The sequence below is a fragment of the Salmonella sp. NW1250 genome, assembly GCF_051812965.1.
Lineage (GTDB): Bacteria > Pseudomonadota > Gammaproteobacteria > Enterobacterales > Enterobacteriaceae > Salmonella > Salmonella enterica.
In genome coordinates, this window is sequence record NZ_JAMNDD010000008.1 from 1 (window position 1) to 57,671 (window position 57,671).

Below are 57,671 nucleotides of genomic sequence, written 5' to 3' on the forward strand. Positions count from 1 at the left end.
AGAAGTGAAACGCCGTAGCGCCGATGGTAGTGTGGGGTCTCCCCATGCGAGAGTAGGGAACTGCCAGGCATCAAATTTAGTGTGCTGATATGGCTCAGTTGGTAGAGCGCACCCTTGGTAAGGGTGAGGTCCCCAGTTCGACTCTGGGTATCAGCACCACTTAATACGGTTAAAGTTCGGTATTTGAAAAAGAATTTGTCTGGCGGCAGTAGCGCGGTGGTCCCACCTGACCCCATGCCGAACTCAGAAGTGAAACGCCGTAGCGCCGATGGTAGTGTGGGGTCTCCCCATGCGAGAGTAGGGAACTGCCAGACATCAAATAAAACAAAAGGCTCAGTCGAAAGACTGGGCCTTTTGTTTTATCTGTTGTTTGTCGGTGAGTACTCTCCTGAGGAGGACAAATCCGCCGGGAGCGGATTTGAACGTTGCGCAGCAACGGCCCGGAGGGTGGCGGGCAGGACGCCCGCCATAAACTGCCAGACATCAAATAAAGCAAAAGGCTCAATCGAAAGATTGGGCCTTTTTGCATTTATCTCTCTATGGAAAAAGTTATCGGTTAATGGCGCCGACGCGTTTTAAACATCTTCGTAGAGTGGATAAAAACCGTTTTAGTCAGCGTGATTTCCCGCCATATATCCGCCTGAACCATCGAATGTGAACCGTGCTGAAGTAGATGTACAAACGGCTTTTACTTACGCCTCTAATAAGCAATAGAGATATTCGCTGAGGACTAAAAATCTGGCCCATTAGGCTATTTTATTTGCCAGTTTGGCCCTGGGGCAGTGCTCAAAATCCTCATGTATTACGTGTATGCTCCGGTTTATATCCAGACTGTCTGTAATAATTACGCCTAATGACCACGCGCTAAGTCTTACTGTATAAAGCGTGTTTTTAATGCGGCTTACGATGCTATCAAGCTACAATTTTGTCTGCATCGGACAAGGAATAGAATAAATACTATCGGGATGGGCGAGTAAGAAAAGAGAGCGTTTTATCGTGTTAACTTTCGGGGGACAGGCTGAACAGATTACGTCGCTGAGTATCCTTACGACCTTTATATTATTACTGAAAGCGCGGCATTGCCGCGCCTGCATGTATCATTTAGAAAGCGCAATGATACCCATCGTCAACCCTGCTACCGCCGCAGCGCCGCCAGCAATAGCGCCTGCTGTCTCCCAGTTATCCTGCGTTGTACCTTTCATACATGTATTGGTATGAACCAGCCGCCCTTGATCGTCATAAACCGGTACGCAGGGAGAATCATGTGCACAACCTGCCAATAAGGTGGTAAGCAATGCAACTGGAATTAGTCTTTTCATGGTGTTACCTCATTAATCAGCGTTTCGCGAAGTACAGCAACGTAAATGCTGGCTCTAACCGCTGCGAAAACGAGAGTTATTTTACCACCACAGAAAAAATGGCCGACATGAGGAATCATCTCAATTCATGTGAATTGTAAAAACTATGGAGAATGCAGAGGTAAGCGGAGAGGGGGGAATAGCGGAGATAAAGACGTACCGTTTAAAAAGGCGTCCGAAGACGCCTCTGTTTACCGGTTAATCATGATGGCGATTAAATCGGCGTTTTACAACAACGAAGAATACTGGCACGAAGAAGATAGCTAATAAGGTTGCGGTTAACATTCCCCCCATAACCCCTGTGCCTACTGCGTTCTGTGCCCCACTACCTGCGCCACGACTGATAACTAACGGCATTACCCCGAGAATAAAGGCCAGCGAGGTCATTAGAATAGGACGTAAACGCATACGGGATGCTTCCAGCGTCGCTTCAATCAATCCACGTCCTTCTTTTTCCATGAGATCTTTGGCGAACTCGACAATCAGGATGGCGTTTTTAGCAGAAAGGCCAATAGTGGTTAACAAGCCAACCTGGAAGTAAACGTCATTGTTCAGACCGCGCAATGACGCTGCAAGCAGAGCGCCAACCACGCCGAGCGGTACGACCAGCATTACCGAGAACGGAATTGACCAGCTTTCATACAGAGCGGCAAGGCAGAGGAAAACGACAATGAGTGAGATTGCGTACAGCGCCGGCGCCTGGTTACCTGACAACCGTTCCTGATACGACATACCTGTCCAGTCATAGCCAATACCGTTTGGCAGCTGTGAAGCCAGGTTTTCCATTAACGACATGGCTTCACCGGTACTTCGTCCGGGCGCTGCTTCACCGAGCAGTTCCATTGACGGCATCCCGTTATAGCGTTCCAGGCGTGGCGAACCATAAATCCACCGTGCTGAGCTAAAGGTAGAGAAGGGCACCATCTCGCCATTGGCGCTGCGTACATAAAGATTGTTGATATCTCCCGGCAGCATACGGAACTGAGCGTCAGCCTGAACGTATACTTTTTTCACTCGTCCGCGATCGATAAAGTCGTTAACGTAATAGCCGCCCAACGCCGCGGAGATGGTTTCGTTGATATCAGACAGCGAAACACCGAGCGCCTGCGCTTTTTCTTGATCGACATCCAGCTTGAACTGTGGCGTGTCTTCGAGCCCGTTCGGGCGTACGCGCACTAATAGATCAGGATGCTTCGCGACCATACCCAGGAGTTGATTACGCGCTTTCGTTAACGCATCGTGACCGAGCCCTCCCTGATCAATCAGTTCAAAGTCGAAACCTGTCGCGGTACCTAACTCGACAATTGCCGGCATGTTGAAGGGGAACACCAACCCGTCGCGAATCTGGCTGAAGGCGCGTGTCGCTCTGGCGATAACGGCTTCGACGCTATTTTCTTCACCGTTACGCTCTTCCCAGGGTTTAAGGCTAACAAATGCCATCCCTGAGTTTTGTCCCTGACCGCTAAAGCTAAAGCCGTTTACGGTAAACACGCTTTCGACGTTCGCTTTTTCATTATTCAGGTAGTAATGAGTGACTTGATCCAGCACTTTCTGCGTACGTTCTTGCGTAGCGCCAGAGGGGAGCTGAATCATGGTCAGGAATACTCCCTGATCTTCTTCCGGCAGGAAGGAGGTCGGGAGGCGTAAAAACAGAACCGCCATTCCGACTACAATAAGTAGATAGATAATGAGATAGCGACCCGTATTACGCACGATACCGCTTACGCTGTTAGTATAGTGGTTAACGCTGTGGTCAAACTTGGTATTGAACCAGCCAAAGAAGCCGCTTTTTTTCTCGTGATGTTCAGCAGATACGGGTTTAAGCAGTGTAGCGCATAGTGCTGGCGTCAGAATCAACGCAACCAGAACGGATAGCGCCATTGCTGAAACAATAGTAATAGAGAACTGGCGATAAATTGCCCCGGTCGAGCCGCCAAAAAAGGCCATCGGGATAAATACCGCAGACAGTACCATCGCGATACCAACCAGCGCTCCCTGAATCTGCGACATGGATTTTTCCGTCGCCTCTCGGGGAGAAAGGTTATCCTCCATCATTACACGTTCAACGTTTTCTACGACCACTATCGCATCGTCAACCAACAGCCCTATCGCCAGTACCATACCAAACATCGTCAGAGTATTGATGGAATAGCCAAAGGCGGCGAGTACCGCAAAAGTGCCTAGCAACACGACAGGAACAGCGATGGTAGGAATCAGGGTTGCCCGGATATTCTGTAAGAACAGATACATTACCAGGAACACCAGAATAATTGCTTCAAACAGCGTTTTTACCACTTCGTGGATAGATATTTTTACGAAGGGCGTTGTGTCATAAGGATAAACCACCTTCATTCCCTGGGGGAAGAAAGGCTGCAGCTCCGCCAGTTTCGCTTTGATTGCGGTTGCGGTATCCAGCGCGTTAGCGCCGGTCGCCAGTTTAATACCGAGACCGGAGGCCGGTTTACCGTTAATGCGCGCTACAACGTTATAGTTTTCACCGCCAAGCTCAATACGCGCGACATCTTTGAGATGGACGACAGAGCCGTCGGTATTGACACGCAACGTAACTTTGCCGAACTCTTCCGGATCTTTCAGACGCGTTTGGGCGATGATTGAGGCGTTAAGCTGCTGGCCCGGTAATGCTGGCGTACCGCCCAGTTGGCCTGCCGCAATCTGGTCGTTCTGTACTTTTAACTGGTTGATGACGTCAACTGGCGTGAGCTGGTATTTATTTAGCAGATTCGCATCCAGCCAGATACGCATGGCGTACTGTGCGCCAAATAGCTGAACGTCGCCCACACCATTCAGACGGCTGATAGAATCCTTAATGTTAGAGGCGACATAGTCAGAGATGTCGTCCTGGGTAGTGTTCGGATTATCCGAGACGAATCCGGCGACCATCAAAAAGCTGCTGCTGGACTTTTCAACGCTAATCCCCTGCTGCTGGACTTCTTGCGGTAGTAAAGGCGTGGCGAGCTGCAATTTATTTTGCACCTGAACCTGCGCGATATCCGGATCGGTTCCGGACTGGAAGGTCAGGGTGATGGTCACGCTACCAGCAGAGTCGCTGGTAGAGGACATATACATCAGGTTATCGATGCCGTTCATATTTTGTTCGATAACCTGAGTAACCGTATCCTGTACCGTCTGCGCATCCGCGCCAGGATAGGTTGCAGAAATAGAAACCGCTGGCGGCGCAATGGTTGGATACTGCGCAACGGGAAGTTGCATTATTGCCAGTGCGCCAGCCATCATCAGGATAATGGCCAGAACCCAGGCGAAAATAGGACGTCTAATAAAAAAGTTTGCCATGTACGGTTACCTTATTGCGCCGTTTTCGCTGCAGGAGTATCGGTAGTGGCTTTCACCTGGACGCCCGGTCGCGCTTTTTGTAAGCCGCTGACGATGACCTTATCGCCCGGTTTTAACCCTTCGCTGATGAGCCATTTATCGCCAATAGCCTGCGCCGCCACGACATTGCGGGCTTCGACCTGGCTTTTATCGTTAACCACCATCACCATTGCGTCGCCGCGCGGCGTGCGGGTCACGCCCTGCTGGGGGACAAGGATGGCATTGGGCTGGACGCCTTCATCAATGCGTGCGCGAACAAACATACCGGGAAGCAGACTGTGTTGTGGGTTAGGGAAAACCGCCCTGAGCGTGATCGAGCCGGTGCTTTCATCTACGGTAACGTCGGAAAATTGCAGCGTGCCTTTAATCGGGTAGACCTGACCATTTTCCATTACCAGTTGAACCGTGCTACTGGCGCTGTCTTTATGCAGGTTACCTTGTTCGACGGATTGCTTGAGTCGCATAAAGTCGTTGCTTGATTGCGTCACGTCGACATAAATCGGGTCGAGTTGCTGCACGGTAGCCAGTTCAGTTGACTGACCATTAGTCACCAGCGCGCCTTCAGTCACATTAGATTTTCCTATACGCCCGCTGATGGGTGAGGTGACTTTGGTATACGCAAGGTTAATACGCGCGCTTTCAACAGCGGCTTTTGCCGCCACAACGGCGGCATCGGCCTGGCGGGCGTCGGCAATCGCCTGATCATATTCCTGTTGGCTGATATATTTTGTGCCGACCAGTGGAACATAGCGTTTGACCGTCAGGTGCGCGATAGCCGCAGCCGCTTCGCTTTTAGCAAGTTCGCCTTTAGCGCTGTCATAATCAGCCTGATAAGTGGCAGGATCGATCTGATAGAGCGACTGCCCGGCCTCTACATCGCTACCTTCGGTGAAGTTTCTTTTAAGCACGATCCCGCTCACCTGGGGGCGAACCTCCGCAATACGAAATGCGGACGTACGTCCGGGAAGTTCGGTCGTTACGGCTAGCGGCGCTGTTTCGACCACATGGACGGTGACTTGCGGCTCGCCGGCATGAGCCTGGGTATCTCCCTGGTCATTACAACCGGCCAGCAGCGCAGCAGAGAATATGATGAATGAGGGCAGGAGTGAAAACCTGGCATGTTTCGTCATTACTGTTCCTTAAAAAACCGAAAGCTCGTTATTCACCGGATAACGGTAAGGCGTTAACGCGCGAAAAATAGAATAGCAGTGGGGTATCCTACAAATTATTAGCTTGTGATGTAAGCAATACTTATTTTGGGATGGGGTTCACGGCACATAAAAGCAAAAAAAAAGAACTATTCCCTGTCGTTTCATAATGTCCCGATTAGTAAAATCATGATGTTGAATAACATAATTAGAAATATATATTTTATATGAATATGTTTTATTAATTTATTTGTTTTTATTATTGATTTGGCGATATTGTGCGAAATAAAAATGGCTGTCTCTCGTCTGACTAAAAAGGACATGGTAAAGTTGTTTTTTGTGCTGAGTATTTTATCAGCGTATTTATCGTTTTTATGGTCCAGGATATCTTAATTATGGCGAAGAAAACGAAGGCGGATGCGCTTAAAACGCGGCAACATTTGATTGAAACCGCTATTGCGCAGTTCGCTTTGCGCGGCGTTGCCAACACGACGTTGAATGATATCGCTGATGCCGCTGATGTCACGCGGGGCGCCATCTACTGGCACTTTGAGAATAAAACGCAGTTGTTTAATGAGGTTTGGTTACAGCAACCACCTTTACGCGAACTTATTCAGGATAGGCTTACGGGATGCTGGAATGATAATCCTTTACAGGATCTACGAGAGAAATTTATTGCAGCCTTACAATATATTGCGGCAGTGCCTCGTCAGCAGGCATTAATGCAGATTTTATATCATAAATGTGAATTCCATAATGGTATGATATCGGAACAGGCCATTCGGGAGAAGATGGGTTTCCATCATCAGTCGCTGCTTGAAGTATTACAGCGATGTATGGATAAAAAACTGATCTCAGGCAGTCTTGATCTGGATGTCATATTAATTATTCTGCATGGTAGTTTTAGCGGAATAGTAAAAAACTGGTTAATGAATCCCACAAGTTATGATCTTTATAAGCAGGCGCCTGCATTAGTCGATAATGTATTAAAAATGCTAAGCCCGGATGGCAGTGTGAGGCAATTAATGCCAAATGAACAACAGGCGGAAGAAGCCTGAGATTATTTTGAGTTGATATTATATATTGACCTTGTGAATATATTGGCAGGATCCCGAATATCGCGAGCAATTTCCTCTGCCGTACGCGGCTTGCCAAGCAGGAACCCCTGAAGCGTATGGCATCCTAACTGGGTCAAAAATTGTTGCTGCGTTTCATTTTCTACCCCTTCTGCCACAATTTGCAGATTTAACGCTTTCGCCAGCGCGACAATAGCCGCAACAATGGTCGCGCCGTCGCCTGCCTCGCTGAGTTCATGTACGAAAGCGCGATCAATTTTTAGTTCGCACGCCGGAAGACGTTTCAGATAGAGAAGGCTGGAATAGCCAGTGCCAAAGTCGTCAATAGAGGCCTTAACCCCCATTTCCGTTAATCTGGTGAGTATAGCGACGCTTTGCTCCGGCTTGTTCATCGCCGTGGTTTCGGTGATTTCCAGAATCAATAAATCGGGACGGATACTGTGTCGGGCCAGGCTCCGCGTAATGGTGTCCACAAGCCCGGGCTGCTCAAATTGTAAGGCGGACAGATTTACCGCCACTGACCATAAGGCGTATCCCTGTAAATGCCACTCGCGGAGCTGTCGACACGCCTCGTCTATCACCCAGCTACCGATAGTGACGATAAGACCCGTTTTTTCCGCCAGCGGTAAAAACTGGTCAGGATTCAGTACGCCTTGTTTTGGATGATACCAGCGCAACAGGGCCTCAAATCCTACAATGGGGCCGGCAGGGGCCTGAAATTTAGGCTGGTACACCAGCCTGAGCTCTTGTCTTTCCAGCGCCAGCCACAGGTCATTCATTAGCTGAAGCTGGGTTTGCGCTAGCATATTCATTGATGGCTGAAAGAAATGGTATCCGTTACGCCCCGTATGTTTCGTGTGGTACATTGCGGCATCGGCGTTGAACATCAGTTCCCGTTCGTTTTTTCCGTCCAGCGGATAGAGCGCTATTCCCACGCTAAGGGTGACGACCAGTTCGTACGGATCTATCGTAAAGGGCGCATCTATCGAATGTACCAGCGCGCTGGCAAGGGAAGCCGCTTCGTCAGGCGCGCTGACTTCTGCAAGCAGCACAAATTCGTCGCCGCCAATCCGCGCCAGGGTAAACTGCCCGCTCAGCGGTTGGTTCAGACGATGCGTGACCGCCACCAGTAGCTTATCGCCAATATCATGACCATAAGCGTCATTAACGGCTTTAAAGCCATCCAGATCCATAAACAGTAGCGCGAAAGACGAGCCTTCCCGATTCGCTTTGCTGATGGCCTGTTCCAGACGATCCTCAAGGAGTACCCGGTTTGGTAAACGGGTGAGCGTATCATGCAGCGCCAACTGCGCCAGTTCCTGGTTCGCCTGCGCCAGCGAAGAGGCAAGTAGTGCGGTGCGGGCCTGAAGCCGGGCGTCAAATAAAGAAACCAGCAGAGTAATGCCCAGGATAGTCAGCGCGACCACGCTGACAAGAACAGCCAGCCAGTTGCTATCGACGCCACGATGCTCCATCGGCCAGTTTTGGGGAAAGTGTGCGGCCTTCATGCCGGCGTAATGCATGCCGGCGATAGCTATCCCCATTAATACCGCGGCGCCTGCTCGCCTCAGGGCGACATCTGTTCCCTCATGACGCAGGCGGAACGTGAGCCACAGCGCGCCGCAGGACGCCAGTAGCGCGATAATGATAGAGAGGGCAACCCACGCGCTATTCCAGACGATAATGGAAGCAAATTGCAGCGCCGCCATCCCGGTATAATGCATTGCGCTGATGCCCAGTCCCATCACCAGCGCGCCCGGCAGTAAACGGCGCAGGCGCAGTTTTTCAGCGCTGACCAGCCATAGCGCAAACAGGGAGGAGCCGATCGCGATCAGCATGGAGAGGCCGGTGAGGAACGGATCGAAGCGCATGTTCATCGCGTGATCCATCGCCAGCATCCCGACAAAATGCATCGCCCAAATACCGACGCCCAGCGCGAAGCCGCCGCCCATTAGCCATATTCTGGCGTTTGATCGGGCGCTTCCGGCTACGCGTCCGGCCATATTTAATGCGGTATAGGACGCAAAAATAGCGACAGCAAATGAAACCGCCACAAGGATGTGGTTGTACTCACTAACCGGCATGTATCATTAGCTCATTGGTTATGCAGGAAAAGAACAGGACGAGACAGTATCACCCCTTCTTTTATCCTCAACGTGTTTTAATTCCCTGTTTTTATAAGGGATAAAAGAAATCCGGGTGATAAATAATCATAGGTTAAATCGCCCGGTTCGCTACTCCAGATCGGTACAATTGATCAATTTAAGAGGGTTAACCGAGTCCATGTTTCGGCACTTATCCTGTTCAGTCGCCATCAATTCGATCCATTGCATCAAAAGCGCATCAAAAAGAAAAACGGAGACGGCAAAAACAACCAGCCACCAATACTTACGTATCATCGTCAAATCCTGTGTATTCATGCCCATGCGTGCTGGGAATATACATGAAATTTTGACGCTGAAAAGCGGACTTACAATGCTTTTACTTCTCTGAAGATAGCGCGTTTATCCCGACATTTCGCTGCTTTTTGGACAGGTTTTGTGTTTTTCTCTTTTTGACTTTTGCAAGTTCATTTTCTGAATAATGCGAAGTGACGCTCAATCTTCTGAGCCCCATTTTTACGTACTCATTATTGAGTTCAATACCGATAAACTTACGACCTGACGCCGCTGCGACAGCGCCTGTGGTGAAACTGCCTGCGAAAGGGTCCAATACGGTATCGCTCGGGTTAGAAGAGGCCAGTATGATCCGTTTTAACAGCGCGCTGGGCTTTTGCGTAGGATGGTTTTCATATTCATCCATCAGATAACGTACGCGAGGAAATGACCAGACGTTGCCCGGCACTTTTTTCTGATTGTATGGTTGGGGCGGGTTTTTTCGATAATCGATTAGCGCGCGCTTAGCGCCCGTAGTGGTTTCGACCAGAATCGCGTCACGATTAAAGGTATAGCTTTTCGGGTTCTTTACCATCATCAGGATCGGTTCATACATAGAACCAAAGTATTTTTTCGCCTGCACCCCGGAACTATCATAGGACCAGACGATACGGCTTTTGATGGTAAAAAGCGTTCGGCATTTGAGATCGATATACGGCATATTTTCTGTGCTATTCATGATGTACATGGTGCCGTGTTTCTTCAGTACGCGGTGGCACTCATCAATGCATTCATACAGCCAGGCCAGAAAAGACGCTTCGTCCCAGGATTCCACCATACCGTCGAAATCTTTTCCGATATTGTAAGGCGGATCGGCAAAAATTAAGTCAATGCTTTCAGAAGGCAGTTTTTTAAGTTCTGTTAGCGCGTCACCGTGAATAATCTTCTTCGATTCATCGCCAAAGTACTGAGGTTCACATTCCGCTTTCATGACCAAATTCCATGTGATGCGTATAAAAAAGGCGCTTCCCCATGCCGAGTAGCGCCTTTTTAAACAAGCAGTTAGCTAATCGAAATTAGTTCATGCCGTATTTTTTTAATTTTTTACGCAGCGTACCACGGTTGATGCCCATCATCAGAGCAGCACGGGTCTGGTTACCACGGGTGTATTGCATCACCATGTCCAACAGGGGCTGTTCTACTTCAGCCAGTACCAGCTCATACAGGTCATTAACGTCCTGACCATTCAGTTGAGCAAAATAGTTCTTCAGTGCCTGTTTAACCGAGTCACGCAGGGGTTTTTGGGTTACCTGATCCTGAGAGTTAACGGTAGAAACGGTCAGTACGTCAGAATTTACGCGTTGTTCGAACATAGTTCTGTCAGCTCTTTATTTCTGTTTACGCAAAATTTTCGAAGTATGCCTCCAACGCCTCCAGCTGTTCGCTGGCGTCCTCAATAGCGTTGAATGTGCGCCGAAACTGGTCGTCTGGAGCGTGCTCCTGGAGATACCAGGAGACGTGTTTACGCGCGATTCGGTACCCTTTTGCCTGACCGTAAAAGTCATGCAGTTCCCGAACATGCGTGCAAAGCAAGCGCTTTACCTCTGCCAGCGGCAGCGGCGGAAGCAGCTCCCCAGTGTCCAGATAATGCTGGATTTCCCGAAAGATCCAGGGTCTTCCCTGAGCTGCGCGGCCTATCATCAGGGCATCCGCCCCTGTATAGTCGAGAACAGCTCTGGCTTTATGCGGGTTAGTAATGTCGCCATTCGCGATAATCGGAATGGAAACTTTCTGCTTAACTGCCCGAATACTGTCGTATTCAGCTTCTCCGTTGAACAAACAGGCGCGGGTGCGGCCATGGATGGTCAGAGCCTGAATACCACAATCTTCAGCCAGTTGGGCAATCTCTACGCAGTTACGGTGTTCCGGCGCCCAGCCGGTGCGAATCTTGAGAGTCACAGGAACGTCCACTGCGTTTACGACCCCGATGAGTATAGACTTCACTAAATCCGGGTACTGCAAGAGGGCTGAACCTGCCAGCTTACGATTCACTTTCTTCGCCGGGCACCCCATATTGATATCAATAATCTGGGCGCCGCTTTCCACGTTAATACGTGCGGCATCGGCCATCTCAACAGGGTCGCTACCGGCAATTTGCACCGTGCGAATTCCTGGCTCATCAACGTGCACCATCCGTAAACGAGATTTATCGCTTTCCCACACTTGCGGGTTAGAAGACATCATCTCGGATACTGTCAATCCTGCTCCCATCTCATAGCACAGCGTCCGGAAAGGTCTGTCAGTAATGCCAGCCATGGGCGCTGCGATCAGGCGATTTCTGAGCTGATATTGTCCGATGCGCATGAGTTAAGAAATGACCATACTGTGACTGCAAGGCGGCGTATATTACGCATTTTTTGCACGAGATGAAAGGCCAAACTTTGAACAATCCACTGTTGTAGATCAATGAATCGTGCTTAAAAACAGCAAAATAAATTTATAATTCAGTAAAATCATAGGGTTATTTGTTGTCGGCGGTTTTGTACGCGCTTACAAATTCCCGTAACTTCTCTCTATTTCTTCGACCAGAAACAAGATAAGCGGAATAATCTGCTTTTTTTATAAGCTAATTACCCCAAATGAATGGGATCGCCGTCTCGTTTCAGGACAAGATCACTTCCCGCTGCGCGTGACTTTTCTCCGTTGCCAGTCGGAAGGGGGCGCACAGATGCGCTTTTGTGTTCATGAATGGCACGGATAAATTTTTCCAGCTGCGTTGAAGAGAGGGTTAGCGGATGCTGCAGAACAACCCGGACAGCATTACTAAGTACGAGGGCGATGGTTGCGACCCGTTAAAACGCCAGTACCTTTTGTCCGCTGGTAGCAGCTGTTTATCCAGACGGATAGTGACAAAGAAGTCATTTCAGGCATTCATTTGATGAATTTAATGATGTCTCGGTGCCTGAAAGGCGTTAAGGCAGTTGTGTGGAGAAAAGCGTGGCCGGGCGACCACGCTGACAAGAATTATTTCTTACGGCCAGTAATGCGGCACCACTCTTCTTTTTCGACGACCGGGTCGAGAGTGAAAAGCTCGGCGTAAGCATCGCAGACGCTTTCCGCCTGGCTGGCGAGAATACCTGAAAGCCCCAGCAGACCGCCCTCAACGGGCAGTACGCTGATTAACGGGGCCAGTTCGCGTAATGGGCCTGCCAGGATGTTAGCGACGACCACGTCGGCTTTCATGGCTTCTGGCTGGTCTTTCGGCAGGTACAGCTCCAGCCGGTCAGACACGCCGTTGCGTTCGGCATTATCGCGGCTGGCCTGAATAGCTTGCGGATCGATATCAATACCAATCGCTTTTGCCGCTCCCAGTTTCAGCGCGGCAATCGCCAGAATGCCTGAACCGCAGCCAAAGTCGATCACGGTTTTGCCGTTGAGATCGAGCCCGTCCAGCCATTGCAGACATAAAGAGGTGGTGGGGTGCGTACCCGTACCGAACGCCAGTCCCGGGTCGAGCATCACGTTGACGGCATTCTCGTCCGGAATGTCACGCCAGCTGGGACAAATCCACAGACGCTCGCCAAAACGCATCGGATGGAAATTATCCATCCATTCGCGTTCCCAGTCTTTATCTTCCAGTTGTTCGATTTTATGGGCAAATCCGGCACCCAGCAGCGGATGTTGCTCCAGAATCGCGACAACGTCTTTCATGTCGGTTTCGGCGTCGAACAGACCGATCACATCGGTATCGCCCCACAGACGGGTTTCGCCCGGCAACGGCTCAAAAACCGGCGTATCGTGCGTATCCTGAAAGGTAATGGAAACGGCGCCCGCTTCCATCAGCGCATCACTCAGCTCTTCAGCATTCGCGCCGGTGGTATTCAGTTTCAATTGGATCCATGGCATGGCAAAACTCTTTATTTATCAGTAGACAATACGGTGGCTTGCGAAGCGGAAGAGCCGAATCGGTTTCCGATCAGAAAAGCCAATAAACTTAACAGTAACGCGGGCACAATCGGATGAAAGCCCAGGTACTGAATATTAAATGTGGCAAGCAGGGCATATAGCACGCCGCCCACGATCATGGCGCTTAATGCGCCTGCCGCGTTTGCCCGCTCCCAGTAAAGGCCCAGTACCAGCGGCCATAAGAACACCGCTTCCAGGCCGCCAAACGCCAGCAGGTTGAGCCAAATGATCATCTCTGGCGGTTTCCACGCGGCCAGCAACAACAGCGCGCCTAGCAGTAAAGTAATCGCTGCCGACATACGCTTCAGCCGGATCTCATTTTGCATCTGATCGGGGCGCAGGTTGAGATAGAGATCTTTAATGATCGTCGCGGAACTTTGCAGCAGTTGGGCGTTAATTGTTGACATAATCGCCGCCATTGGCGCAGCGAGGAAGATCCCGGCGGCAAACGGCGGCAAAACTTTCACCATTAGCGTTGGGATCACCAGATCCGGCACCGTCAGATCCGGAAGCACCGCGCGACCCAGCGCGCCGGCAAGGTGCATCCCGAACATTAAAATCGCCACGACAATCGTACCGATAATAATGCCCCGGTGTACCGCTTTACTGTCTTTATAGGAGATGCAGCGCACCGCCGTATGCGGCAGGCCAATCACACCAAAACAGACCAGTACCCAAAAAGAGGTCATAAAGGCGGGAGAAAGTATGTCATCGGCGCCCTGCGGCGTTACCAGTTTGGGGTCGAGAGCGTGCAGCGTGTCAACGGCCTGACTTAGACCGCCCGCCGCATGGATCACGCCCACCAGCAGCACTATCGTGCCGACCAGCATCACCAGGCCCTGTAGCGTATCGTTAAGTACGCTGGCGCGAAAGCCGCCAAACGCCGTATAGAGTGCGATACTGACGCCAAATATTAGCAGGCCGGTTTCGTAGGGAATTCCCGCCGCGGTTTCCAGCAGTCGCGCGCCGCCGATAAATTGTACGGTCATTGCGCCAATAAACGCGACCAATAAACTCAGGCTTGCCAACCACACCAGCAGGCGGCTTTGGTAACGCGCGAATAGCATATCGTTAAGCGTGACGGCATTATAGCGACGCGCCAGGATAGCGAATTTTTTACCCAGAATACCCAGTGAAAGCCAGACGGCGGGAAGCTGGATCATCGCCAGCAAGACCCAGCCCAGACCGTATTTATAAGCCGCGCCGGGACCGCCGATAAATGAACTGGCGCTAATATAGGTGGCGGTAAGCGTCATCGCGAGCACGATCCCGCCCATCGAACGGCTGCCAAGAAAATATTCGTTTAAAAAGGTGCCGGCGGTACGCTTGCGCATAGCGTAAATCGAGACCCCGAAGACCACGACCAGATAGGCTACCAGCGGTAGAATGACCTCAAGCTGCATCGTCATCCTCCAGCGAAATATCGCGATAAATGAATTTCACCATCGCCCAGCACAGCAAAATAAAGACCAGCGGCGTCAATAAGCAGGCCATCTCGAACCAGTGCGGCAGACCGGTAATTCCCGGCGAGTCTCCAGGTAAGTAAGCAGCCACTAACCATGCCGCCAGATAGCAAAGGGTCAGCCACAGCGCCCAGCGCGCCTCTTTATGGGCCTGAACAAAACGAGCGTCCATTTTTTGTCCCTTATGGGTGAAGAAAGCGGGAATTGTACATGATGGGGCATCGCTATCCCCAGAAATAAAAAAGGCCGGATTCACCGGCCTTTTGAGATTAACGTGCGATTACTTTTCCTGAAGACCGAGTTTTTTCTCCAGATAGTGGATGTTGGTTCCACCGTGCTGGAAGTGCTCGTCATTCATGATGCGGGTCTGCAGATCGATATTGGTTTTGATACCATCGATAATCAGTTCCTGCAGGGCATTTTTCATACGGGCAATCGCCACGTCGCGGTTTTCACCGTAGCAGATGAGTTTGCCGATCATGGAATCATAGTACGGCGGCACCGTGTAGCCCGCGTAGATATGAGATTCCCAGCGAACGCCAAAGCCGCCAGGCGCATGGAAGCGCGTGATTTTGCCAGGGCTTGGCAGGAAGGTGTTCGGATCTTCGGCATTGATACGGCATTCTACCGCATGGCCTCGAACGACAACTTCGTCCTGTGTGATCGACAGCGGCTGACCCGCCGCGATGCGCAACTGCTCTTTGATCAAATCGACGCCGGTAATCATTTCAGTCACCGGGTGTTCAACCTGAATACGGGTGTTCATTTCGATGAAATAGAACTCGCCGTTTTCGAACAGGAATTCGAACGTCCCTGCGCCGCGATAGCCGATGTCTACGCACGCTTTCGCGCAGCGTTCGCCGATATAGCGACGCAGTTCCGGCGTAATGCCTGGCGCCGGGGCCTCTTCAACCACTTTCTGGTGGCGACGCTGCATGGAACAGTCGCGTTCCGCCAGATAGATAGCGTTGCCCTGGCCGTCCGCCAGCACCTGAATTTCGATGTGGCGTGGATTTTCCAGGTATTTTTCCATGTATACCATGTCGTTGCTGAAAGCCGCTTTCGCTTCCGCTTTGGTCATGGAGATGGACTGCGCCAGTTCAGCATCGCTACGAACCACGCGCATACCGCGGCCGCCGCCGCCGCCGGACGCTTTGATGATCACCGGATAGCCAATACGTTTGGCATGAGCGCGGTTCGCATTCATATCGTCGCCCAGCGGGCCGTCAGATCCTGGTACGGTCGGCACGCCCGCTTTTTTCATCGCGGTAATCGCGGACACTTTATCGCCCATCAGGCGGATGGTATCCGCTTTCGGGCCGATAAAGATAAAGCCGGAGCGTTCAACCTGCTCGGCAAAATTGGCGTTCTCAGAAAGGAAGCCGTAACCCGGGTGGATTGCCACCGCGCCGGTGATTTCAGCGGCGCTAATGATAGCCGGGATGTTCAGATAACTTTTTACGGACGGTGCCGGGCCAATACAGACCGTCTCATCCGCCAGCAATACGTGTTTTAAATCGCGATCCGCGCTTGAGTGCACAGCGACGGTCTTGATGCCGAGTTCTTTACAGGCTCGAAGAATACGTAGTGCGATCTCGCCGCGGTTGGCGATGACAATTTTATCCAACATGTTCGCCTCGTTACTCGATGACGACCAGTGGCTCGTCAAATTCTACCGGTTGACCACTTTCGACCAGAATCGCTTTCACAGTACCTGCTTTGTCAGCTTCGATCTGGTTCATCATTTTCATGGCTTCAACGATGCACAGGGTATCGCCCACGTTCACTTTCTGGCCCACTTCGATGAACGCTTTCGCGTCCGGGCTTGGGGTGCGGTAGAAAGTACCAACCATTGGGGAGCGTACGATGTGACCACTGATTTCCGCTGCGGCAGGCGCTTCCATTGCTGGAGTAGCCGCTGGCGCGACAGCGTTAGACAGAGCGGGTTGCTGCATCATCGGCGCCGCATAAGCCTGCTGCATCACCGGAAAACCGGCGTTTGCCGTTGTGCGGCTGATGCGAACAGATTCTTCGCCTTCAGAAATTTCCAGTTCGGAGATACCTGATTCTTCAACCAGCTCGATCAGTTTTTTAATCTTACGAATATCCATGAGTGGGTTCCGTACTCTTTGTTTAGTGTGATTGTGACAGGCGTTTTAGCGCCGTCTGTAAAGCATGTGAATGACTGCCGCGGGTAAAATACCGCGCATCTTTGATTTGCCTGTTATGCCGTAGCACCCGAAGGTGAAATTCATGATTTGCCAGTCATTGTGTGGCTATCTTCTGCCATTTTCGGGCAAAAAACAAAATATACCTTCATTGCTCGATTGTCACCCTTTCTGCGAACGAAAATCGCCGTTGGGCAATGTAAAGTCGCACATTATAACTATTTCGTCGCAATTGGCAGCTAAATACTGGTCTTATCAGGGAAGATAATCAACCCGAAACATAAAAAGGACATTACCTGTTTTGCGTTTTGCAATCGACCGCACAGTTCACCAAACTAGCGCCACCACTGGCGAAACTTCCGGTAACGCAACGCTAAAAGGGCTAACGCTAATGCCGCGTAGATGACCGGTTGCGGTGATAAAATCTTTACCGACCACAGGTAATGTATGGGAGCCAGGATCGCGACAAGATAGACGACGTTATGCAGTGTTTGCCAGCGTTTGCCCAATTTACGCTGCGCAAATTGCGTTGAGGTCAACGTCAGCGCCAATAACACCAGCCAGCTAATGATCCCAAGCGTCAAATAAGGGCGTGAAATCAACTCGCTTCCTAACAACGCCAGGTTATGTATCCCCAGTTCCAGTAAGGCATAGCTGGTTAAATGCAGCGTAGCCCAAACGAAACACCATAATCCTAACAGGCGGCGTGTGCGTATCAATAATGGCTGTTTAGCGTAGCGCGCCAGCGGTGAAACCAGCAAGGTGGCGAGCAAAAATTTGAGCGCGGTTCTGCCGGTAAAGTGTTGGATATCCTTTACCGGGTCTGCGCTGAGTCCACCGTGATTTATCGCCCAAAAGAGCCACAGAAGCGGCAAAAAACCGGCAAGATGCAGACAAACTTTTAGCCAGGTTATCTGTTTTGCTGTCAGACGCACTTAAAAATTCTCCCGCAAATTGAGACCGCGATACAGCGAAGCGACTTCATTGGCGTAGCCGTTAAACAGCAGCGTCGGCTGCCTTTGCACATCGAGGATACCGCCTGAACCAATAAAGCGTTCGGTAGCCTGAGACCAGCGTGGATGATCCACATGCGGGTTCACATTGGCATAAAAACCATATTCGTTGGGAGCCGACAAATTCCAGGTGGTTGGCGGACGTTCGCGGGTGAGTTTAATGCTGACAATAGATTTAATACCTTTAAAACCATACTTCCATGGAACGATGAGTCGAATAGGCGCGCCGTTTTGCGGGGGTAACGCCTTACCATAGACGCCAACGGTCATCAGAGTCAGCGGATGCATGGCTTCGTCCAGACGTAGCCCTTCGACATAAGGGTATTTCAGTCCGCCGCCAATAAAGCGATCTTTCTGTCCCGGTATATCATCCGGCGCGTATAGCGTTTCGAATGCCACATATTTAGCGTGGCTGGTGGGCTGTGCCTGCGCGAGTAGCTTATATAAAGGGAAACCAATCCACGGCACGACCATGGACCACGCTTCGACGCAGCGCATTCGATAGATACGCTCTTCTAATGGGAAACGATGTGTTAAATCGTCGTAATCCAGCGTAAATGGCTTCGCGACTTCCCCGCTGATTTTCAACGTCCACGGTTCGGTTTTCAGACTTCCGGCATTGGCCGCCGGGTCGGCTTTATCAAGGCCAAACTCATAGAAATTGTTGTAGCCCGTCACCTTATCTTCCGGCGTTAACGCTAAATCGCTTCGCCAGGCGGCAGGCTGACTAAACTCAAGCGGTTTACCGGCAGGCGCTTTCGGACGATCGTTGCCTTTAAACCAACTGAAGAGATCGGCCTGCGCCGTTGAGGGTAAGGATAAGGCGGCCGCGCTGATGCCTAATGCTTTTAGCACCTGTCGGCGCTGCATAAAAAAAGCCGATTCCGCAGTCACATCGGCTTCTGTTAATGGACGTATCTTTTTCATCACAGACTCCCGGTCTACCCACCACAACATGGCGTGTAGTGAATATGACAGGGAGTGTGTCAATGTGTAAAAATAAATAGTTAATTAAGTGTAAATTTTTTTATACGTGACGTTATTTTATCTTCACCAGCGTACGGCCCTGAACCTGATTATTGATGATGGCATCGGCGAACTTCGGCGCATCCGCCAGCGTAATCTCTGTGGCGGCCTGAGCATAGAACGATTCCGGCAGATCCTTAACCAAACGCGCCCAGGCTTCTGCGCGACGTGCCGGTGGGGTCATCACCGAGTCCACCCCTTGCAAACGCACATTACGCAGAATGAATGGCATAACGGTGGTCGGCAGCGCGAAGCCGCCCGCCAGGCCGCAGGCGGCCACGCAACCGCCATAGTTCATCTGTGCCAGGACTTTCGCCAGCACTTTATCGCCAACGGTATCAATTGCACCGGCCCACAGCTGTTTTTCCAACGGGCGAGATTCAGCAAACTCATCGCGGCTGAGAATACGGTTAGCTCCCAGGCTCTTAAGATAGCCGTGGGTGCTTTCACGTCCTGATACTGCTGCAACCTGATAGCCCAGCTTATGCAGTAATGCAACGGCAGTGCTGCCCACGCCGCCGCTGGCGCCGGTGACGACAACCTCACCGTCTTGCGGGCGAATACCTGCATCTTCAAGCGCCATGACGCACAGCATGGCGGTAAAACCGGCGGTGCCGATGATCATGGCGTTACGGCTGCTCAGTCCCGCAGGCAGCGCGACCAGCCAGTCGCCTTTAACGCGTGCGCGTTCGGCCAGGCCGCCCCAGTGGTTTTCGCCCACGCCCCAGCCAGTCAGTAGTACTTCCTGGCCTGCATGAAAGCGAGGATCTTCGCTTGCGTGAACGGTGCCGGCGAAATCAATACCAGGAATCATCGGAAAATGACGGATAATTTTCCCTTTTCCGGTGATAGCCAGAGCATCTTTATAATTCAGGCTGGACCAGTGGACATCCACCGTCACATCACCTGCCGGCAGTTGACTCTCTTCGAGATGTTGCACGGATGCGAGGGTTTTACCGTCCTGCTGTTCTAAGATCAACGCCTGCATAACCTGTCCTCACTTTACATGGTAGATTGGAAAAATAGCTACGAAGACTATACTCGCTAATTAAAACGTGATGCCGATGCAACGCAATAAATTGCCAGATAGATCCATTTTGGTAGTATGCCTGCTTCATTGCGCGCCGTGGCGAATTCCGCCTTCAGATTCGCTTTTTCATACTGTTTATAACCGTCGGAGTTAACTCAAGGATGCGATTAACGACGAAATTCTCAGCTTTTATCACGCTGCTCACGGGGTTAACGATCTTCGTGACTCTGATAGGTTGCTCGCTAAGCTTTTATAACGCCGTACAGTATAAGTATGTCAGCCGTGTGCAGGCGACGGCGACAGCCATTGATACGCACCTGGTGACCCATGATATTGTCTCGCTGACGCCGCAAATCGACGAACTCATGATCGCTTCCGATATTGTGCGTGTCGATCTGTTGCAGGGGGAGCGCAGCGTCTACAGCCATTCTCGCGCCAGAGGTTATCGGCCAGCCGGCACCAGCGACATGTATCGCGAGCTGGTCGTACCGCTGATAAAACATCCAGGAATGTCGCTACGTCTGGTTTATCAGGACCCGATGGGTAACTATTTTCACTCACTGATCACCACGGCGCCGCTGACGCTGGCGATCGGTTTTATCGTTCTGATTTTGTTTTTATCGGTGCGCTGGCTGCAGCGGCAGCTTTCCGGGCAAGAGCTTCTGGAAATTCGCTCAACGCGTATTCTGAACGGCGAACGCGGGGCGAATGTCCGCGGTTCTGTTTACGAATGGCCAGCGCGCACCAGTAGCGCGCTTGATGTATTGCTTTCCGAAATTCAGTTTGCTCACGAACAGCGTAGCCGCCTGGACACCCTCATTCGCTCCTACGCCGCGCAGGACACCAAAACCGGACTCGGTAACCGTCTGTTCTTTGATAACCAACTGGCGACGCTGCTGGAAGATCAGGAAAAAGTGGGAGTGCATGGCGTGGTGATGATGATCCGCTTGCCAGACTTCAATCTTCTGCGCGACAGCCTGGGAGGCAATCAGGCGGAAGAGCAGATGTTTATGCTTATCAATCTGCTATCGACATTTATTATGCGTTACCCAGGCTCGCTGCTGGCGCGTTATCACCGCAGCGACTTTGCCGTGCTGCTACCGCATCGAACGCTGAAAGAAGCGGAAAGTATTGCCGGACAACTTTTAAAAGCTGTCGATGCGCTACCGGCTAACAAAATGCTCGATCGTGACGATATGGTACATATCGGCATTTGCGCCTGGCGCAGCGGACAGTCCACCGAGCAGGTGATGGAACATGCTGAAGCCGCGGCGCGGAATGCCGCCCTGCAGGGGGGAAATAGCTGGGCTATTTACGACGACACTCTGCCGGAAAAAGGGCGCGGCAATGTGCGCTGGCGCACATTGATTGAGCAGATGCTGAACCGGGGCGGACCGCGACTTTATCAAAAACCAGCGGTCACGCGAGAAGGTCGCGTACATCATCGGGAATTGATGTGTCGCATCTATGACGGTAAAGAAGAGGTGAGCTCGGCGGAGTATATGCCGATGGTGTTGCAATTTGGTTTATCGGAAGAGTATGACAGATTACAAATTAGCCGCCTGATTACGTTGCTGGGCTACTGGCCGGATGAAAATCTGGCAATGCAGTTGACGGTTGAGTCGCTGATTCGTCCGCGTTTTCAGCGCTGGTTGCGCGATACGTTAATGCAGTGTGAAAAATCACAGCGAAATCGCATAATTATTGAACTTGCGGAGGCAGATGTTTGTCAACACATCAGCCGGTTACAACCCATCCTTCGCTTAGTCAATGCGCTTGGCGTTCGGGTGGCGGTGACACAGGCGGGTTTGACGCTGGTTAGCACGAGCTGGATTAAAGCGCTCAATGTGGAATTACTCAAGCTGCATCCGAGTCTGGTCAGAAACATTGAGAAGCGAACGGAAAACCAGCTTCTGGTTCAAAGTCTGGTAGAGGCCTGCGCGGGTACGCCTACGCAGGTTTACGCGACGGGCGTCCGTTCGCGCGGCGAGTGGCAGACGCTGACAAAACGCGGCGTGGCTGGCGGGCAGGGTGATTTTTTTGCCTCCTCCCAACTACTTGACACAAACGTGAAAAAATATTCGCAAAGATACTCGGTTTAACCTGCCGTTTAATTTGTTTTCACGTAGAATAACGCGCGCTGCGCCTCATGGGGGTGTGCTTGTCTGCTCGCCAGATTGTTGCAGCAAATATGCAGGTGAATGACCTTTGACAGGTTGCAAACGAAGGCGAGGATTGCTGCTGATTTTTTCAGCCCTGAGGGACTCAGGCCGAGATTTGTAACAAAGGAAACGAACTGCACTAATTTTCACCGTAGCAGATGATTTTTGCGCCTTGTCGCTGCTGCGTGTGGTTGGTAAAGTAAGCGGATTTTGTTTTCCGCCCCAGCTTTCAGGATTATCCCTTAGTATGTTGAAAAAATTTCGTGGCATGTTTTCCAATGACCTGTCCATTGACCTGGGTACCGCGAATACCCTCATTTATGTAAAAGGACAAGGCATCGTATTGAATGAGCCTTCCGTTGTGGCCATTCGTCAGGATCGTGCCGGTTCGCCGAAAAGCGTGGCTGCAGTCGGTCATGATGCGAAGCAGATGCTGGGCCGTACGCCGGGCAATATCGCTGCGATCCGTCCGATGAAAGACGGCGTTATCGCTGACTTCTTTGTGACCGAAAAAATGCTCCAGCACTTTATTAAACAAGTGCACAGCAACAGCTTTATGCGCCCAAGCCCGCGCGTACTGGTATGCGTGCCGGTCGGCGCGACGCAGGTAGAACGCCGCGCGATTCGTGAATCCGCTCAGGGCGCAGGCGCCCGTGAAGTCTTTTTGATCGAAGAGCCGATGGCGGCCGCGATCGGCGCAGGTCTGCCAGTTTCTGAAGCAACCGGTTCAATGGTTGTGGATATCGGTGGTGGTACCACTGAAGTTGCCGTGATCTCCCTGAACGGCGTGGTTTACTCTTCTTCTGTCCGTATTGGTGGTGACCGCTTCGACGAAGCCATCATTAATTACGTTCGTCGTAACTACGGTTCTCTGATTGGTGAAGCCACCGCAGAACGTATTAAACACGAAATCGGTTCCGCTTATCCGGGCGACGAAGTCCGCGAGATCGAAGTGCGTGGCCGTAACCTGGCGGAAGGCGTTCCACGCGGCTTTACCCTGAACTCAAACGAGATTCTGGAAGCGTTGCAGGAACCGTTGACCGGTATCGTCAGCGCGGTAATGGTGGCGCTGGAACAGTGTCCGCCGGAGCTGGCGTCAGACATCTCCGAGCGCGGTATGGTGCTCACCGGCGGCGGCGCGCTGCTGCGTAACCTTGACCGTCTGTTAATGGAAGAGACGGGCATTCCTGTCGTGGTTGCTGAAGATCCGCTGACCTGTGTGGCGCGCGGCGGCGGCAAGGCGCTGGAAATGATCGATATGCACGGCGGCGACCTGTTCAGCGAAGAGTAGTTGGATACGGGCAGGATTATCCCTGGATTATCCTGCCTCTCCGACGCGAGAATACGCATAGCCTATGAAGCCAATTTTTAGCCGTGGCCCGTCGCTACAGATTCGCCTTATTCTGGCGGTGCTGGTGGCGCTCGGCGTTATCATTGCCGACAGCCGCCTGGGGACGTTCAGTCAAATCCGAACGTACATGGACACTGCCGTCAGTCCTTTCTATTTTATTTCAAACGGCCCTCGTGAACTGCTCGACAGCGTGTCGCAAACGCTGGCTTCTCGCGACCAGCTTGAGCTGGAAAACCGGGCGCTGCGCCAGGAATTACTGCTAAAAAACAGCGACCTGCTGATGCTGGGGCAGTACAAACAGGAGAACGCGCGGTTGCGCGAGCTGCTGGGGTCGCCGCTGCGTCAGGACGAGCAGAAAATGGTGACGCAGGTTATTTCAACGGTTAACGATCCTTACAGCGATCAGGTCGTTATCGATAAAGGCAGCGTTAATGGCGTATATGAAGGTCAACCGGTCATTAGCGACAAAGGCGTCGTAGGGCAGGTTGTCGCCGTGGCGAAACTGACCAGCCGCGTACTGCTGATTTGCGATGCGACTCATGCGCTGCCGATTCAGGTACTGCGCAATGACATCCGCGTGATTGCCGCCGGTAACGGCTGCACTGACGATCTTCAGCTTGAACATCTGCCCGCCAATACCGATATTCGCGTCGGCGATGTGCTGGTAACGTCCGGACTTGGTGGGCGTTTCCCGGAAGGGTATCCGGTGGCGGTGGTCTCTTCCGTCAAGCTGGACACTCAGCGCGCCTATACCGTCATTCAGGCACGTCCAACCGCGGGTTTGCAGCGTTTACGCTATCTGCTGCTGTTGTGGGGAGCCGATCGTAACGGCGCCAATCCGATGACGCCGGAAGAGGTTCACCGCGTCGCCAATGAGCGCCTGATGCAGATGATGCCGCAGGTGTTGCCTTCTCCGGATGCGATGGGGCCGCCGGCGCCAGTGCCGGACCCGGCGACGGGGATTACTCAGCCATCTGCGGGCCAGACTGCGCCGGTATCAACGCAACCATCGCCTTCGGGCGCGACCACGCCGCCTGCGCGTGCGCCGGGAGGGTAATGGTGGCGAGCTATCGTAGCCAGGGGCGCTGGGTTATCTGGCTCTCGTTTCTTATTGCGCTGTTGCTGCAAATCATGCCCTGGCCGGACGACATCATTGTTTTCCGGCCAAACTGGGTTTTGCTCATCTTACTGTACTGGATTCTGGCCCTGCCGCACCGCGTAAATGTGGGGACGGGATTTGTGATGGGTGCCATACTTGATCTCATCAGCGGTTCCACACTTGGCGTGCGCGCTCTGTCGATGAGTATTGTCGCCTATCTGGTCGCTCTGAAATTCCAGCTCTTCCGTAACCTGGCGCTCTGGCAGCAGGCGCTGGTGGTAATGTTGCTTTCACTGGCCGTGGACATTATTGTTTTCTGGGCCGAGTTTTTAGTGATCAACGTCTCTTTCAGACCGGAAGTGTTCTGGAGTAGTGTAGTCAATGGCGTGCTGTGGCCCTGGCTCTTTTTGCTGATGCGTAAAGTACGCCAGCAGTTTGCTGTGCAATAAAGGTCGATATGACAACTCTGTATCTTGCTTCCGGTTCCCCGCGTCGCCAGGAATTATTGACTCAACTTGGATTTTCATTCGAGCAGGTCGTGCCTGGTATTGAAGAGCAACGGCGTGCTCAGGAAAGCGCGCAGCAGTATGTTGTTCGGCTGGCGCGCGAAAAGGCGCAGGCTGGCGTGGCGCTGGTTCCCCGTGATCTGCCGGTATTGGGCGCGGATACGATAGTCGTGTTAAACGGCGAGGTGCTGGAAAAGCCGCGCGACGCCGCTCATGCCGCAGAAATGCTGCGTTTGCTTTCCGGAAATACGCATCAGGTGATGACTGCTGTTGCGCTTGCGGACTCGCAGCAGACGCTGGATTGTCTGGTGGTAACGGAGGTGACTTTCCGCACGCTTTCTGCGCAGGATATTACTGGCTATGTCGCCAGCGGCGAGCCTTTAGATAAAGCAGGTGCATACGGTATTCAGGGGCAGGGTGGCTGTTTTGTCAGGAAGATAAATGGCAGCTATCACGCCGTGGTCGGCTTACCGCTGGTTGAAACGTATGAGTTGTTGAGTCATTTTAACGCACTGCGTGATAAAAGGGATAAACATGACGGCTGAATTGTTGGTAAACGTAACGCCATCGGAAACGCGCGTGGCGTACATTGATGGCGGTATTCTTCAGGAAATCCATATTGAGCGCGAAGCGCGACGCGGAATCGTAGGCAATATCTACAAAGGTCGTGTAAGTCGTGTACTTCCAGGTATGCAGGCGGCTTTTGTAGATATTGGGCTGGATAAAGCCGCATTTCTTCACGCTTCCGATATTATGCCGCATACCGAATGCGTGGCGGGCGACGAGCAAAAACAGTTTACGGTGCGCGATATCTCCGAACTGGTGCGTCAGGGACAGGATCTGATGGTGCAGGTAGTGAAAGATCCGCTCGGCACGAAAGGCGCGCGTTTGACCACGGACATCACGTTGCCCTCCCGTTACCTTGTTTTTATGCCCGGCGCGTCACACGTTGGCGTTTCCCAGCGCATCGAAAGCGAAAGTGAACGCGAGCGCCTGAAAAAGGTGGTGGCGGAATACTGCGACGAACAGGGCGGGTTTATTATTCGTACCGCAGCGGAAGGCGTGTGTGAAGAGGATCTCGCGTCTGACGCCGCCTATCTCAAGCGCGTCTGGACGAAAGTCATGGAGCGCAAAAAGCGTCCGCAAACGCGCTACCAGATGTATGGCGAACTGGCGCTGGCGCAGCGCGTGCTGCGCGATTTCGCCGATGCGCAGTTGGACCGAATTCGCGTTGACTCACGTCTGACCTATGAGTCGCTGCTGGAGTTTACCGCAGAATACATCCCGGAAATGACCAGTAAGCTGGAGCATTACAGTGGCCATCAGCCGATCTTCGATCTTTATGACGTGGAAAATGAGATCCAGCGCGCACTGGAGCGTAAGGTTGAACTCAAGTCCGGCGGTTATCTGATTATCGACCAAACCGAAGCGATGACGACGGTAGATATCAATACCGGCGCGTTTGTTGGACACCGTAATCTCGACGACACCATTTTTAATACCAATATTGAAGCGACTCAGGCTATTGCCCGCCAGCTACGCCTGCGTAATCTGGGCGGCATTATCATTATCGATTTTATCGACATGAATAATGAAGATCATCGCCGCCGGGTGCTGCATTCGCTGGAACAGGCGTTAAGTAAGGATCGCGTGAAAACCAGTATTAACGGTTTTTCGCCGCTGGGACTGGTGGAAATGACCCGTAAACGGACTCGTGAAAGCGTGGAACATGTGCTTTGTAACGAGTGTCCAACCTGTCATGGCCGCGGGACGGTAAAAACGGTGGAAACCGTCTGCTATGAGATCATGCGTGAAATTGTACGTGTTCATCACGCTTATGACTCCGATCGCTTCCTGGTTTATGCTTCTCCTGCGGTGGCGGAAGCGCTGAAAGGCGAAGAATCACACGCGCTGGCGGAAGTCGAAATCTTTGTCGGCAAACAGGTTAAAGTTCAGGTCGAACCGCTTTATAACCAGGAGCAGTTTGACGTCGTAATGATGTAATTGAGTAGTAGCACCAGCGCATGTAGGCCGGATAAGGCGCAAGCGCCGCCATCCGGCAATATACCTTCAAGGGGTGTGAGTCGTATTTTTTGGCAGACAAGGAGAGACGCGTGAGGCGATTGCCGGGGATTTTATTGCTCACTGGAGCCGCGCTCATCGTCATTGCAGCGCTGCTGGTTAGCGGGCTGCGCCTGGCGTTGCCTCATCTTGACGCCTGGCGTCCGGCTATCCTGAATAAGATTGAGTCCGTGACCGGCGTGCCGGTGGCCGCCAGCCAACTCTCCGCAAGCTGGCAAAATTTTGGCCCTACGCTGGAAGCGCATAATATTCATGCCGCCCTGAAAGATGGCGGCGAACTGTCGATAAAACGCGTTACGCTGGCGCTGGACGTCTGGCAAAGCCTGTTGCATATGCGCTGGCAGTTTCGCGACCTGACCTTCTGGCAACTCAATTTCCGCACCAACACGCCTCTTCAAAGCAGCGACGGCGAAGGCATCGAAACCAGCCGTTTAAGCGATCTTTTCCTGCGGCAGTTCGATCATTTCGATCTGCGCGATAGCCAAATCAGTTTTCTGACGCTTTCCGGACAACGCGCGGAGCTGGCGATCCCACAGCTTACCTGGCTAAACGGCAAAGAGCGGCACCGCGCCGAAGGCGAGGTCAGCCTCTCCAGCCTGACCGGGCAGCACGGCGTGATGCAGGTGCGGATGGATTTACGCGATGACGACGGTTTGCTAAATAACGGCAGAGTCTGGTTACAGGCCGACGATATTGACGTCAAGCCGTGGCTGGGCAAATGGATGCAGGATAATGTGGCGCTCCAGACGGCGCGTTTCAGTCTGGAAGGCTGGATGACGCTCAGTAAAGGCGAAATCGCCGGAGGAGACGTCTGGCTGAAACAGGGTGGCGCAAGCTGGCTGGGCGATAACACGACGCACACGCTGTCTGTCGATAACCTGACGGCGCAGATTAGCCGCGAGCAGCCGGGCTGGCAGTTTTATATTCCGGACACACGGATTACGCTTGATGGTAAACCCTGGCCGAGCGGAGCCTTAACCGTGGCCTGGCTCCCGCAGCAGGACGTCGGCGGTGAGAATCACACACGTAGCGATGAGCTACGCATTCGCGCCAGTAATCTTGAACTGGCGGGGCTGGAAGCATTACGTCCGCTGGCGGCTAAACTGTCGCCTGTGCTGGGCGAAATATGGCAGGCTACGCAGCCGAGCGGAAAGATCGCCACACTGGCGCTGGATATTCCGCTACAGGCCACCGAAAAAACGCGTTTTCAGGCATCGTGGGAAAATCTTGCCTGGAAACAGTGGAAGCTGTTGCCCGGCGCGGAACATTTTTCCGGTACGCTGGCGGGAAGCGTAGAAGACGGGCAGATGAAGGTTGCGATGCAGCAGGCTAAGATGCCCTATGAAACCGTTTTTCGCGCGCCGCTGGAAATTGAAAACGGCGTCGCGACGCTTAGCTGGTTGAAGAATGAGAACGGCTTTCAGCTTGATGGCCGCGACATTGACGTCAAAGCAAAGGCGGTACATGCGCGCGGCGGGTTCCGCTATCTGCAACCGACGGGCGACGAACCGTGGCTGGGCATTCTGGCCGGAATCAGTACCGACGATGGATCTCAGGCGTGGCGCTATTTTCCGGAAAACCTGATGGGCAAAGCGCTGGTCGATTACCTTAGCGGCGCGATTCAGGGCGGCGAGGCGGATAACGCCACGTTGGTTTACGGTGGTAACCCGCACCTCTTTCCCTATAAGCATAACGAAGGTCAGTTTGAAGTGCTGGTGCCGCTGCGCAATGCGACGTTTGCCTTTCAACCCGACTGGCCGGCGCTAAAAAATCTCAACATTGAACTGGATTTCCTGAACGACGGTCTGTGGATGCGTTCGGATAGCGTCGATTTGGGCGGGGTGAAGGCCAGCAAACTCGCGGCGGCGATTCCGGATTATTCCAAAGAGAAACTGCTCATTGATGCCGATATTAACGGGCCGGGAAAAGCCGTTGGGCCTTATTTTGACGAGACGCCGCTAAAAGACTCGCTTGGCTCGACGCTGGCGGAGCTCCAGTTAGATGGCGATGTGAATGCTCGCTTACATCTTGATATTCCGCTGGATGGCGAACAGGTTACTGCTGAGGGCGATGTCTCGTTGCGTAACAACAGCCTGTTTATTAAGCCGCTAAACAGCACGCTCAAAAATCTGAACGGTAAATTCAGCTTTGTAAATGGCGCGCTAAAAAGCGGGCCGCTGACGGCAAACTGGTTTAATCAGCCGCTTAACCTGGATTTCAGTACGACGGAAGGGGCGAAAGCCTATCAGGTCGCCGTCAACCTGAACGGTAACTGGCAACCAACGCGTATGGGCGTCTTACCGCCGCAACTGAATGATGCCCTGAGCGGCAGCGTGACGTGGAATGGTAAAGTCGGCATCGATCTTCCGTATCACGCTGACACCACTTATCACATCGAGCTGAATGGCGATCTGAGAAATGTGAGCAGTCACTTACCTTCTCCGCTAAATAAACCCGCAGGCGAAGCCATTCCGGTGAACATTCAGGCTGACGGCAACCTGAAAAGTTTTGCGCTAACGGGGAGCGCAGGGAGTAAAAATCACTTTAACAGCCGCTGGTTATTAAATCAGAAGCTGACGTTGGATCGGGCTATCTGGACGACGGACAGCCGGACGATTCCGCCATTACCTGCTCAACAAGGCGTTGAGCTCAATCTGCCGGCGCTGGATGGCGCGCAATGGCTGGCGTTATTCCAGAAAGGCGCGGCGGATAACGTGAGCAGTTCGGCCGAGTTTCCTCAACGCGTCACGTTGCGTACTCCCGCGCTATCGCTGGGTGGCCAGCAGTGGAACAATTTGAGCGTCGTTTCAGCCCCCTCGCTGAACGGAACAAAAATTGAAGCGCAGGGCCGTGAGGTGAACGCCACGCTGCTCATGCGCAACCATGCGCCGTGGCTGGCGAACATTAAGTACCTGTATTACAACCCTGGCGTCGCAAAAACGCACGCCTCGTCACCAACGCCGACATCGCCGTTGGCTTCGGCGAACACGATTAGCTTCCGCGGCTGGCCGGACTTACAGCTTCGCTGCGAAGAGTGCTGGCTATGGGGGCAAAAATATGGGCGTATTGATGGCGATTTCGCCATCAAAGGCAATACGCTGACTCTGGCGAATGGCCTGATCGATACCGGATTCGCCCGTTTGAAAGCGAACGGCGAGTGGGTGAATGCGCCGGGTAATGAACGAACCTCGCTGAAAGGTAGTCTGCATGGTAGTAACCTCGACACGGCTGCCGGGTTCTTCGGTATCTCGACGCCAATCCAGAACGCGTCTTTTAACGTAGATTACGATCTGCACTGGCGAAACCCGCCCTGGCAACCTGATGAAGCCACGCTCAACGGGATTTTACGCACGCGTCTGGGTAAAGGCGAGTTTACTGATCTCAGTAGCGGTCATGCCGGACAGCTACTGCGGCTGCTCAGTTTTGATGCGTTGCTGCGTAAGCTGCGGTTTGACTTCAGAGATACCTTTAGCGAGGGCTTCTATTTCGACTCTATTCATAGTACCGCGTGGATTAAAGATGGCGTCCTGCATACTGACGATACGCTGGTGGATGGGCTGGAAGCGGATATTGCAATGAAAGGTTCTGTTGATCTGGTGCGTCGTCGTCTTGATATGGAGGCCGTTGTCGCGCCGGAAATTTCCGCCACCGTGGGCGTCGCCGCCGCGTTTGCCGTTAACCCGATTGTCGGCGCGGCGGTATTTGCCGCCAGTAAAGTGTTGGGGCCGCTATGGAGCAAGGTCTCCATTTTGCGATATCGCATTACCGGTCCGGTCGATGCGCCGCAGATCAACGAAGTTCTGCGCCAACCGATAAAAGAAAGCCAGCAATGATTTGACGGGGGCGAGGAATTGCCCCACTCTCAGTAAATAGTCATGCCGGACGGCGCTGCGTTTATCCGGTTTGTACAATCTAACAACGTAGTCCGGATAAGGCGTGAACCGCCATCCGGCAGAAATCAACGAGTAGCAAAAACGATGAGTCTGAACCTGGTAAGTGAACAATTGCTAGCGGCGAATGGCCTGAACCATCAGGATCTGTTCGCTATTTTGGGCCAACTGGCCGAACGCCGTCTTGATTATGGCGACCTCTATTTTCAGTCGAGCTATCACGAATCCTGGGTTTTAGAAGACCGCATCATTAAAGATGGTTCATATAATATCGACCAGGGCGTTGGCGTTCGCGCCATTAGCGGCGAAAAAACCGGTTTTGCTTATGCTGACCAGATAAGCCTCCTGGCGCTGGAGCAGAGTGCGCAGGCAGCGCGAACCATTGTACGAGAGAACGGCGAAGGCAAGGTAAAAACGCTCGCCGCCGTAGCGCATCAGCCGCTCTACACCACCCTTGATCCGCTGCAAAGTATGAGCCGCGAAGAGAAGCTGGATATCCTCAGACGCGTTGATAAAGTGGCGCGAGAAGCCGATAAACGCGTGCAGGAAGTTAACGCCAGCCTGACCGGCGTATATGAATTAATCCTCGTGGCGGCGACCGACGGGACTCTGGCGGCGGATGTCCGTCCACTGGTGCGGTTGTCCGTTAGCGTGCAGGTGGAAGAAGACGGTAAACGCGAGCGCGGCGCCAGCGGCGGCGGCGGTCGCTTTGGTTATGAGTATTTTCTTGCCGATCTCGACGGCGAGGTGCGCGCCGACGCGTGGGCGAAAGAAGCGGTACGCATGGCGCTGGTTAATCTCTCCGCGGTCGCTGCGCCAGCGGGGACATTACCGGTGGTTCTGGGCGCCGGGTGGCCGGGCGTATTGCTGCACGAAGCGGTCGGGCACGGGCTGGAAGGTGATTTTAACCGTCGTGGGACGTCTGTATTTAGCGGTCAGATCGGCGAGCAGGTTGCCTCCGCGCTTTGCACCGTAGTGGATGACGGCACAATGATGAACCGTCGCGGCTCCGTTGCTATCGATGATGAAGGTACGCCAGGCCAGTACAACGTATTGATTGAAAATGGCGTACTGAAAGGATACATGCAGGACAAGCTGAACGCGCGCCTGATGGGCGCTGCGCCGACCGGTAACGGGCGGCGCGAATCTTATGCGCATCTGCCGATGCCGCGTATGACGAATACCTATATGTTGGCGGGGCAGTCAACGCCGCAGGAAATTATCGAATCCGTTGAGTACGGCATCTATGCGCCTAACTTTGGCGGCGGTCAGGTGGATATCACCTCCGGCAAGTTTGTGTTCTCTACCTCGGAAGCGTATCTGATTGAAAACGGCAAAGTCACGACGCCGGTGAAGGGCGCGACGTTGATTGGATCAGGCATTGAAACGATGCAACAGATCTCCATGGTCGGCAACGACCTTAAGCTGGATAACGGGGTGGGGGTCTGCGGTAAAGAGGGCCAAAGCCTGCCGGTAGGCGTAGGCCAGCCGACGCTGAAAGTCGATAACCTGACGGTTGGCGGCACCGCATAACTGTCCGCCTTATCAGGCCTGTGGTGTGTGCCCCCAGGCCTGATAAGCGCAGCGCCATCAGGCAATGTCAGCCTCGGGTGGCATCTGACCTACAATCGTCTTCAGCAATTACCCGGTGTTTTTATTTTTCTTTCCCTCTCCCGTGCATCCCCTGAAACAGGTGTGCGACATCGACAAAATAGTCAGTTAACGCGTTAATCACTACCTGCACTTTAAGCGGCAGCTTATCTTTTTCGGTGTACAGCGCGTACACCGGACGGGGATCGGACTGATAGCGAGGCAGCAGGATCTCCAGATCGCCACGATTGATCTCATCGATCACCCACATCAGCGGCACATAGGCGATTCCAGTTCCGGCGGTCAGCCAGCGTACCAGCGTCATCGGATCGTTAGTGACGAACCGCCCCTGTGGAATCAGTCGGGTAGAAATTCCTTCCGGCGCGATAAGTTCAAACTCATTATCCGGGCGCACGCTATATTCCAGCCAGGAATGGCTACTGAGATCGGCGGGTTTTTCCGGGACGCCGTACTGAGCGAGATAGGGCTTGGCGGCGCACACAACCATCGGCATCGCGCCGAGTCGACGGGAAAACAGGCTGGAGTCTTGCAGCGCGCCCACGCGGATCACCACGTCCAGCCCGTCGGCAATTAAATCCGGGGCCGGAATTCCTGTCACCAGATTGACCGCCAGACCGGGATACTCTTTTAATAATTTTGCGGTAAGCCCGGCCAGCACATTTTGCGCCATGGTTGAAGAACAGCCGATACGCAATGTACCGATAGGCGTGTTATTAAAAGCGTAAAGCTGCTCGTGAACATCCTGCACTTCATGCAGCATACGACGACAGCCCTGATAATAGATTTTTCCAGCTTCGGTGAGCCCAATGCTGCGTGTGCTGCGGTTGAGCAATTTAACCTGAAGCTCATCTTCCAGTTTCGCCACAGTCTGGCTGATGGACGATACGCTCATTTGCAGCTGTCTGGCTGCGGCGGTAAAAGAGCCAAACTCGACAACTTTGGCGAATACCGACATTCGTTTTAATCGTTCCATTATTCACTCTGGCTTAAAAGTGATTTAGATCACATAATATAGATAACAGCATAACAATTACGTTAATATACTATTATTCGAATAAGAGCTATGTCGCTCTCGCCTGGCGTCTCTTGCCCTTCTCTGCGGCGATGTAGCTTAACAATCTATCGCCTGCTCTCTCTCAGAAATCAAGGTCAACATGAGTCTGTTTCCCGTTATCGTGGTGTTTGGTCTTTCCTTCCCACCGATATTTTTCGAATTGCTTTTGTCACTGGCTATTTTTTGGCTGGTGCGTCGGATGCTTGTGCCGACGGGTATCTATGATTTTGTCTGGCATCCGGCTCTGTTCAATACCGCGCTGTATTGTTGTCTGTTTTATTTAATATCGCGCCTGTTCGTTTGAGGTTGAAGTGAAAACACTAACAAGAAAACTCTCCCGTACGGCCATTACCCTCGTACTGGTTATTCTGGCCTTTATCGCCATTTTCCGCGCCTGGGTGTATTACACCGAATCTCCCTGGACGCGCGACGCGCGTTTTAGCGCCGATGTCGTCGCTATTGCCCCGGATGTCGCGGGCCTGATTACCCATGTAAACGTGCATGATAACCAACTGGTGAAAAAGGATCAGGTCCTGTTTACCATCGATCAGCCACGCTATCAAAAAGCGCTGGCGGAAGCGGAAGCTGATGTAGCCTATTATCAGGTCCTGGCGCAGGAAAAACGCCAGGAAGCCGGTCGCCGTAATCGCCTCGGCGTACAGGCGATGTCCCGGGAAGAGATCGATCAGGCGAACAATGTCTTGCAGACTGTACTGCATCAACTGGCTAAAGCCCAGGCGACGCGCGACCTGGCTAAACTCGATCTGGAGCGCACCGTCATTCGCGCGCCTGCCGACGGCTGGGTGACTAACCTCAATGTTTATGCCGGTGAATTTATTACCCGCGGTTCCACAGCCGTCGCCCTGGTGAAAAAGAACTCTTTTTACGTGCAGGCCTATATGGAAGAGACCAAGCTGGAAGGCGTGCGTCCGGGATATCGTGCCGAAATCACGCCGCTTGGCAGCAACCGGGTATTAAAAGGTACCGTCGATAGCGTGGCGGCAGGGGTAACGAATGCCAGCAGTACCAGCGATGCGAAAGGGATGGCGACGATAGACTCTAACCTCGAATGGGTGCGTCTGGCCCAGCGTGTCCCGGTGCGTATCCGGCTCGACGAGCAGCAGGAGAATTTGTGGCCTGCCGGTACGACGGCAACCGTCGTGATCACCGGTAAGCAGGATCGTGACGCAAGCCAGGACTCCTTCTTCCGTAAACTGGCGCACCGGCTGCGCGAATTCGGTTAATCGTCATGGGCATTTTCTCCATTGCCAACCAGCACATTCGTTTTGCGGTAAAGCTGGCGTGCGCCATTGTGCTGGCATTATTTATCGGCTTCCATTTTCAACTGGAGACGCCGCGTTGGGCGGTGCTGACCGCCGCGATCGTGGCGGCAGGCCCGGCATTTGCCGCCGGCGGGGAACCCTATTCCGGCGCTATCCGTTATCGCGGAATGTTGCGTATTATCGGGACGTTTATTGGCTGTATCGCCGCGCTTATCATTATTATCTCTATGATCCGCGCGCCGCTATTGATGATTCTGGTGTGCTGTGTCTGGGCCGGTTTTTGTACCTGGATCTCCTCTTTAGTACGGATCGAAAACTCTTATGCGTGGGGACTGTCAGGTTATACTGCGCTGATCATTGTGATTACCATTCAGACGGAGCCGCTGCTCACGCCGCAATTTGCGCTTGAGCGCTGTAGCGAAATCGTCATCGGCATTGGCTGCGCTATTTTAGCGGATCTGCTTTTCTCGCCGCGATCGATAAAGCAGGAGGTTGATCGCGAACTGGACAGTTTACTGGTAGCGCAATATCAGCTAATGCAACTTTGTATTAAGCATGGCGACAGCGAAGAAGTCGACAACGCCTGGGGCGATCTGGTGCGACGCACGGCGGCGCTGGAGGGGATGCGAAGTAATCTGAATATGGAATCTTCGCGCTGGGTACGCGCTAACCGCCGCCTGAAAGCGTTGAATACGCTTTCGCTCACGCTGATTACGCAATCCTGTGAAACTTATCTTATTCAAAACACGCGGCCGGAACTGATTACCGATACATTCCGGGAACTGTTCGAGACGCCGGTTGAAACGGTACAGGACGTCCACAGGCAGTTAAAACGGATGCGGCGTGTTATTGTCTGGACCGGCGAGCGCGAAACGCCCGTCACGCTTTATAGTTGGGTAGGCGCTGCGACGCGCTATCTGCTGCTTAAACGCGGTGTGATCAGCAACACCAAAATCAGCGCGACGGAAGAAGAGATCCTGCAAGGCGAGCCCGTAGTTAAAGTGGAATCCGCTGAACGTCACCATGCGATGGTGAACTTCTGGCGCACCACGCTTTCCTGCATTCTGGGGACATTATTCTGGCTATGGACCGGCTGGACATCGGGTAATGGCGCGATGGTGATGATTGCCGTGGTGACCTCGCTGGCGATGCGTTTACCCAATCCGCGCATGGTCTGCATTGATTTTATTTATGGCACTCTGGCGGCGTTGCCGCTGGGATTGCTCTATTTCCTGGTGATTATTCCCAATACGCAGCAAAGTATGCTGTTGTTATGTTTGAGCCTGGCGGTATTGGGGTTCTTTATCGGCATTGAGGTCCAGAAACGGCGTCTGGGGTCGATGGGGGCGCTGGCCAGTACGATTAACATTATTGTGTTGGATAATCCGATGACGTTCCATTTCAGCCAGTTCCTCGACAGCGCGTTGGGGCAAATTGTCGGCTGTATGCTGGCGTTTATCGTCATCCTGCTGGTGCGTGATAAATCCAAAGATCGAACCGGTCGCGTGCTGCTTAATCAGTTTGTTTCCGCTGCGGTCTCGGCAATGACGACTAACGTGGTACGTCGTAAAGAAAACCGTCTGCCTGCGTTATATCAGCAACTCTTTTTGCTGATGAATAAATTCCCTGGCGATTTGCCGAAGTTTCGCCTGGCGCTAACGATGATCATTGCTCATCAACGTCTACGCGACGCGCCGATACCGGTTAATGAAGATCTGTCAGTGTTCCACCGCCAGCTTCGTCGTACCGCAGACCATGTTATTTCCGCCGGAAGCGATGATAAACGGCGACGCTACTTTGGTCAGTTGCTGGATGAGCTGGATATCTATCAGGAGAAATTACGTATCTGGGAGGCGCCGCCGCAGGTGACGGAACCGGTTAAACGCCTGACGGGCATGTTACATAAATACCAGAACGCGCTTACTGATAGCTAACCCACAAGAACCGATGCCAAAAGCGTCGGTTTTTTTATGACTATACTTATTTGAGATACAAAAACAGCGCAAGAGTGCTCCGGGGCTAAAAGCGTTTCTGGAAGTGAAACCTCTGCATAATGATGCTTAGTAGTAAAACAGACAATTGTCTGTCGGGGATGGTGGCTGGCTATGAATGTCTATACTTTTGATTTTAATGATATTAAAAACCAAAGCGATTTTTATCGCGAGTTTACGCAGACGTTTGGTCTTGCCAGTGAGAAAGTAAGCGATCTTGATACATTATGGGATGCGGTAATGAGCGATATCTTACCTCTACCGCTAGAGATTGAGTTCGTTCACCTGCCTGATAAACTGCGCAGGCGCTACGGGGCGCTGATTTTACTCTTTGATGAAGCGGAAGAAGAGCTGGAGGGGCGGCTACGGTTTAATGTCCGGCATTGAAAAAGCATAAAAAAGCCCCCGACAGGCGGGGGCAAGTCGTCGGGTTAGACGACGAGGGTTTACTTATACAACTCGGCGGTGGCGTGCCAGTTATCACCTTCTTTTAATTCGATGATGCGATAGCTATTAGCGCCTGCTTTTTCGGCTTTAGCGACGATCTCCTGGCGCATATCCATTGGCGTACTGCCAATCTGCGAGACGGAAATGGTGCCCATCGGTTGCAGATTCTGCGCCTGTTCCGCGTTGACCTGATGTACTGCGGCATTTGCGCCGAAAGAGAGCAGAGTGGCCAGGCCGAGTGATGCGATAATGTATTTCGTTTTCATGGTCTTTTATTCCTTTATAGGGTCAACCTCGCGGATTAATGGGCTTTTCTTATGCGATATCTCCGCGAAGCAATGACACGTTATATGCGATGGCAGGTGAATTTTATTTGTACAGTTCGGCAGTGGCGTGCCAGTTGCTGCCGCTACGCGCTTCGGTAATGTGGTAGGCCGTAGCGCCTTGTTCATCCGCTTTTTTGCTCAGCATGGCATTCATATCCATAGGCGATGAGCCGATAGCGCTGACTGAAACCGATCCGATTGCTTCACGATTTTGCGCTTGCTCTGCGCTGATAGGTTCTGCGGCGAAAGCGCCAAAAGAGAGAACGGACAGAATACTTAATGTTGCAACAGTGGTTTTGATTTTCATGATTTTTACCTCGTCGAATTCCTTTACTGGGGTCTTTGTTTCGTGACCCTCATCACAAAATTAAGTATACACTAATCACGCGATTAATTAATACCACGCTAATTGTTTCTGCTTTTTAAAGACATTAAAAATTTTATTTTTTATAACGTTATGGAATTAAAATTGCTGTTTTTCGCCGCTGCCTTTTAAAAAATAAAAGAAAATCAATTGGTTAAAAAATTTGACATTTTGTGCTTTTTTTTGATTTGTCATTCATGCGGTGAATGTTTAAGGGCATGATTTGCCAAATGATAGCCGTACAGGAAAGCGGCGAGGGGAGAGGACAAAAAGGTGCCTCCGCCGTACGACGACGGAGGAAGTGGGACTAGAGCTCTTGTTCAAAAAGTTCCAGAATGGCTTCGTACAGATCTCTTACGGAAAATCCGCTGGCAGGCGTAGTGAAGATAGTATCGTCGCCGGCAATCGTGCCGAGAATACCTTCTGCTTTCCCCAGTGAATCCAGCAGGCGCGCGATGAGTTGTGCCGCGCCGGGGCTGGTATGAATCACCACGACAGCGTCGTTATAGTCGATATCCAGCACCAGATTTTTCAACGGACTGGATGTTGTTGGGACGCCCAGTTCAGCCGGAAGACAGTACACCATTTCCATTTTTGCGTTACGTGTACGCACTGCGCCGAACTTAGTCAACATGCGCGAGACCTTGGACTGATTGATATTTTCAAAGCCCTGATCCTGCAACGCGAGGACGATTTCGCCCTGTGAGCTGAATTTTTCTTCTTTGAGGAGCGCTTTAAACGCTCTTACTAGTTCTTCTTGTTTAGCCGAGCTTCGCATAAGTCACCCGTAATATGGCGGTAGAAACAACATTATTGTGCATACAGATGAATTTTTATGCAAACAGTCTGCCTTGTTTAAGGCTGAAATAATGTTATGAAAGAGCGGAATTTTATCAAATTTCGTTATCAAGAAACATGCCTGTGTCACGCCTCGCAAATAAGATTAAAAGTAAATTAATTGTTATCAAAATGATGTTGTTTTGAGAGGATAGTAGGGTATATTGTCACCACCTGTAGGAACGTTGCTCTCTGGTTGCAGCCGATCCGGATTACGCAAATTAAATGCATAAAAGCCAAAATTGCGCGACTCCGCATTCTTGATGAGTGAGGATTGTAATCATTGAATTTGTGAATTAAGGTCGCCGCCGCGGAGCAATAGACACTTAGCTAATCATATAATAAGGAGTTTAGGATGAAAGTCGCAGTCCTCGGCGCTGCTGGTGGTATCGGTCAGGCGCTGGCATTACTTTTAAAAAACCAACTGCCTTCAGGTTCAGAACTCTCCCTGTACGACATCGCTCCAGTGACTCCCGGTGTGGCCGTTGATTTGAGCCACATCCCCACCGCTGTAAAAATCAAAGGTTTCTCCGGTGAAGACGCAACCCCGGCGCTTGAAGGCGCTGACGTAGTACTGATTTCTGCGGGTGTGGCGCGTAAGCCGGGTATGGACCGTTCCGACCTGTTTAACGTTAACGCCGGCATCGTGAAAAACCTGGTGCAGCAGATCGCTAAAACCTGCCCGAAAGCGTGCGTGGGTATTATCACCAACCCGGTGAACACCACCGTTGCGATTGCGGCGGAAGTGCTGAAAAAAGCAGGCGTATACGACAAAAACAAACTGTTTGGCGTCACCACGCTGGATATCATCCGCTCTAATACCTTTGTTGCAGAGCTGAAAGGTAAGCTGCCAACGGAAGTTGAAGTCCCGGTGATTGGCGGGCACTCCGGCGTGACGATTCTGCCGCTGCTGTCGCAGATTCCAGGCGTAAGTTTTACCGAACAAGAAGCGGCCGAGCTGACTAAACGTATTCAGAACGCCGGTACTGAAGTCGTCGAGGCGAAAGCCGGCGGCGGATCGGCAACCCTCTCTATGGGTCAGGCTGCCGCACGTTTCGGTCTTTCTCTGGTTCGCGCTCTGCAGGGCGAAAAAGGCGTGGTGGAATGCGCCTATGTGGAAGGCGACGGTCAGTATGCCCGTTTCTTCTCTCAGCCGCTGCTGCTGGGTAAAAACGGTGTAGAAGAGCGTAAATCCATCGGCACACTGAGCGCTTTCGAGCAACATTCGCTGGACGCTATGCTGGATACGCTGAAAAAAGATATTCAGTTGGGTGAAGATTTTATTAATAAATAAGCTGTTCCTGCCCGATGCCGGGGCTTTTGCTCCGGCTTCTTTGACTGTAAACAAGCCACGAAATCAAGCACTAAATCTGCTAAACTCCTCACGTCTTATCGGTTATTAACGAGAACGTCGTGAAAAAGATCCAAAGAACGCAAACCCGCGATCACATTACGCAAATGCTTCGCTATGAAATTCTTTCCGGCAATATAAAAGCGGGAGAAGAACTCGCGCAGGAAAGTATTGCGGAGCAGCTCGGTCTTTCACGAATGCCGGTTCGAGAAGCGCTACAGTCACTCGAACAGGAAGGTTTTTTAATCCGACTGCCCAACAGGCACATGCAGGTCGCGCATCTTGAGGCCGATCGCGTGAGTCATATTTTTCGCGTAATTGCCGCGATGGCCGCCGAAATGTTTTCGCTGATACCCAGCGAAGTAGGCGATGCCCTCCTGATACGTGCGCAAGCGCTGGCTGTCGCAGAAGACAAATCCTGCGAACTGGAGTGTCATGCGATGCTGATTTCTTATGTGAATAACCGCTATCTGGAAAAGGTGTATCAGCAGTTCCTGGACGGTTATGTCTCTTATGTTATTTTGCATCTGAAAAAAGATAATCAGGAGTCGGCGCAGCTTTTCGCTGAACTGGCTGACGTCATACGCCAGGGGCGGCGTGATGAGATTGGGCAAGTTATGCAGCGTTATTTCCTCTCTTTAGCAGAAATAATGCGTCAACATATGAAGGATTGGGAAAGTGCAGAAGCCTAAGTTAGGGAAGATTAAGCTTCTTTCAGCGAAAGAACAGGTCGCGGCAGTGCTGCGTAAAGCGATTCTTTCGAGGGAGTTAGTGGAAGGGCAGGAGATTACGTTAGAAGGCATTGCCGGAATGGTCGGCGTGTCCAGTATGCCAGTGCGCGAGGCGTTTCAGATTCTGGCGGCGGATGGGCTGATAAAAGTGCGCCCTAATAAAGGGGCGGTGGTGTTGGGCATCAATGAACAAACGATCCGCGAACACTATGAAATTCGCGCGCTGTTAGAAAGTGAGGCGGTGGCTAAAGCTTCTCGTCCTGGCACCGATATCTCGCGGATAGCCCAGGTGCATTATGCCGCTGAAAAGGCTCTCGCGGAAAATAACTCGGCGGAATACTCCGACCTGAATCAGGCATTTCATATGGAAATATGGAATGTTGCTGGCAACGAAAAAATGAAAATGTTGCTCTGTAATATGTGGAACGGCCTGTCGATGGGCCATAAGGTCACCGAAGAAGAGTATGCCGTGATTTCCATTCAGGAACATAAAAGTATTCTGCAAGCTCTTGAACTTCATGATGAAACATTGGCACGCCAGCGCATGCGCGAACACATTATTCGCTCAATGGAGAATATGCTGACCCGCTATGTTGGTGACCCTTCTGCCTGATCTTTTCGCCTGCGTGAGCATCGCAGGCGCTTCAACCAATTCTTCAATTCTATTAATCACGTCCAGTAACGATCTAACCACGATCTTGATGTAGATCCCACTCCTGCATCTTTCCTGAGAAACGATTTGACTTAGTTTTTGTATGGGAATAATTTCTCCCTGTCAACATTGGATACAATATCATATATCATTGATTGGATAATTATAAATATGGAACCCATTACCCTTACCTTATGTTTATTGGTGTTCGCTATCGTCATGTTTGTATGGGAAAAAGTGCCACTGGCAGTCACTTCCATGATTGTCTGCGTGGCCTTAGTGATCACTGGAGTTCTGAATATCAAACAGGCCTTTGCTGGCTTTATCGACACTAACGTCATCCTCTTTGTCGCGATGTTCATCGTAGGCGGCGCGTTGTTCGAGACCGGTATGGCAAACAAAGTGGGCGGCGTCATCACGCGCTTCGCGAAAACAGAAAAACAGCTGATCTTCACCATTATGGTGGTGGTGGGTTTGATGTCTGGCGTCCTCTCTAACACCGGTACCGCTGCGGTTTTGATTCCGGTGGTGATCGGCGTGGCGGCAAAATCGGGCTTCTCGCGTTCTCGTCTACTGATGCCGCTGGTTTTCGCCGCTGCGTTGGGCGGTAACCTGTCGTTAATTGGCGCGCCGGGAAATCTTATCGCGCAGTCTGCGCTACAGAATATTGGCGGCGGCTTTGGCTTTTTTGAATACGCAAAAATCGGTCTCCCGATGCTCATCTGCGGCATTCTCTACTTCCTGACTATTGGCTATCGCTTTCTGCCGAATAATGCGACCGGCGGTGAGGTGGGGAGCGTCGGGGAGCAACGTGACTACAGCCATGTTCCACAGTGGAAACAACGGCTCTCACTGGTGGTGTTGATCGCAACGATCCTCGGCATGATCTTTGAGAAGAAGATCGGTGTCAGCCTGGCCGTGACCGGTTGTATTGGCGCTCTTGTGCTGGTAGTAAGCGGCGTACTCACGGAAAAACAGGCCTATAAAGCCATTGATTCACAGACTATTTTTATCTTTGGCGGCACCCTGGCGCTGGCAAAAGCGCTGGAAATGACCGGGGCAGGCAAGCTGGTTGCGGACTATGTAATCGGCATGCTGGGGCAAAACTCCTCACCGTTCATGTTGCTGATCGCCGTTTTCGCCTTATCCGTTGTGATGACCAACTTTATGTCCAATACCGCAACGACAGCGCTATTGGTGCCGGTGAGTTTGTCCATTGCCGCAGGCATGGGGGCCGACCCGCGTGCGGTTCTGATGGCGACGGTCATTGGCGGTTCCTGCGCCTACGCAACCCCTATCGGTATGCCTGCCAACATGATGGTGCTCTCCGCGGGTGGCTATAAATTTGTCGACTACGCTAAGGCCGGTATCCCCCTGATTATCGTTTCAACCATTGTCAGCTTGATCCTGCTGCCAATCCTTTTCCCTTTTCATCCGTAATTAACGGAAGCTGTTCTGACTAAGGAGCATTTATGAGCAAAAGTGAACAGATATCCCATATGACCGACGTTATGGCCAAGTTTGTGGGATATACCGGCAAAGTTTTGCCTGATGATGTCACTGCAAAACTGGAAGATTTGCATAAGAAAGAGACCAGTAAACTGGCCGACGTCATCTTTACTACCATGATTGAGAACCAGCGTCTGGCGAAAGAGCTGGATCGACCTTCCTGCCAGGACACCGGTGTCATTCAGTTTCTGGTGGAGTGCGGGACGAACTTTCCGCTGATTGGCGAGCTGGAAGCGTTGTTGCGTGAAGCGGTGATCAAAGCAACTGTAGATTCTCCGCTGCGCCACAACAGCGTAGAAACTTTTGATGAATACAACACCGGTAAAAACGTGGGTAAAGGCACGCCGACGGTCTTCTGGGAGATCGTTCCCAATTCCGATCAGTGCAGCATTTATACCTATATGGCGGGCGGCGGTTGTTCTCTGCCGGGGAAAGCGATGGTGCTGATGCCGGGTGCAGGCTATGAAGGTGTGACCCGCTTTGTACTGGATGTGATGACCAGCTACGGCCTCAACGCGTGTCCGCCGCTGCTGGTTGGCGTGGGCGTAGCGACCTCTGTTGAAACGGCGGCACTGCTATCGAAAAAAGCGCTGATGCGTCCGATCGGTTCGCATAACGAGAATGAGCGTGCAGCCTCGCTGGAAAAAATGCTGGAAGACGGCATTAACAAAATTGGCCTGGGGCCGCAGGGGATGTCCGGTAATACCTCCGTTATGGGCGTGAACATTGAAAACACCGCGCGTCATCCTTCTACCATCGGCGTGGCGGTAAACGTCGGCTGCTGGTCGCACCGTAAAGGGCATATCGTTTTCGATAAAGATTTGAATTACACCATTACGTCTCACAGCGGAGTGAATTTCTGATGACTAAAAAAATCCTGACTACGCCAATTAAAGATGAAGATTTAGCGGATATTAAGGCTGGCGATATTATTTATCTCAACGGTCATATTGTTACCTGCCGTGACGTAGCCCATCGCCGTTTAATTGAAGGTGGTCGCGAACTTCCGGTAGATGTTCGCGGCGGCGCTATTTTACACGCTGGCCCCATTGTCCGCCCAATTAAAGGCGAAGACGATAAGTTTGAAATGGTCTCCGTTGGCCCAACCACCAGCATGCGTATGGAGAAATTCGAAAAAGAGTTTATTGCGCAAACCGGCGTGAAATTAATTGTGGGTAAAGGCGGTATGGGTAAAGGTACCGAAGAGGGCTGTGCTGAACACAAAGCGCTGCACTGCGTATTCCCTGCCGGTTGTGCGGTTGTAGCCGCCGTGTGCGTGGAAGAAATTGAAGATGCCCAATGGCGCGATCTGGGGATGCCGGAAACTCTGTGGGTCTGTCGGGTTAAAGAGTTTGGCCCGCTGATTGTTTCTATTGATACCCATGGGAATAATCTGTTTGAACAGAACAAAATTATTTTTAATCAGCGTAAAGAGATCGTCGCTGATGAAATATGCCAGAACGTAAGTTTCATCAAATAAACCTGATTACGTAAATTGCACGATAATGGTGGTAATACGTTATGACGATAATAATAACCAAGGGCTCTGGCCGGGGGCGGCTCAGGGAAATCCACCCTTATTATTTCATCGTCATAAATAGCCCCATTATCGTGCCTCCTGCCTGAAGGCTATTTTATGACTAATGCAGCTCTGCTATTAGGTGAAGGCTTCACCCTGATGTTCCTCGGCATGGGATTCGTGCTGGCGTTTCTGTTCCTGCTGATTTTCGCCATTCGCGGCATGTCTGCCGTGATTACTCGCTTCTTCCCGGAACCCGTCGCCGCGCCCGCACCGCGCGCCGTTCCCGTCGTGGACGACTTCACCCGCTTAAAGCCGGTGATTGCCGCCGCCATTCACCATCACCGCCTTAACGCTTAATTCCCGGAGGGATCCATGACTATTGCCATTACCGACGTCGTCCTGCGTGACGCCCACCAGTCCCTGTTCGCCACCCGCCTGCGCCTTGACGATATGCTGCCGATTGCCGCTCAGCTCGACGACGTGGGCTACGGCTCGCTGGAGTGCTGGGGCGGCGCCACCTTTGACGCCTGTATCCGCTTTCTCGGCGAAGACCCGTGGCTGCGCCTGCGCGAACTCAAAAAAGCCATGCCGAAAACCCCGCTGCAGATGCTGCTGCGCGGCCAGAACCTGCTCGGCTACCGCCACTACGCCGATGATGTGGTGGAGCGCTTCGTTGAACGCGCGGTGAAAAACGGCATGGATGTGTTCCGCGTCTTCGACGCCATGAACGACCCGCGCAATATGAAGGCGGCATTACAGGCGGTGCGCAGCCACGGCGCGCACGCTCAGGGCACGCTGAGCTATACCACCAGTCCGGCACACACGCTGCAGACCTGGCTGGACTTAACCGAACAGTTGTTAGAGACCGGCGTTGACTCGATTGCCATCAAGGATATGTCCGGCATTCTCACGCCGATGGCGGCGTATGAGCTGGTCAGCGAAATCAAAAAACGTTTTGAGGTGCGCCTGCACCTGCACTGTCACGCCACCACCGGGATGGCGGAGATGGCGCTGCTGAAGGCCATCGAGGCGGGCGTCGACGGCGTCGACACGGCGATTTCCTCCATGAGCGCTACCTACGGCCACCCGGCCACCGAGGCGCTGGTGGCGACGTTGGCAGGTACTGAGCATGACACCGGGCTGGATATCCTGAAGCTGGAGAGCATCGCGGCCTACTTCCGCGAGGTGCGCAAAAAGTACCACGCCTTTGAAGGCCAGCTGAAAGGCTACGACAGCCGCATCCTTGTGGCGCAGGTGCCGGGCGGAATGCTCACTAACCTCGAAAGCCAGCTGAAGCAGCAGAACGCGGCGGACAAACTCGACCAGGTGCTGGCGGAAATCCCCCGCGTGCGCGAGGACCTCGGCTTTATCCCGCTGGTGACCCCCACCTCGCAGATTGTCGGCACCCAGGCGGTGCTCAACGTCCTGACCGGCGAGCGCTACAAGACCATCGCGAAGGAAACCGCCGGGATACTGAAGGGCGAATACGGCCACACTCCGGTGCCGGTCAACGCGGCGTTACAGGCCCGCGTGCTGGAAGGGGGCGCTCCGGTGACCTGCCGCCCGGCGGACCTGCTGAAGCCGGAGCTGGCTGAACTGGAAGCGGACGTCAGGCGCCAGGCGCAGGAGAAGGGCATTCAGCTTGCGGGAAACGCCATCGACGACGTGCTCACCGTGGCGCTGTTCCCGCAGATTGGTCTCAAATTCCTTGAGAACCGCAATAATCCGGCGGCGTTTGAGCCACTGCCGCAGGCGGAAGCCGCGCAGCCTGCCGCTGCACCGGCAAAAGCAGCAGCTTCCGGTATCTACACCGTGGAAGTGGAAGGCAAAGCCTTTGTGGTGAAGGTCAGCGACGGCGGCGATATCAGCCAGCTTACTGCTGCCACCCCGTCTTCCGCACCGGTTCAGGCAGCCGCCCCGGCAGGCGCAGGCACCCCGGTCACCGCGCCGCTGGCGGGCAACATCTGGAAGGTGATTGCCACCGAAGGCCAGAGCGTGGCCGAAGGCGACGTGCTGCTGATTCTGGAAGCCATGAAGATGGAAACCGAAATCCGCGCCGCGCAGGCCGGCACCGTCCGCGGTATCGCGGTGAAGTCCGGGGACGCCGTCTCCGTGGGCGACACCCTGATGACGCTGGCGTAACGGAGAACTGAAATGGAAAGTCTGAACGCCCTGCTTCAGGGCATGGGGCTGATGCACCTTGGCGCAGGCCAGGCCATCATGCTGCTGGTCAGCCTGCTGCTGCTGTGGCTGGCGATTGCGAAAAAGTTCGAGCCGCTGCTGCTGCTGCCGATTGGCTTCGGCGGCCTGCTCTCCAACATCCCGGAAGCGGGCATGGCGCTGACCGCGCTGGAAAGCCTGCTGGCACATCACGACGCCGGGCAGCTGGCGGTGATTGCCGCGAAGCTTAACTGCGCGCCGGACGTGCACGCCATCAAGGAGGCGTTAGCGCTGGCGCTGCCGTCGGTGCAGGGCCAGATGGAGAGCCTGGCGGTGGACATGGGCTACACGCCGGGGGTGCTGGCGCTGTTCTATAAAGTGGCGATTGGCTCCGGCGTCGCGCCGCTGGTCATCTTCATGGGCGTCGGCGCGATGACCGACTTCGGCCCGCTGCTGGCCAACCCGCGCACCCTGCTGCTGGGGGCGGCGGCGCAGTTCGGTATCTTCGCCACCGTGCTGGGGGCGCTGACGCTGAACTACTTCGGCCTGATTTCCTTCACCCTGCCGCAGGCGGCGGCGATAGGCATCATCGGCGGCGCGGACGGTCCGACGGCCATTTATCTGTCGGGCAAGCTGGCGCCGGAGCTGCTGGGGGCCATCGCGGTGGCGGCGTACTCGTATATGGCGCTGGTGCCGTTAATCCAGCCGCCGATTATGAAGGCGCTGACCTCGGAGAAGGAGCGGAGAATCCGCATGGTGCAGCTGCGCACGGTGAGTAAGCGGGAAAAAATCCTCTTTCCGGTGGTGCTGTTACTACTGGTGGCGCTGCTGCTGCCGGACGCGGCGCCGCTGCTGGGGATGTTCTGCTTTGGCAATCTGATGCGCGAAAGCGGCGTGGTGGAGCGTCTGAGCGACACGGTACAGAACGGGCTGATTAATATCGTCACCATCTTCCTCGGGCTGTCGGTGGGCGCGAAGCTGGTGGCGGATAAGTTCCTGCAGCCGCAGACGCTGGGCATTCTGCTGCTGGGTGTGATTGCCTTTGGTATCGGGACTGCCGCCGGGGTGCTGATGGCGAAGCTGCTGAACCTGTGCAGTAAGAACAAAATCAACCCGCTTATCGGTTCGGCGGGGGTGTCGGCGGTGCCGATGGCAGCCCGCGTATCGAACAAGGTGGGCCTGGAGTCGGACCCGCAGAACTTCCTGCTGATGCACGCGATGGGCCCGAACGTGGCGGGGGTTATCGGTTCGGCCATTGCGGCGGGCGTGATGCTGAAATACGTGCTGGCAATGTAATCCAATCTAACCGGGGGCAGTGATTCTGCTCCCGCAAAATGAGGACACAGTAATGAGTGAAATGGTTGCGTTTCGGCAAGGTACATCCATGCCATCCAGAGAAACCGTCTTGCGTTATGTTGTTGAGACGGTGAATCAGATAACTGAGCTTGAGCCAGCACTGCATTTGCTGCCGTGGTCTGGCGTCAACTCAGCAATATATGAGCAACGTTTTGCACAGTGTTACGACGAGGGGCTTTGTGCCGCACAGATGTCGGCACCGAATGTTCCGCAGGGGATTCTGCCATCGACCGATTGGGCTCAGGGTATCGGGTTACTCTGTTTTGCCGCAGGGTATATGAGCGCAGGCGAGCGGCCATTAACACACAATCAGTTATGCGATTTCGTCAAACAGGCGGCTGTTGGTTTATCGCCGATTGAGGAGGAAGCGGCGAGCGGTTTCTCGACGGTACGTAGTATTGCATTACCCGTATTCAGGCGATTACAACGCGATGGTCACGCGTCTCGGATCCTGCTGTTACAAACGTTGCTGCATCTGGTCGCCTGGAAAAGCGCATCGCAGTATGCGCGTCAACAGGCGCAACGACTGCTCTGGATGGGCGGCATTTTGGGGGAAGGGGGGGAGCACAGCCTGCTTGCACTGGATAAGGCGCTGCGTGAAGAAGCCGTCGGGGAGAAAAGTCTCCCCGCTCTGCTGATCTTCACGAGTTTCCTGGCGCATTTTCCGGCAGGGCCAGTCTTTATTGACTAGCCGTCGAACGACGCGGGCAAAAGCCGCGTCGTTTTAGTTCGACGCCGGGTATTCCTGCACCGTCACCTGGAACGTGAGTTGCTTATCATCCCGCATTACCACGACCGGAATGACGGAGCCCGGGCGGATTTCCGCCACCTGATCCATCGTCTCCAGCGCGGACACAGCGGGTTTATTATTGACCGAAATAATCAAATCATTAACCTGAATACCGGCAAGCGCGGCGGGGCCGTTTGGCGTCACTTCATTAACGACAATGCCCTGAATCGGGTCCATGCCGCTACCCTGCTGCGCGTGCAGCGGCGCGATTTCTCGTCCGCCAATACCGATATAGCCGCGAATCACGCGACCGTCGCGGATAAGCTTATCCATAATTTTCGTGGCTAGCTGGAAGGGAATCGCAAAACCAAGGCCTTCCGGCGTTTCGCCATCGTTACTCTTATCAAAAGAGAGGGTGTTGATCCCCATCAGTTCGCCTAACGAGTTGACCAGAGCGCCGCCGGAATTACCGTGGTTAATCGAGGCGTCGGTCTGGAGAAAATTCTGTCGCCCCGTCGGGTTCAGGCCGATACGACCCGTTGCGCTGATGATTCCCTGGGTGATGGTCTGTCCCAGATTATATGGGTTGCCGATAGCCAGTACGACGTCGCCAATATGCGGTGTACGCTTTGTATTAATCGGGATGGTAGGCAGCCCGCCAGTGGCGTTGATCTTCAGCACCGCCAGGTCGGTAAGCGAATCGGAGCCAACCAGTAGCGCTTCAAAGACGCGGCCATCCTGTAGCGCGACGATAATCTGATCGGCATCGTTAATCACGTGCTTGTTGGTAATAATATAACCGCGTTGATCCATGATTACGCCGGAACCCAGCGTGCGGATCTCCAGTTGATTATGCGCGGTACTGTTCATACTGCGGTTATAGACATTGACGACGGCAGGCGCGGCGCGGCGAACCGCAAAATTATAACTGGCTGGCGTCTCATCGGTACTGTCGAATTGCGGGACGGCGATAGGATTAATTTTGCGCAAAGAAGGCATGACGGCCAACAGAATAGCGCCGACAATTAAACCTATTGCGACCGAACGTAAGAGCTTCACAAACATGATGGAGGCGTCGTTAAAAAAGGGAACGGCAGCAGCATACCATGAGTTAACCGGACATCACATCGCAGGCTGATGCCCGGTTTAAGACAGGATTAGCGCAGCAATAGATAAATGTTCTCGTTGCCGCGTACTACCTGAAGAGCAATGATGGACGGTTTTGCCGCCATCACTTTGCGCATTTCGGCGATAGAACTGATACGATCGCGGTTAACGCCGATGATAACATCATCTTTTTGCAAACCGGCCTGCGCGGCAGGACTGCTTTTTTCGACGCTATCAACCTTAACGCCTTTCGTCCCGTCTTTCAGCTGGCCGTCGCTCAACGTCGCGCCTTGCAACGCCGGGGCGATCATTTCGGCGCTGGCGGAAGAAGAGGTATTGGAATCCAGCGTGACTTCCACCTCCAGCGGCTTACCATCGCGCAGCAGGCCCAGCTTCACTTTCGTGCCCGGTTCGGTGGTGGCGATACGTGAACGCAGTTCGGCAAAGCTATTCAGCGGCTTACCGTTAAGACTGATAATCACGTCTCCGGATTTCACCCCGGCCTTCGCCGAACCTGAATTGGGTAAAACCTCGCTGACAAAAGCGCCACGCTGAACGTTCAGTTTGAATGCCTTAGCGATATCAGCGGTCATTTCAGTGCCTTTAATTCCCAGCAATCCGCGTTTGATTTCGCCGAACTGAATCAACTGCTGCGCCAGCGTCTGCGCCATATTGGAAGGAATAGCAAAGCCAATGCCGATGCTCCCGCCCCCTGGCGCGAGGATCGCGGTATTAATCCCGATCAGCTCGCCGTTCAGGTTAAGCAGCGCGCCGCCGGAGTTGCCGCGGTTAATAGAGGCATCGGTTTGAATAAAGTTCTCAAGCCCTTCCAGATTAAGCCCGCTGCGTCCCAGCGCTGAAATAATCCCGGAGGTGGCGGTTTGCCCAAGGCCAAACGGATTACCGACCGCCACGGCGAAATCGCCGACGCGGAGTTTGTCGGAATCGGCGATGGCAATTTGCGTTAACCTGCTGGGATTCTGAATTTGTAACAGAGCGATATCGCTCTGGTCGTCGCCGCCGATCAGCTTCGCGTCGAATTCGCGTCCGTCATTCAGTTGAATACTGATCTTCTGTGCCTGATTAATCACATGATTATTGGTTAATACATAGCCTTTCGCGGCATCGATAATCACCCCCGAACCGAGTCCTTCAAACGGCTGGGACGGCTGGTCTGGCAGATCCTCGCCAAAGAATTTTTTAAACTCCTCCGGCACTTTTTGGCTCTGGGCGGCGGTTCCCTCGACTTTTACGCTGACGACAGCAGGCAGCACTTTCTCCAGCATAGGGGCAAGGCTTGGCAGCGTCGCCAGGCCTGGCACCTGGCCTGGTATCGATGCAAGGGCTGGAAACGGTGCCGAAAGAGTTAATCCGACACTTAACGCTAATGCACTTAACAGCTGGGTGTGTTTTTTCATGGATGCTGCTCTCGTACCTTGAATGAACGGATAGACAATTCAAAACAGATTGATGTTATTGAATTTTCAGCCTGGTAACAATGATAATAGCTGGGACAGGAAAGATAGAGAGAGGGCGCAAGCGATGCGCCCGATAAATTTCTTAACGGCGTGCGATTAATCGCGCTTTGCGCCGCTACGTAACAGGCCAGACGCGCCTTCAGAATAATCACGTGGCATTTGTACTGGCGCCTGATCGTTGCTCGCCTCAGACTCCGCCAGACGGTTACGGAACGGATTCGACTCCGCAGACATTTCCGGCAGCAGGCTGCTGGAGCTTTTCGCCATATGCTGATACAGCTGGCGATAATCATGCGCCATGGTATCCAGCAGTTCCGCGCTGCGAGCAAAGTGGCTAACCAGCTCTTCACGGTACTCTTCCAGCTCAGCTTTGTTTTTTTCCAGTTCGTACTGCAATGCCTGCTGTTGACGTAACTTACGATTACCAAAACGCATGGCCACGGCACCAATGATGATACCGACGACTAATCCAATTAGCGCATATTCCCAGGTCATGAACATCTCCCGTTGTCTTATGTTTCCGTAGGGTGTTGGCTCCAGGCTCCATGCCCGCGCCTGATTATGCCACTATAACCGCTAATTCCGTAGAAGTGGAATCCCGACAGCATATCGCGTAGTGTAGAACGGCCTTTTTTTCGTCAGCCGTGAACGACGGCACATCGATTTTCAAGGAATAACAATAACATTATGCAAAGCCTTTCCCCTACATCGCGTTATCTCCAGGCACTCAACGAAGGCACCCATCAGCCTGACGACGTACAGAAAGAGGCGGTCGACCGTCTGGAAACCCTTTATCAGGCGCTCACCGCGAAAAAATCGTCGGCTACGCCACCCGGCGGACTGATAGCGCGACTGGGGAAATTATTAGGCAAAAACGAACCGGACGCGCAAATACCGGTTCGCGGGCTGTATATGTGGGGGGGCGTGGGGCGCGGCAAAACCTGGCTCATGGATCTCTTCTACCACAGCCTGCCGGGCGAGCGAAAACTACGTCTGCATTTTCATCGGTTTATGCTGCGCGTGCATGAAGAACTTACCGCGTTACAGGGACAGATCGATCCGTTAGACATTATTGCCGATCGGTTTAAAACCGAGACGGACGTACTGTGTTTCGATGAGTTTTTCGTCACCGATATTACCGACGCCATGCTGCTGGGCGGTTTAATGAAAGCGCTGTTTGCACGCGGCATTACGCTGGTCGCGACCTCCAATATTCCGCCGGATGAACTCTACCGCAACGGTTTGCAACGCGCCCGCTTCCTGCCGGCTATCGATGCTATTAAACAGCACTGCGACATTATGAATGTGGACGCCGGCGTCGATTACCGGCTGCGGACGCTGACGCAGGCCCATTTATGGCTAACGCCGCTTAATGATGAAACCCGGCGGCAAATGGATAAACTGTGGCTGGCGTTAGCGGGGGCCGCGCGCGAGCATGCTCCGACGCTGGAAATCAATCATCGCCCTTTATCCACCCTGGGCGTTGAAAACCAAACGTTAGCGGTCTCTTTCGCTACGCTGTGCGTCGAGGCCCGCAGCCAGCATGATTACATTGCGCTCTCAAGGTTATTTCACACGGTTCTGCTGTTTGACGTGCCGGTCATGACGCCGCTGATGGAGAGCGAAGCGCGCCGCTTTATTGCGCTGGTGGATGAGTTTTACGAGCGCCACGTTAAGCTGGTGGTCAGCGCCGCCGCGCCGTTATATGAGATTTATCAGGGGGAGCGGCTCAAGTTTGAATTTCAGCGCTGTCTGTCGCGCCTGCAAGAGATGCAGAGTGCGGAGTACCTCAAGCGGGAGCATATGCCGTAAGCCGGACAAGCGCAGCGCCCCGGCATTGTGCGGTATCATATCTGTGCAACCTCCCCTACCGGAGGGTGAACCAGGCCTGAACAAAACCCGCGGCAAATCGCAAAAAGGGGTCGATCTTTGACCTGGACTTCTCTATAATCCTGCGACCCCACGTTACAAGAGAGTTTTTTCCCAAACTTTCTCTGTGCCGGCCAAACATATCCGAGGGGGTAGGTTTACCGGACTTTGTCGTGTGAACCTCAACTATTTAAACGTTTGGGTGTTCACCAACGTGTAACTTATTTATTTGGGTAAGCTTTTAATGAAAACTTTTACAGCTAAACCAGAAACCGTAAAACGCGACTGGTATGTTGTTGACGCGACCGGTAAAACTCTGGGCCGTCTGGCTACTGAACTGGCTCGTCGCCTGCGCGGTAAGCACAAAGCGGAATACACTCCGCACGTAGATACCGGTGATTACATCATCGTTCTGAACGCTGACAAAGTTGCTGTAACCGGCAACAAGCGTACTGACAAAGTGTACTATCACCACACCGGCCACATCGGTGGTATCAAACAAGCGACCTTTGAAGAGATGATTGCCCGCCGTCCTGAGCGTGTGATTGAAATCGCGGTTAAAGGCATGCTGCCAAAAGGCCCGCTGGGTCGTGCTATGTTCCGTAAACTGAAAGTTTACGCGGGCAACGAGCACAACCACGCGGCACAGCAACCGCAAGTTCTTGACATCTAATCGGGATTATAGGCAATGGCTGAAAATCAATACTACGGCACTGGTCGCCGCAAAAGTTCCGCAGCTCGCGTTTTCATCAAACCGGGCAACGGTAAAATCGTTATCAACCAACGTTCTCTGGAACAGTACTTCGGTCGTGAAACTGCCCGCATGGTAGTTCGTCAGCCGCTGGAACTGGTCGACATGGTTGAGAAACTGGATCTGTACATCACTGTTAAAGGTGGTGGTATCTCTGGTCAGGCTGGTGCGATCCGTCACGGTATCACCCGCGCTCTGATGGAGTACGACGAGTCCCTGCGTGGCGAACTGCGTAAAGCTGGCTTCGTTACTCGTGACGCTCGTCAGGTTGAACGTAAGAAAGTCGGCCTGCGTAAAGCACGTCGTCGTCCGCAGTTCTCCAAACGTTAATGGGGTTCTGCTTCGGCAGACAACTGTTAGCGAAAAACCCGCTTCGGCGGGTTTTTTTATGGGCAATGCATTTATCTGTCACAATGAAATGCGGATTGTTGTCTCTTTTTCCCCAATTCCAGAATCGACTCACCACAAAGGTCACAAAATCTGGTAAACTATCATCCAATTTTCTGCCCAAATAGCGGGGAATGTTCATTTTTTGTCTCGTTTCTGAGCAATGATGGCTTTTTTCGCCCTGGGTGACATAACATCTGGCTGGTCACATTGTGGCTGGTAGCAGTAAAAATTCTGAATATACCTGGAGGTTTTCATGGCTGTCGCTGCCAACAAACGTTCGGTAATGACGCTGTTTTCTGGTCCTACTGACATCTATAGCCATCAGGTCCGCATTGTGTTGGCTGAAAAGGGTGTTAGTTTTGAGATCGAACATGTGGAAAAGGACAATCCACCTCAGGATCTGATTGACCTCAACCCGAATCAAAGCGTTCCGACACTGGTGGATCGTGAGCTGACCCTGTGGGAATCTCGCATCATTATGGAATATCTGGATGAGCGTTTCCCTCATCCGCCGCTGATGCCGGTTTATCCGGTCGCGCGCGGTGAAAGCCGTCTGTACATGCACCGTATTGAAAAAGACTGGTATACGCTGATGAACGTCATCGTAAACGGGTCTGCTTCCGAGGCCGACTCTGCGCGTAAACAACTGCGTGAAGAGCTGCTGGCGATTGCGCCGGTATTTGGTCAGAAACCGTATTTCCTGAGCGACGAATTCAGCCTGGTTGATTGCTACCTGGCGCCTCTCTTGTGGCGTTTACCGCAGTTGGGTATTGAATTCAGCGGCGCAGGGGCGAAAGAGCTGAAAGGCTATATGACCCGCGTCTTTGAACGTGATTCTTTCCTGGCTTCTTTAACCGAAGCTGAACGTGAAATGCGCCTCGGTCGGGGTTAACCTGTATGGATTTGTCACAGTTGACGCCGCGTCGTCCCTATCTGTTGCGTGCTTTCTACGAGTGGTTGCTGGATAACCAGTTGACCCCGCATCTGGTGGTGGATGTGATGCTGCCTGGCGTGCATGTCCCTATGGAATATGCGCGCGATGGGCAAATCGTCCTCAATATTGCGCCGCGGGCGGTAGGTAATCTGGAGCTGTCTAATGATGAAGTGCGTTTTAATGCGCGCTTCGGCGGCGTTCCCCGTCAGGTTTCTGTGCCTTTGGCTGCGGTGCTGGCGATTTACGCCCGTGAAAACGGCGCAGGCACCATGTTTGAGCCTGAAGCCGCCTATGATGAAGACGTTGTCAGCTTAAATGATGATGACAATACCGCAGGCGCGGAAAGCGAGACCGTGATGTCCGTTATTGATGGCGATAAGCCCGACCACGATGACGACAGTAGCCCTGATGACGAGCCGCCTCCGCCGCGTGGCGGACGTCCGGCGCTACGCGTAGTAAAATAATCAACAGGCCCTGAAGGGCCTGTTTTGTTTGGTCTCCTCGCGGGTTCACCCTGCTTTTGAAGCTGTGTTACGATAAGCTTGCTATTATTTGCCACCGACCACTCATGAATGGACGTTATGAACGCATTTGATTCGCAAGCAGAAGATTCACCGACATCCCTCGGGCGTAGTTTGCGCCGCCGCCCGCTGGCGCGTAAAAAACTGTCTGAAATGGTTGAGGAAGAGCTGGAGCAGATGATCCGCCGTCATGAGTTTGGCGAGGGAGAACAGCTACCGTCTGAACGTGAATTAATGGCCTTCTTCAATGTGGGACGTCCCTCCGTGCGTGAAGCGTTAGCTGCGCTGAAGCGTAAAGGTCTGGTGCAAATCAATAACGGCGAACGCGCCCGCGTCTCGCGCCCCTCTGCTGATACCATCATCAGCGAACTGTCGGGTATGGCGAAAGATTTTCTTACTCATCCTGGCGGCATCGCTCACTTTGAACAGCTACGGCTTTTCTTTGAATCCAGCCTGGTACGCTATGCGGCGGAACATGCCACCGACGAGCAGATCGCGTTGTTAACGAAAGCGCTGGAAATTAATAGCCAGTCGCTGGATGACAACGCGCTGTTTATTCGTTCGGATGTCGAGTTTCACCGGGTGTTGGCTGAAATTCCCGGCAATCCGATCTTTATGGCTATTCATGTTGCTCTGCTGGACTGGCTAATCGCCGCCCGCCCAAGCGTTCCCGATCGTGAGCTGCATGAACATAATAACGTGAGTTATCAACAGCATATTGTGATTGTTGATGCCATTCGCCAGCGAGATCCCGATAAAGCGGATCGCGCTCTGCAAACCCACCTCAATAGCGTTTCCGCTACCTGGCACGCGCTCGGTAAAAAAAGTCAAAAAATGCGGTAGCGATCGCGCCTCCGATCCCAGTTTAGTGAAGCAGATCGCACTATAAGCGTTCTGTATTATTTGCTGCTTATTTGATTTGGTATAACAGGTATAAAGGTAGGTAGTTAATATATTCATCATCCGTAGAGGTAGGTATGGCAAAAGCATTGCAAGGCGTAATGGCGGCGTTGTTGACCCCATTTGATCATCAGCAGCAACTGGATAGCGAAAGCCTGCGCCGTCTGGTGCGTTTTAACATCGGGCAGGGTATCGATGGGCTGTATGTTGGCGGTTCCACCGGGGAAGCATTCGTACAGAGCCTTGCTGAAAGAGAGCAGGTACTGGAGATTGTCGCCGAAGAGGCGAAGGGAAAAATCACGCTGATCGCCCATGTCGGGACGGTAAGCACCGCAGAAAGCCAGCAGCTTGCCAGCGCCGCAAAGCGTTACGGTTTTGATGCGGTCTCTGCGGTGACGCCTTTTTATTACCCTTTCAGTTTTGAAGAGCACTGTGACCATTATCGGGCAATCATTGATTCCGCAGATGGATTGCCGATGGTGGTATACAACATTCCGGCGTTAAGCGGTGTAAAACTTACCCTCGATCAGATCAATACGCTGGTGACCTTACCGGGCGTGAGCGCGCTGAAGCAAACCTCCGGCGATCTCTTCCAGATGGAGCAGATCCGCCGCGCGCATCCGGATCTGGTGCTGTACAACGGTTATGACGAAATCTTCGCTTCCGGCCTGCTGGCGGGCGCGGACGGCGGTATCGGCAGCACATACAACATTATGGGCTGGCGTTATCAGGG

The 57,671-nt window shown here is 52.8% G+C and carries 53 protein-coding genes, 1 tRNA gene, 1 rRNA gene and 1 pseudogene (1 of these 56 running past the window's edge); 32 read left to right on the forward strand and 24 right to left on the reverse strand.

Going from position 1 to position 57,671, the window contains the following annotated elements:
- Positions 1-83: 83 nt before the first annotated feature.
- Together NBA72_RS14695 and rrf are read left to right on the forward strand one after the other, a co-directional pair.
- Positions 84-159 (forward strand) — tRNA-Thr (locus tag NBA72_RS14695).
- A 39-nt stretch (positions 160-198) separates the two neighbouring features.
- Positions 199-314, forward strand: a 5S ribosomal RNA gene (rrf, locus tag NBA72_RS14700).
- 783 nt (positions 315-1,097) lie between these two features.
- Here the strand turns inward: rrf and NBA72_RS14705 are convergent.
- The 3 genes from NBA72_RS14705 to NBA72_RS14715 form a co-directional block, all read right to left on the reverse strand.
- Positions 1,098-1,319, reverse strand: coding sequence for a membrane protein (locus tag NBA72_RS14705; protein ID WP_000825645.1), 222 nt, complete (start codon positions 1,317-1,319; stop codon positions 1,098-1,100).
- A 237-nt stretch (positions 1,320-1,556) separates the two neighbouring features.
- Positions 1,557-4,670: an efflux RND transporter permease subunit gene (locus tag NBA72_RS14710; RefSeq protein WP_001524677.1), complete on the reverse strand. Its 3,114-nt coding sequence runs from the start codon at positions 4,668-4,670 to the stop codon at positions 1,557-1,559.
- An 11-nt stretch (positions 4,671-4,681) separates the two neighbouring features.
- Complete coding sequence (locus NBA72_RS14715; RefSeq protein WP_023181647.1) at positions 4,682-5,839, reverse strand: efflux RND transporter periplasmic adaptor subunit; 1,158 nt, start codon at positions 5,837-5,839, stop codon at positions 4,682-4,684.
- A 413-nt stretch (positions 5,840-6,252) separates the two neighbouring features.
- On the opposite strand from NBA72_RS14715, the gene envR reads away from it, so the two are divergent.
- A complete protein-coding gene (envR, locus tag NBA72_RS14720; RefSeq protein WP_001085725.1) occupies positions 6,253-6,915 on the forward strand; it encodes an acrEF/envCD operon transcriptional regulator in 663 nt (220 codons plus the stop codon).
- A 2-nt stretch (positions 6,916-6,917) separates the two neighbouring features.
- Here envR and NBA72_RS14725 read toward each other — a convergent pair whose 3' ends face one another.
- The 13 genes from NBA72_RS14725 to acuI all read right to left on the reverse strand — a co-directional run bounded on the left by NBA72_RS14725 (position 6,918) and on the right by acuI (position 19,932).
- The gene (locus NBA72_RS14725) at positions 6,918-9,017 is read right to left on the reverse strand and encodes a putative bifunctional diguanylate cyclase/phosphodiesterase (RefSeq protein ID WP_020437912.1); all 2,100 of its coding nucleotides are present in this window, start codon (positions 9,015-9,017) and stop codon (positions 6,918-6,920) included.
- A gap of 150 nt (positions 9,018-9,167) precedes the next feature.
- Positions 9,168-9,332: a DUF2556 family protein gene (locus NBA72_RS14730; protein ID WP_000620015.1), complete on the reverse strand. Its 165-nt coding sequence runs from the start codon at positions 9,330-9,332 to the stop codon at positions 9,168-9,170.
- An 82-nt stretch (positions 9,333-9,414) separates the two neighbouring features.
- A complete protein-coding gene (gene yhdJ, locus NBA72_RS14735; RefSeq protein ID WP_000642611.1) occupies positions 9,415-10,299 on the reverse strand; it encodes an adenine-specific DNA-methyltransferase in 885 nt (294 codons plus the stop codon).
- An 85-nt stretch (positions 10,300-10,384) separates the two neighbouring features.
- Entirely contained in the window at positions 10,385-10,681 is a 297-nt protein-coding gene (fis, locus tag NBA72_RS14740; RefSeq protein ID WP_000462905.1) for a DNA-binding transcriptional regulator Fis, read from the reverse strand.
- 25 nt (positions 10,682-10,706) lie between these two features.
- Positions 10,707-11,672: a tRNA dihydrouridine synthase DusB gene (gene dusB, locus NBA72_RS14745; RefSeq protein ID WP_001219664.1), complete on the reverse strand. Its 966-nt coding sequence runs from the start codon at positions 11,670-11,672 to the stop codon at positions 10,707-10,709.
- Positions 11,673-12,332: 660 nt separating this feature from the next.
- On the reverse strand, positions 12,333-13,214 hold the full coding sequence (gene prmA / locus NBA72_RS14750) for a 50S ribosomal protein L11 methyltransferase (RefSeq protein WP_001145849.1): 882 nt from the start codon (positions 13,212-13,214) through the stop codon (positions 12,333-12,335).
- An 11-nt stretch (positions 13,215-13,225) separates the two neighbouring features.
- Positions 13,226-14,677, reverse strand: a complete 1,452-nt coding sequence (gene panF, locus NBA72_RS14755; protein WP_001175741.1) for a sodium/pantothenate symporter — start codon at positions 14,675-14,677, stop codon at positions 13,226-13,228.
- Positions 14,667-14,909, reverse strand: a complete 243-nt coding sequence (locus NBA72_RS14760) for a YhdT family protein (protein ID WP_000340018.1) — start codon at positions 14,907-14,909, stop codon at positions 14,667-14,669. The genes panF and NBA72_RS14760 overlap by 11 nt, the downstream gene beginning before the upstream one ends.
- Before the next feature lie 108 nt (positions 14,910-15,017).
- Entirely contained in the window at positions 15,018-16,367 is a 1,350-nt protein-coding gene (gene accC / locus NBA72_RS14765; protein WP_000884627.1) for an acetyl-CoA carboxylase biotin carboxylase subunit, read from the reverse strand.
- A gap of 10 nt (positions 16,368-16,377) precedes the next feature.
- Positions 16,378-16,848, reverse strand: a complete 471-nt coding sequence (gene accB, locus NBA72_RS14770; protein ID WP_000354626.1) for an acetyl-CoA carboxylase biotin carboxyl carrier protein — start codon at positions 16,846-16,848, stop codon at positions 16,378-16,380.
- 392 nt (positions 16,849-17,240) lie between these two features.
- The gene (msrQ, locus tag NBA72_RS14775) at positions 17,241-17,840 is read right to left on the reverse strand and encodes a protein-methionine-sulfoxide reductase heme-binding subunit MsrQ (protein WP_001240053.1); all 600 of its coding nucleotides are present in this window, start codon (positions 17,838-17,840) and stop codon (positions 17,241-17,243) included.
- Positions 17,841-18,845 (reverse strand): protein-methionine-sulfoxide reductase catalytic subunit MsrP, encoded by a 1,005-nt coding sequence (msrP, locus tag NBA72_RS14780; protein WP_023216416.1) that lies wholly within the window; start codon positions 18,843-18,845, stop codon positions 17,841-17,843. It abuts the gene before it with no gap.
- A gap of 112 nt (positions 18,846-18,957) precedes the next feature.
- On the reverse strand, positions 18,958-19,932 hold the full coding sequence (gene acuI, locus NBA72_RS14785) for an acrylyl-CoA reductase (NADPH) (RefSeq protein WP_001148246.1): 975 nt from the start codon (positions 19,930-19,932) through the stop codon (positions 18,958-18,960).
- A gap of 203 nt (positions 19,933-20,135) precedes the next feature.
- Here acuI and csrD point away from each other — a divergent pair, with 203 nt between their 5' ends.
- The 8 genes from csrD to tldD all read left to right on the forward strand — a co-directional run bounded on the left by csrD (position 20,136) and on the right by tldD (position 32,597).
- The gene (csrD, locus tag NBA72_RS14790) at positions 20,136-22,076 is read left to right on the forward strand and encodes an RNase E specificity factor CsrD (RefSeq protein WP_001241381.1); all 1,941 of its coding nucleotides are present in this window, start codon (positions 20,136-20,138) and stop codon (positions 22,074-22,076) included.
- Positions 22,077-22,383: 307 nt separating this feature from the next.
- Positions 22,384-23,427: a rod shape-determining protein MreB gene (gene mreB, locus NBA72_RS14795; RefSeq protein WP_000913396.1), complete on the forward strand. Its 1,044-nt coding sequence runs from the start codon at positions 22,384-22,386 to the stop codon at positions 23,425-23,427.
- Between the two features lie 64 nt (positions 23,428-23,491).
- Positions 23,492-24,544 carry a rod shape-determining protein MreC gene (mreC, locus tag NBA72_RS14800; RefSeq protein WP_000802538.1) on the forward strand — a complete coding sequence of 351 codons (1,053 nt, stop codon included), beginning with the start codon at positions 23,492-23,494 and terminating at the stop codon, positions 24,542-24,544.
- 2 nt (positions 24,545-24,546) lie between these two features.
- Positions 24,547-25,035: a rod shape-determining protein MreD gene (mreD, locus tag NBA72_RS14805; protein WP_000179403.1), complete on the forward strand. Its 489-nt coding sequence runs from the start codon at positions 24,547-24,549 to the stop codon at positions 25,033-25,035.
- An 8-nt stretch (positions 25,036-25,043) separates the two neighbouring features.
- Positions 25,044-25,637 (forward strand): Maf family protein, encoded by a 594-nt coding sequence (locus tag NBA72_RS14810; RefSeq protein WP_000210305.1) that lies wholly within the window; start codon positions 25,044-25,046, stop codon positions 25,635-25,637.
- The gene (gene rng / locus NBA72_RS14815) at positions 25,627-27,096 is read left to right on the forward strand and encodes a ribonuclease G (RefSeq protein ID WP_000123188.1); all 1,470 of its coding nucleotides are present in this window, start codon (positions 25,627-25,629) and stop codon (positions 27,094-27,096) included. Before NBA72_RS14810 ends, rng begins: the two co-directional genes overlap by 11 nt.
- A 110-nt stretch (positions 27,097-27,206) precedes the next feature.
- Positions 27,207-31,007, forward strand: coding sequence for an AsmA2 domain-containing protein YhdP (gene yhdP / locus NBA72_RS14820; RefSeq protein WP_001253499.1), 3,801 nt, complete (start codon positions 27,207-27,209; stop codon positions 31,005-31,007).
- Between the two features lie 144 nt (positions 31,008-31,151).
- Positions 31,152-32,597: a metalloprotease TldD gene (tldD, locus tag NBA72_RS14825; protein WP_000055940.1), complete on the forward strand. Its 1,446-nt coding sequence runs from the start codon at positions 31,152-31,154 to the stop codon at positions 32,595-32,597.
- Between the two features lie 5 nt (positions 32,598-32,602).
- On the opposite strand, the pseudogene NBA72_RS14830 reads toward tldD, so the two are convergent.
- A pseudogene (locus NBA72_RS14830) lies at positions 32,603-32,683 on the reverse strand (hypothetical protein); the annotation flags it as partial.
- A gap of 35 nt (positions 32,684-32,718) precedes the next feature.
- The gene (gene aaeR, locus NBA72_RS14835; protein WP_000440300.1) at positions 32,719-33,648 is read right to left on the reverse strand and encodes an HTH-type transcriptional activator AaeR; all 930 of its coding nucleotides are present in this window, start codon (positions 33,646-33,648) and stop codon (positions 32,719-32,721) included.
- 181 nt (positions 33,649-33,829) lie between these two features.
- Between aaeR and aaeX the strand changes: the two genes are divergently transcribed.
- The 4 genes from aaeX to NBA72_RS14855 all read left to right on the forward strand — a co-directional run bounded on the left by aaeX (position 33,830) and on the right by NBA72_RS14855 (position 37,390).
- Positions 33,830-34,033, forward strand: a complete 204-nt coding sequence (gene aaeX, locus NBA72_RS14840) for a p-hydroxybenzoic acid efflux pump operon protein AaeX (RefSeq protein WP_000051840.1) — start codon at positions 33,830-33,832, stop codon at positions 34,031-34,033.
- A 7-nt stretch (positions 34,034-34,040) separates the two neighbouring features.
- Positions 34,041-34,973 (forward strand): p-hydroxybenzoic acid efflux pump subunit AaeA, encoded by a 933-nt coding sequence (aaeA, locus tag NBA72_RS14845; RefSeq protein ID WP_042948650.1) that lies wholly within the window; start codon positions 34,041-34,043, stop codon positions 34,971-34,973.
- Between the two features lie 5 nt (positions 34,974-34,978).
- Entirely contained in the window at positions 34,979-36,946 is a 1,968-nt protein-coding gene (gene aaeB, locus NBA72_RS14850; RefSeq protein WP_000510913.1) for a p-hydroxybenzoic acid efflux pump subunit AaeB, read from the forward strand.
- A 171-nt stretch (positions 36,947-37,117) separates the two neighbouring features.
- Positions 37,118-37,390, forward strand: coding sequence for a barstar family protein (locus NBA72_RS14855; protein WP_001103887.1), 273 nt, complete (start codon positions 37,118-37,120; stop codon positions 37,388-37,390).
- A 59-nt stretch (positions 37,391-37,449) separates the two neighbouring features.
- Here NBA72_RS14855 and yhcN-B read toward each other — a convergent pair whose 3' ends face one another.
- The 3 genes from yhcN-B to argR form a co-directional block, all read right to left on the reverse strand.
- Positions 37,450-37,716: a DUF1471 family stress response protein YhcN-B gene (gene yhcN-B, locus NBA72_RS14860; RefSeq protein ID WP_000853277.1), complete on the reverse strand. Its 267-nt coding sequence runs from the start codon at positions 37,714-37,716 to the stop codon at positions 37,450-37,452.
- A 103-nt stretch (positions 37,717-37,819) separates the two neighbouring features.
- Entirely contained in the window at positions 37,820-38,083 is a 264-nt protein-coding gene (yhcN, locus tag NBA72_RS14865) for a peroxide/acid stress response protein YhcN (protein ID WP_000695693.1), read from the reverse strand.
- A gap of 364 nt (positions 38,084-38,447) precedes the next feature.
- Positions 38,448-38,918: a transcriptional regulator ArgR gene (gene argR, locus NBA72_RS14870; protein ID WP_001257852.1), complete on the reverse strand. Its 471-nt coding sequence runs from the start codon at positions 38,916-38,918 to the stop codon at positions 38,448-38,450.
- A 414-nt stretch (positions 38,919-39,332) separates the two neighbouring features.
- On the opposite strand from argR, the gene mdh reads away from it, so the two are divergent.
- The 10 genes from mdh to NBA72_RS14920 all read left to right on the forward strand — a co-directional run bounded on the left by mdh (position 39,333) and on the right by NBA72_RS14920 (position 48,949).
- Positions 39,333-40,271, forward strand: coding sequence for a malate dehydrogenase (gene mdh, locus NBA72_RS14875; RefSeq protein ID WP_000861586.1), 939 nt, complete (start codon positions 39,333-39,335; stop codon positions 40,269-40,271).
- A 119-nt stretch (positions 40,272-40,390) separates the two neighbouring features.
- On the forward strand, positions 40,391-41,020 hold the full coding sequence (locus tag NBA72_RS14880) for a GntR family transcriptional regulator (RefSeq protein WP_000723776.1): 630 nt from the start codon (positions 40,391-40,393) through the stop codon (positions 41,018-41,020).
- Positions 41,007-41,672, forward strand: a complete 666-nt coding sequence (locus NBA72_RS14885) for a GntR family transcriptional regulator (protein WP_001171581.1) — start codon at positions 41,007-41,009, stop codon at positions 41,670-41,672. The genes NBA72_RS14880 and NBA72_RS14885 overlap by 14 nt, the downstream gene beginning before the upstream one ends.
- A gap of 210 nt (positions 41,673-41,882) precedes the next feature.
- Complete coding sequence (locus tag NBA72_RS14890) at positions 41,883-43,151, forward strand: SLC13 family permease (protein ID WP_000433390.1); 1,269 nt, start codon at positions 41,883-41,885, stop codon at positions 43,149-43,151.
- 32 nt (positions 43,152-43,183) lie between these two features.
- On the forward strand, positions 43,184-44,083 hold the full coding sequence (gene ttdA, locus NBA72_RS14895; RefSeq protein WP_000045349.1) for a L(+)-tartrate dehydratase subunit alpha: 900 nt from the start codon (positions 43,184-43,186) through the stop codon (positions 44,081-44,083).
- The gene (gene ttdB, locus NBA72_RS14900) at positions 44,083-44,700 is read left to right on the forward strand and encodes a L(+)-tartrate dehydratase subunit beta (RefSeq protein ID WP_000162405.1); all 618 of its coding nucleotides are present in this window, start codon (positions 44,083-44,085) and stop codon (positions 44,698-44,700) included. The genes ttdA and ttdB overlap by 1 nt, the downstream gene beginning before the upstream one ends.
- A 156-nt stretch (positions 44,701-44,856) precedes the next feature.
- The gene (locus NBA72_RS14905; RefSeq protein ID WP_000180123.1) at positions 44,857-45,099 is read left to right on the forward strand and encodes an oxaloacetate decarboxylase subunit gamma; all 243 of its coding nucleotides are present in this window, start codon (positions 44,857-44,859) and stop codon (positions 45,097-45,099) included.
- 15 nt (positions 45,100-45,114) lie between these two features.
- The gene (oadA, locus tag NBA72_RS14910; RefSeq protein ID WP_042948654.1) at positions 45,115-46,884 is read left to right on the forward strand and encodes a sodium-extruding oxaloacetate decarboxylase subunit alpha; all 1,770 of its coding nucleotides are present in this window, start codon (positions 45,115-45,117) and stop codon (positions 46,882-46,884) included.
- Between the two features lie 12 nt (positions 46,885-46,896).
- Positions 46,897-48,198, forward strand: a complete 1,302-nt coding sequence (locus NBA72_RS14915; protein ID WP_042948656.1) for an oxalacetate decarboxylase subunit beta — start codon at positions 46,897-46,899, stop codon at positions 48,196-48,198.
- A gap of 19 nt (positions 48,199-48,217) precedes the next feature.
- Positions 48,218-48,949, forward strand: coding sequence for a triphosphoribosyl-dephospho-CoA synthase (locus NBA72_RS14920; protein WP_024156722.1), 732 nt, complete (start codon positions 48,218-48,220; stop codon positions 48,947-48,949).
- Between the two features lie 33 nt (positions 48,950-48,982).
- Here NBA72_RS14920 and degS read toward each other — a convergent pair whose 3' ends face one another.
- The 3 genes from degS to zapG all read right to left on the reverse strand — a co-directional run bounded on the left by degS (position 48,983) and on the right by zapG (position 52,068).
- Positions 48,983-50,053 (reverse strand): outer membrane-stress sensor serine endopeptidase DegS, encoded by a 1,071-nt coding sequence (gene degS, locus NBA72_RS14925; RefSeq protein WP_000497705.1) that lies wholly within the window; start codon positions 50,051-50,053, stop codon positions 48,983-48,985.
- 92 nt (positions 50,054-50,145) lie between these two features.
- Entirely contained in the window at positions 50,146-51,513 is a 1,368-nt protein-coding gene (gene degQ, locus NBA72_RS14930; RefSeq protein WP_042948659.1) for a serine endoprotease DegQ, read from the reverse strand.
- Between the two features lie 156 nt (positions 51,514-51,669).
- The gene (gene zapG, locus NBA72_RS14935; RefSeq protein WP_001519074.1) at positions 51,670-52,068 is read right to left on the reverse strand and encodes a Z-ring associated protein ZapG; all 399 of its coding nucleotides are present in this window, start codon (positions 52,066-52,068) and stop codon (positions 51,670-51,672) included.
- Between the two features lie 192 nt (positions 52,069-52,260).
- Here zapG and zapE point away from each other — a divergent pair, with 192 nt between their 5' ends.
- The 7 genes from zapE to nanA all read left to right on the forward strand — a co-directional run.
- On the forward strand, positions 52,261-53,385 hold the full coding sequence (gene zapE / locus NBA72_RS14940) for a cell division protein ZapE (RefSeq protein ID WP_042948662.1): 1,125 nt from the start codon (positions 52,261-52,263) through the stop codon (positions 53,383-53,385).
- A 301-nt stretch (positions 53,386-53,686) separates the two neighbouring features.
- Positions 53,687-54,115 carry a 50S ribosomal protein L13 gene (rplM, locus tag NBA72_RS14945; RefSeq protein ID WP_000847559.1) on the forward strand — a complete coding sequence of 143 codons (429 nt, stop codon included), beginning with the start codon at positions 53,687-53,689 and terminating at the stop codon, positions 54,113-54,115.
- Between the two features lie 15 nt (positions 54,116-54,130).
- Positions 54,131-54,523, forward strand: a complete 393-nt coding sequence (gene rpsI, locus NBA72_RS14950; RefSeq protein WP_000829815.1) for a 30S ribosomal protein S9 — start codon at positions 54,131-54,133, stop codon at positions 54,521-54,523.
- Between the two features lie 313 nt (positions 54,524-54,836).
- Positions 54,837-55,475, forward strand: a complete 639-nt coding sequence (sspA, locus tag NBA72_RS14955; protein WP_000257298.1) for a stringent starvation protein SspA — start codon at positions 54,837-54,839, stop codon at positions 55,473-55,475.
- Positions 55,476-55,480: 5 nt separating this feature from the next.
- Positions 55,481-55,981: a ClpXP protease specificity-enhancing factor gene (gene sspB / locus NBA72_RS14960; protein WP_000366112.1), complete on the forward strand. Its 501-nt coding sequence runs from the start codon at positions 55,481-55,483 to the stop codon at positions 55,979-55,981.
- A gap of 108 nt (positions 55,982-56,089) precedes the next feature.
- Positions 56,090-56,881 carry a transcriptional regulator NanR gene (gene nanR / locus NBA72_RS14965; protein ID WP_000382926.1) on the forward strand — a complete coding sequence of 264 codons (792 nt, stop codon included), beginning with the start codon at positions 56,090-56,092 and terminating at the stop codon, positions 56,879-56,881.
- Positions 56,882-57,015: 134 nt separating this feature from the next.
- Positions 57,016-57,671, forward strand: partial view of an N-acetylneuraminate lyase gene (nanA, locus tag NBA72_RS14970; protein ID WP_001029667.1) — the 5' portion only. The gene runs 238 nt beyond the window's last position; only the first 656 of its 894 coding nucleotides appear in the window; it begins with the start codon at positions 57,016-57,018; its stop codon lies beyond the right edge, outside the window.

Excerpts from the sequence above, each read along its gene's own strand:
- NBA72_RS14705 (WP_000825645.1), bottom strand. The coding sequence starts at position 1,319 with ATGAAAAGACTAATTCCAGTTGCATTGCTTACCACCTTATTGGCAGGT.
- NBA72_RS14710 (WP_001524677.1), bottom strand. The coding sequence starts at position 4,670 with ATGGCAAACTTTTTTATTAGACGTCCTATTTTCGCCTGGGTTCTGGCC.
- NBA72_RS14715 (WP_023181647.1), bottom strand. The coding sequence starts at position 5,839 with ATGACGAAACATGCCAGGTTTTCACTCCTGCCCTCATTCATCATATTC.
- envR (WP_001085725.1), top strand. The coding sequence starts at position 6,253 with ATGGCGAAGAAAACGAAGGCGGATGCGCTTAAAACGCGGCAACATTTG.
- NBA72_RS14725 (WP_020437912.1), bottom strand. The coding sequence starts at position 9,017 with ATGCCGGTTAGTGAGTACAACCACATCCTTGTGGCGGTTTCATTTGCT.
- NBA72_RS14730 (WP_000620015.1), bottom strand. The coding sequence starts at position 9,332 with ATGATACGTAAGTATTGGTGGCTGGTTGTTTTTGCCGTCTCCGTTTTT.
- yhdJ (WP_000642611.1), bottom strand. The coding sequence starts at position 10,299 with ATGAAAGCGGAATGTGAACCTCAGTACTTTGGCGATGAATCGAAGAAG.
- fis (WP_000462905.1), bottom strand. The coding sequence starts at position 10,681 with ATGTTCGAACAACGCGTAAATTCTGACGTACTGACCGTTTCTACCGTT.
- dusB (WP_001219664.1), bottom strand. The coding sequence starts at position 11,672 with ATGCGCATCGGACAATATCAGCTCAGAAATCGCCTGATCGCAGCGCCC.
- prmA (WP_001145849.1), bottom strand. The coding sequence starts at position 13,214 with ATGCCATGGATCCAATTGAAACTGAATACCACCGGCGCGAATGCTGAA.
- panF (WP_001175741.1), bottom strand. The coding sequence starts at position 14,677 with ATGCAGCTTGAGGTCATTCTACCGCTGGTAGCCTATCTGGTCGTGGTC.
- NBA72_RS14760 (WP_000340018.1), bottom strand. The coding sequence starts at position 14,909 with ATGGACGCTCGTTTTGTTCAGGCCCATAAAGAGGCGCGCTGGGCGCTG.
- accC (WP_000884627.1), bottom strand. The coding sequence starts at position 16,367 with ATGTTGGATAAAATTGTCATCGCCAACCGCGGCGAGATCGCACTACGT.
- accB (WP_000354626.1), bottom strand. The coding sequence starts at position 16,848 with ATGGATATTCGTAAGATTAAAAAACTGATCGAGCTGGTTGAAGAATCA.
- msrP (WP_023216416.1), bottom strand. The coding sequence starts at position 18,845 with ATGAAAAAGATACGTCCATTAACAGAAGCCGATGTGACTGCGGAATCG.
- acuI (WP_001148246.1), bottom strand. The coding sequence starts at position 19,932 with ATGCAGGCGTTGATCTTAGAACAGCAGGACGGTAAAACCCTCGCATCC.
- csrD (WP_001241381.1), top strand. The coding sequence starts at position 20,136 with ATGCGATTAACGACGAAATTCTCAGCTTTTATCACGCTGCTCACGGGG.
- mreB (WP_000913396.1), top strand. The coding sequence starts at position 22,384 with ATGTTGAAAAAATTTCGTGGCATGTTTTCCAATGACCTGTCCATTGAC.
- mreC (WP_000802538.1), top strand. The coding sequence starts at position 23,492 with ATGAAGCCAATTTTTAGCCGTGGCCCGTCGCTACAGATTCGCCTTATT.
- NBA72_RS14810 (WP_000210305.1), top strand. The coding sequence starts at position 25,044 with ATGACAACTCTGTATCTTGCTTCCGGTTCCCCGCGTCGCCAGGAATTA.
- rng (WP_000123188.1), top strand. The coding sequence starts at position 25,627 with ATGACGGCTGAATTGTTGGTAAACGTAACGCCATCGGAAACGCGCGTG.
- tldD (WP_000055940.1), top strand. The coding sequence starts at position 31,152 with ATGAGTCTGAACCTGGTAAGTGAACAATTGCTAGCGGCGAATGGCCTG.
- aaeR (WP_000440300.1), bottom strand. The coding sequence starts at position 33,648 with ATGGAACGATTAAAACGAATGTCGGTATTCGCCAAAGTTGTCGAGTTT.
- aaeX (WP_000051840.1), top strand. The coding sequence starts at position 33,830 with ATGAGTCTGTTTCCCGTTATCGTGGTGTTTGGTCTTTCCTTCCCACCG.
- aaeB (WP_000510913.1), top strand. The coding sequence starts at position 34,979 with ATGGGCATTTTCTCCATTGCCAACCAGCACATTCGTTTTGCGGTAAAG.
- NBA72_RS14855 (WP_001103887.1), top strand. The coding sequence starts at position 37,118 with ATGAATGTCTATACTTTTGATTTTAATGATATTAAAAACCAAAGCGAT.
- yhcN-B (WP_000853277.1), bottom strand. The coding sequence starts at position 37,716 with ATGAAAACGAAATACATTATCGCATCACTCGGCCTGGCCACTCTGCTC.
- yhcN (WP_000695693.1), bottom strand. The coding sequence starts at position 38,083 with ATGAAAATCAAAACCACTGTTGCAACATTAAGTATTCTGTCCGTTCTC.
- argR (WP_001257852.1), bottom strand. The coding sequence starts at position 38,918 with ATGCGAAGCTCGGCTAAACAAGAAGAACTAGTAAGAGCGTTTAAAGCG.
- mdh (WP_000861586.1), top strand. The coding sequence starts at position 39,333 with ATGAAAGTCGCAGTCCTCGGCGCTGCTGGTGGTATCGGTCAGGCGCTG.
- NBA72_RS14890 (WP_000433390.1), top strand. The coding sequence starts at position 41,883 with ATGGAACCCATTACCCTTACCTTATGTTTATTGGTGTTCGCTATCGTC.
- ttdA (WP_000045349.1), top strand. The coding sequence starts at position 43,184 with ATGAGCAAAAGTGAACAGATATCCCATATGACCGACGTTATGGCCAAG.
- ttdB (WP_000162405.1), top strand. The coding sequence starts at position 44,083 with ATGACTAAAAAAATCCTGACTACGCCAATTAAAGATGAAGATTTAGCG.
- NBA72_RS14905 (WP_000180123.1), top strand. The coding sequence starts at position 44,857 with ATGACTAATGCAGCTCTGCTATTAGGTGAAGGCTTCACCCTGATGTTC.
- oadA (WP_042948654.1), top strand. The coding sequence starts at position 45,115 with ATGACTATTGCCATTACCGACGTCGTCCTGCGTGACGCCCACCAGTCC.
- NBA72_RS14915 (WP_042948656.1), top strand. The coding sequence starts at position 46,897 with ATGGAAAGTCTGAACGCCCTGCTTCAGGGCATGGGGCTGATGCACCTT.
- degS (WP_000497705.1), bottom strand. The coding sequence starts at position 50,053 with ATGTTTGTGAAGCTCTTACGTTCGGTCGCAATAGGTTTAATTGTCGGC.
- degQ (WP_042948659.1), bottom strand. The coding sequence starts at position 51,513 with ATGAAAAAACACACCCAGCTGTTAAGTGCATTAGCGTTAAGTGTCGGA.
- zapG (WP_001519074.1), bottom strand. The coding sequence starts at position 52,068 with ATGACCTGGGAATATGCGCTAATTGGATTAGTCGTCGGTATCATCATT.
- zapE (WP_042948662.1), top strand. The coding sequence starts at position 52,261 with ATGCAAAGCCTTTCCCCTACATCGCGTTATCTCCAGGCACTCAACGAA.
- rplM (WP_000847559.1), top strand. The coding sequence starts at position 53,687 with ATGAAAACTTTTACAGCTAAACCAGAAACCGTAAAACGCGACTGGTAT.
- rpsI (WP_000829815.1), top strand. The coding sequence starts at position 54,131 with ATGGCTGAAAATCAATACTACGGCACTGGTCGCCGCAAAAGTTCCGCA.
- sspA (WP_000257298.1), top strand. The coding sequence starts at position 54,837 with ATGGCTGTCGCTGCCAACAAACGTTCGGTAATGACGCTGTTTTCTGGT.
- sspB (WP_000366112.1), top strand. The coding sequence starts at position 55,481 with ATGGATTTGTCACAGTTGACGCCGCGTCGTCCCTATCTGTTGCGTGCT.
- nanR (WP_000382926.1), top strand. The coding sequence starts at position 56,090 with ATGGACGTTATGAACGCATTTGATTCGCAAGCAGAAGATTCACCGACA.